This is a genomic window from Caldalkalibacillus mannanilyticus JCM 10596 (assembly GCF_000615945.1).
Classification (GTDB): domain Bacteria; phylum Bacillota; class Bacilli; order Caldalkalibacillales; family JCM-10596; genus Bacillus_AT; species Bacillus_AT mannanilyticus.
In genome coordinates, this window is the sequence record NZ_BAMO01000046.1 from 1 (window position 1) to 40,737 (window position 40,737).

At 39.7% G+C, this 40,737-nt stretch carries 25 protein-coding genes and 2 pseudogenes; all 27 read left to right on the plus strand.

Going from position 1 to position 40,737, the window contains the following annotated elements; translation table 11 throughout:
- Positions 1-561 (plus strand): annotated as a pseudogene (locus JCM10596_RS20190) (1-deoxy-D-xylulose-5-phosphate reductoisomerase); the annotation flags it as partial.
- Positions 562-598: 37 nt separating this feature from the next.
- The gene (gene rseP / locus JCM10596_RS20195; RefSeq protein WP_369345675.1) at positions 599-1,861 is read left to right on the plus strand and encodes an RIP metalloprotease RseP; all 1,263 of its coding nucleotides are present in this window, start codon (positions 599-601) and stop codon (positions 1,859-1,861) included.
- Positions 1,862-1,925: 64 nt separating this feature from the next.
- Positions 1,926-3,631, plus strand: a pseudogene (locus JCM10596_RS26710) (proline--tRNA ligase).
- 102 nt (positions 3,632-3,733) lie between these two features.
- Entirely contained in the window at positions 3,734-8,029 is a 4,296-nt protein-coding gene (locus JCM10596_RS20205; protein ID WP_025028660.1) for a PolC-type DNA polymerase III, read from the plus strand.
- 219 nt (positions 8,030-8,248) lie between these two features.
- Positions 8,249-8,719, plus strand: coding sequence for a ribosome maturation factor RimP (gene rimP, locus JCM10596_RS20210; protein WP_025028661.1), 471 nt, complete (start codon positions 8,249-8,251; stop codon positions 8,717-8,719).
- Between the two features lie 24 nt (positions 8,720-8,743).
- Positions 8,744-9,871: a transcription termination factor NusA gene (nusA, locus tag JCM10596_RS20215; RefSeq protein WP_025028662.1), complete on the plus strand. Its 1,128-nt coding sequence runs from the start codon at positions 8,744-8,746 to the stop codon at positions 9,869-9,871.
- A gap of 27 nt (positions 9,872-9,898) precedes the next feature.
- On the plus strand, positions 9,899-10,186 hold the full coding sequence (rnpM, locus tag JCM10596_RS20220) for an RNase P modulator RnpM (RefSeq protein ID WP_025028663.1): 288 nt from the start codon (positions 9,899-9,901) through the stop codon (positions 10,184-10,186).
- A complete protein-coding gene (locus JCM10596_RS20225) occupies positions 10,176-10,478 on the plus strand; it encodes a YlxQ family RNA-binding protein (protein ID WP_025028664.1) in 303 nt (100 codons plus the stop codon). The genes rnpM and JCM10596_RS20225 overlap by 11 nt, the downstream gene beginning before the upstream one ends.
- A gap of 21 nt (positions 10,479-10,499) precedes the next feature.
- Positions 10,500-12,719, plus strand: a complete 2,220-nt coding sequence (infB, locus tag JCM10596_RS20230) for a translation initiation factor IF-2 (protein WP_025028665.1) — start codon at positions 10,500-10,502, stop codon at positions 12,717-12,719.
- 68 nt (positions 12,720-12,787) lie between these two features.
- A complete protein-coding gene (gene rbfA / locus JCM10596_RS20235) occupies positions 12,788-13,138 on the plus strand; it encodes a 30S ribosome-binding factor RbfA (RefSeq protein ID WP_025028666.1) in 351 nt (116 codons plus the stop codon).
- A gap of 11 nt (positions 13,139-13,149) precedes the next feature.
- Positions 13,150-14,142 carry a DHH family phosphoesterase gene (locus JCM10596_RS20240; protein WP_025028667.1) on the plus strand — a complete coding sequence of 331 codons (993 nt, stop codon included), beginning with the start codon at positions 13,150-13,152 and terminating at the stop codon, positions 14,140-14,142.
- A complete protein-coding gene (locus tag JCM10596_RS30515; RefSeq protein ID WP_159102381.1) occupies positions 14,139-14,312 on the plus strand; it encodes a hypothetical protein in 174 nt (57 codons plus the stop codon). The genes JCM10596_RS20240 and JCM10596_RS30515 overlap by 4 nt, the downstream gene beginning before the upstream one ends.
- On the plus strand, positions 14,279-15,040 hold the full coding sequence (gene truB / locus JCM10596_RS26715) for a tRNA pseudouridine(55) synthase TruB (protein ID WP_081792122.1): 762 nt from the start codon (positions 14,279-14,281) through the stop codon (positions 15,038-15,040). The genes JCM10596_RS30515 and truB overlap by 34 nt, the downstream gene beginning before the upstream one ends.
- An 11-nt stretch (positions 15,041-15,051) precedes the next feature.
- The gene (locus tag JCM10596_RS20250) at positions 15,052-15,993 is read left to right on the plus strand and encodes a bifunctional riboflavin kinase/FAD synthetase (RefSeq protein WP_025028668.1); all 942 of its coding nucleotides are present in this window, start codon (positions 15,052-15,054) and stop codon (positions 15,991-15,993) included.
- 61 nt (positions 15,994-16,054) lie between these two features.
- Complete coding sequence (locus JCM10596_RS20255; protein WP_025028669.1) at positions 16,055-16,276, plus strand: hypothetical protein; 222 nt, start codon at positions 16,055-16,057, stop codon at positions 16,274-16,276.
- Positions 16,242-16,508: a hypothetical protein gene (locus JCM10596_RS20260; RefSeq protein ID WP_234410581.1), complete on the plus strand. Its 267-nt coding sequence runs from the start codon at positions 16,242-16,244 to the stop codon at positions 16,506-16,508. Before JCM10596_RS20255 ends, JCM10596_RS20260 begins: the two co-directional genes overlap by 35 nt.
- 105 nt (positions 16,509-16,613) lie before the next feature.
- Positions 16,614-16,883 carry a 30S ribosomal protein S15 gene (gene rpsO / locus JCM10596_RS20265; RefSeq protein ID WP_025028671.1) on the plus strand — a complete coding sequence of 90 codons (270 nt, stop codon included), beginning with the start codon at positions 16,614-16,616 and terminating at the stop codon, positions 16,881-16,883.
- Between the two features lie 112 nt (positions 16,884-16,995).
- The gene (gene pnp / locus JCM10596_RS20270; RefSeq protein WP_025028672.1) at positions 16,996-19,107 is read left to right on the plus strand and encodes a polyribonucleotide nucleotidyltransferase; all 2,112 of its coding nucleotides are present in this window, start codon (positions 16,996-16,998) and stop codon (positions 19,105-19,107) included.
- Positions 19,108-19,319: 212 nt separating this feature from the next.
- A complete protein-coding gene (locus JCM10596_RS30520; RefSeq protein ID WP_234410582.1) occupies positions 19,320-19,529 on the plus strand; it encodes a hypothetical protein in 210 nt (69 codons plus the stop codon).
- Complete coding sequence (gene loaP / locus JCM10596_RS20280) at positions 19,439-19,945, plus strand: antiterminator LoaP (RefSeq protein ID WP_234410583.1); 507 nt, start codon at positions 19,439-19,441, stop codon at positions 19,943-19,945. Before JCM10596_RS30520 ends, loaP begins: the two co-directional genes overlap by 91 nt.
- Positions 19,946-20,104: 159 nt before the next feature.
- Entirely contained in the window at positions 20,105-20,626 is a 522-nt protein-coding gene (locus JCM10596_RS20285; protein WP_025028674.1) for a sterol desaturase family protein, read from the plus strand.
- Positions 20,623-25,140: a non-ribosomal peptide synthetase gene (locus JCM10596_RS20290; RefSeq protein WP_025028675.1), complete on the plus strand. Its 4,518-nt coding sequence runs from the start codon at positions 20,623-20,625 to the stop codon at positions 25,138-25,140. Before JCM10596_RS20285 ends, JCM10596_RS20290 begins: the two co-directional genes overlap by 4 nt.
- A gap of 31 nt (positions 25,141-25,171) precedes the next feature.
- Positions 25,172-26,587 (plus strand): aminotransferase class I/II-fold pyridoxal phosphate-dependent enzyme, encoded by a 1,416-nt coding sequence (locus JCM10596_RS20295; protein WP_025028676.1) that lies wholly within the window; start codon positions 25,172-25,174, stop codon positions 26,585-26,587.
- A gap of 31 nt (positions 26,588-26,618) precedes the next feature.
- Positions 26,619-33,503 (plus strand): hybrid non-ribosomal peptide synthetase/type I polyketide synthase, encoded by a 6,885-nt coding sequence (locus tag JCM10596_RS20300; RefSeq protein WP_025028677.1) that lies wholly within the window; start codon positions 26,619-26,621, stop codon positions 33,501-33,503.
- A gap of 38 nt (positions 33,504-33,541) precedes the next feature.
- The gene (locus tag JCM10596_RS20305) at positions 33,542-36,892 is read left to right on the plus strand and encodes a non-ribosomal peptide synthetase (RefSeq protein WP_025028678.1); all 3,351 of its coding nucleotides are present in this window, start codon (positions 33,542-33,544) and stop codon (positions 36,890-36,892) included.
- Positions 36,889-39,369, plus strand: coding sequence for a non-ribosomal peptide synthetase (locus JCM10596_RS20310; protein WP_025028679.1), 2,481 nt, complete (start codon positions 36,889-36,891; stop codon positions 39,367-39,369). Before JCM10596_RS20305 ends, JCM10596_RS20310 begins: the two co-directional genes overlap by 4 nt.
- Positions 39,324-40,737 (plus strand): condensation domain-containing protein (locus JCM10596_RS30930; RefSeq protein WP_148302653.1); only part of this gene is annotated, 1,414 nt, incomplete at its 3' end. The genes JCM10596_RS20310 and JCM10596_RS30930, both read left to right, overlap by 46 nt.

A 40,737-nucleotide genomic window follows, 5' to 3' on the forward strand; every position in this document is an offset into this window, starting at 1 on the left:
CTGAATCATCCAAACTGGTCTATGGGAGCAAAGATTACGATTGACTCAGCCACGATGATGAATAAAGGTTTGGAGGTTATTGAAGCACACTGGTTATTTCAAATGCCTTTTGACAAAATTAAAGTGCTTCTGCATCAAGAGAGTATCATCCACTCTATGGTTGCTTTTCAGGATCGCTCTCTGATTGCTCAGCTTGGAACACCAGATATGAAAGTGCCGATCCAGTATGCTTTCTCCTATCCTCACCGCATAGAAAGTGAGGGAGAAAAGCTATCCTTAGCGCAAATCGGAAGCTTGCATTTTAAGGAGATGGATTTCATACGTTACCCATGTCTGAAAATGGCTTATGATGCAGGAAAAATGGGGGGAACAATGCCGACCGTTTTAAATGCAGCGAATGAGGTTGCGGTAGAGCGCTTTTTACGTTCAGAAATTTCCTTTTTACAAATAGAAGAAATGATATATAGGACTTTGGAACAACATCAACCGATCTCATCCCCTCAGCTTGATGAAATTAAAGAAGCAGATCAGTGGGCAAGACACATCGTTCAGCATATATAATGATGTAGAATGAGGAACCAAGAAAGAAGGTGTTATGATGACGGCAATTAGTATTATCTTAGTGATAGGTGCGATCATTTTCTTCCATGAGCTTGGTCATTTGATCATGGCTAAGCGTGCTGGAATTCTTTGTCGAGAATTTGCGATAGGCTTTGGACCGAAAATCTTTTCTTTTAAGAAAGATGAAACCGTGTATACCATACGCTTACTTCCATTAGGTGGCTATGTTCGAATGGCTGGTGAGGACCCAGAAGTTGTTGATATTAAAACGGGACATGATGTGGGACTTATTCTTAATGATGAAGGAAAGGTTACTAAATTAGTACTCAATAATAAAAAAGAATATCAAGAATTGCTGACGATCAATGTTAGTAAAATAGATCTTCTTCATGAACTTATCATCGAGGGATACGATGCAGATGAAGAAAAGAGGTCATTTAGTATTCATCCTCAAGCCCTGATGGTTCATAATCGTCAAGAGGTTCAAATAGCTCCATACAATCGTCAATTTGGAAGTAAAACGCTTGGACAAAGAGCAGCAGCCTTGTTTGCTGGACCGTTTGCTAACTTTTTACTCGCCTTTTTCTTATTATTTGGGTATTACCTCTATAGTGGGATTCCTTCAACAGTACCTCAGATTGGTACGGTGTTAGAGGATTCACCAGCTGCAAGAGCAGGTCTAGTGTCAGGTGATCGAATCCTACAAGTGGATCAGAAGCCTATACAAGAATGGAGTGACTTACTATCAATAGTTACTGTAAACACTGGTGAAGAGATGCTCTTTACGATTGATCGTTCAGGGGTACAGGAACAAGTCAAAATCACACCAGATGTTGTTGAATTAGAAGGGACAAATGGACAAACAAGGGGAATGATTGGAGTTTCTCCGCTGTATGAAAAATCTTTTATTGGGTCCTTGGAAGCAGGATTTACTACCACGATTGATTATGCCAAAATTATATTTACGAGTTTAGGGATTATGATTACTGGTGGATTTTCTATTGATGATTTAGCTGGTCCTGTAGGGATCATTGATATGACAGGACAAGTAGCACAGCATGGAATCCCTTCCTTATTGAGGTGGACAGCGATTTTAAGTGTTAATATTGGGATATTGAACTTATTGCCTATCCCAGCACTAGATGGTGGAAGATTATTATTTTTAGCCATTGAAGGAGTCAGGGGACGCCCTCTTGATCCACATAAAGAAGGTGTGGTTCATTTTGTTGGTTTTGCCCTATTGATGTTATTGGTATTGGTTGTTACATGGAATGATATCCAGCGATTGTTTGCTAATTAATTGAATTAAATTCTTTGTTTGATGATGTTATTTTTCTTGTTAGGTTTTGGAATGGAGGAAAACAATGAGACAGCAACACTTTTTAATTCCTACTTTGAGGGATCTCCCTTCAGATGCAGAGGTAACAAGTCATCAGTTGATGCTTCGTGCAGGACTGATCAGACAATTGGCTTCAGGAGTCTATACGTATTTGCCATTAGGGCACAAGGTTCTTCGAAAAGTACAAGAGATTGTCCGCCAGGAAATGGATAGAGCTGGTGGGCAGGAATTATTAATGCCTGCCCTACATCCCGCGGAATTATGGAAAGAATCGGGACGCTGGGATGTATATGGTCCTGAATTAATGAGGCTCAAGGATCGTCACGATCGAGAATTTGCTCTCGGACCGACTCATGAGGAAGTGATTACAGGTTTACTGCGTGATGAAGTCAAATCGTATAAGAAACTGCCAGTAACTCTGTATCAGATTCAAACTAAATATAGAGATGAAAGAAGACCGCGTTTTGGTGTGTTACGCTCCAGAGAATTTATCATGAAAGACGCGTACTCCTTTCATACATCAGCTGAAAGCCTCGATCAAACCTATCAGGATATGTACAACGCCTACTCTGCTATTTTTAGCAGATGTGCTTTGAACTTCAGAGCTGTAGAAGCAGATTCAGGTGCGATTGGTGGAACAGGAACGCATGAGTTTATGGTTTTATCTGAGATCGGAGAAGATACAATAGCTTACTCTGACTCTTCCGATTATGCTGCGAATATTGAGAAAGCGGCTGTCATCGTGAAGGAGTATGATCAAGTCATTCCGGCAGAGCAGAAGAGTGTAGAGAAAATAGACACTCCTAATGTAAAAACAGTAAATGACCTCGTCCAATTTTTGCAGGTTGAGGCTAAACAAATTATAAAAACCGTCGCTTTTGAAGTAGATGATCGAATTGTTCTTGCCCTCGTTCGTGGTGATTATGAAATTAATGATATAAAAATAAAAAATCTGTTTCATGCAGATATGGCTGAGCTGCTTTCTGAAGAAAGAATCGTCAAAGAGCTTGGTTCAGTTCCTGGTTTTCTTGGACCAATTGATGTGACAGGAGTAACGGTTGTAGCTGATTATAGTGTAAAAGGAATGCTTGCTGGGGTTGTGGGTGCGAATGAGAAGGACAAGCACTATATTCATGTTCAGCCTGAGCGAGATTTCTCCATTGAAGGCTACTATGATCTTCGCAATATTGTGATTGGAGATCCTTCTCCAGATGGACAAGGGATCATTCAATTTGCAGAAGGAATTGAAGTTGGTCATGTTTTTAAATTAGGAACTAAGTATAGTGAAGCAATGGGTGCTACCTACCTAGATGAAAACGGGAAAGAACAATCCATGATTATGGGTTGCTATGGAATCGGTGTATCAAGAACCGTTGCTGCTATTATTGAACAAAACAATGATGAAAATGGCATCATCTGGCCGTTAAGTGTGGCTCCGTTTCAGATTCATTTGATTGCGGTTAACAGCAAAGACGAGGTTCAAATGGAAGTGGCTGAAAAAATATACCAAGAACTAAATGAGAAAGGGTTCGAGGTTTTATTTGACGATCGAAATGAAAGAGCTGGAGTAAAGTTCAAGGATGCTGACTTAATTGGAATCCCATTAAGAATAACTGTGGGGAAAAAGCGGCTGAACAGATCGTCGAATGTAAGGTGAGAAAGACCGGAGAAATCCTGGAAGTTTCTGTAGACCAATTACCTGCTTTTTTCGAAAAACATTTACAACTATAATAAGAGATGAACAAGTGAGCACAGTTCCAAGAGCTGTGCTACACTATTTTCTAGAGATACATTGGATTGATAGTGTTATTTAAATGGGAGGGGAAAACCATCATGACAGCAAATATGGGATCGAAAAAAGAACGATTTCACATTCTACTTCAACAAGCACTCATTCCCGAAGACGTTGTACAAGCTTATTTGCTAGAGGGATGTATTGATAAGCTCCAATTGTTCAAGGACGAAAAGAGATGGGTTTTTTATATCGAGTTGGAAAGACATATTCCCCTTACTGTATACCAACTATTACTTACTAGATTAAAAGAAACCTTTGCTCATCTTGCTCAGGTTGAAATACGTTTTTCTTTTCGCCAGTCTGTCAGTAATGAAGAACTGTTTATAGAATACTGGCCTGAATTTTTAGAGCAGTACCGTCAACAATTGAACGGAATGTATAAGCGTTTACAAGAACAGCCTCCTAAGTGGAATCAGCAAGTGTTGATCTTTACCATCTTACATGAGGTTGAACTACAGCTTTTTGAAAGAAAATTAGAACCAATGCTTGTAGAGTTTTATTCACAATTTTTCACTTGGAATTATAAAGTCAAGTTCGAATTACAAGAGTCCGAGCAGGCGTATCAACAGTTTTTAGAAGCAAAGGAAAAAGAAGATCAGGACCGAGCAGAAGCAGCATTAAGAGATATGGCTGCGGCGACTCCAGCGGAATCTTCTAAAAAAGCTGTGAATACGGATTTATTAATTGGTTATCAGATAAAAGATGCTCCTGTACCGATTCAAGCGATTCAAGAAGAAGAGAAGAAAATTTGTATCGAGGGATATATCTTTGATTCTGAGATTAGAGAGTTGCGTAGTGGGCGTTCACTGCTTTCCTTTAAAATGACGGACTATACGGATTCAATCACAGTTAAATTATTCTCACGAGATAAAGAAGACGTAGCTATATTTGAAAATATCAAAAAAGGCTTATGGGTACGAGTACGTGGGAGTGTCCAGCTTGATACCTTTCAACGCGAGCTTGTGTTGATGGCCAATGATATTAATCAAATCAGTGTGAAAGAAAGAGAAGACACCTGCGAAGAGAAAAGAGTTGAGCTTCATCTACACACGACAATGTCTACAATGGATGCTGTTACACCAGCGGGTGAATATGTGGCGAAGGCTGCCAAGTGGGGACACAAAGCGATTGCGATTACCGACCATGGAGTAGCACAATCCTTTCCAGAGGCTTATGGTGCTGGAAAGAAGTATGGAATCAAAATCTTGTATGGACTTGAGGCAAATTTAGTAGATGATGGTTCGCCAATTGCTTATCATCCTGAGCATCGATCTCTTGTAGATGAAACCTACATTGTTTTTGACGTCGAAACAACAGGCTTGTCGGCTGTATACAATACGATCATTGAGCTTGCGGCTGTCAAAATCCATAAGGGAGAAGTTGTCGATCGTTTCGAATCGTTTGCTAACCCGCATGAGCCAATAACAGATTTAATTTCAGAGTTAACAGGAATCACGGACGAAATGGTTCAGGATGCACCTGAAGTTGATGATGTGTTGACAAAGTTCTTTGAATTTATTGGAGATCATACTTTAGTCGCTCATAATGCTAGCTTTGACATGGGATTTTTGCAGATGGGCTATAAAAAATTGGGTAAGGAAGTACGTAATCCTGTATTAGATACGCTTGAATTGGCTAGATTTTTATACCCCGAAATGAGAAATCATCGGTTGAATACCTTATGTAAAAAGTTTGATATCGAACTTTTGAATCATCACAGAGCCGTATATGATGCAGAGGCAACAGGATACCTACTGTGGAAAATGTTAGCTCATGTTGTAGAACGAGGAATTAAATACCTTGATGAGCTCAATCAGCAGCGTGGCAGTGGTGACTATCATCGCGTCCGTCCATCCCACTGTATTCTGTTAGCTAAAAATCAAGAAGGGTTAAAAAATCTCTACAAATTGATCACTGTTTCTCATGTGACCTATTTTCACAGAGTCGCTCGCATCCCCCGCAGTGTGTTAGAAGAGCATCGAGAAGGAATCCTGATCGGATCAGGCTGTGATAAAGGAGAAGTATTCGAAGGGATGATGCAGAAAGCACCTGAAGAGGTTGAGGAGATTGCTAAGTACTATGATTATCTAGAGATTCAGCCACTAAGCAACTATCAACATCTTATCGAAAAAGAAATCGTTAAAGATCGCCAGCGCCTAGAGGATATTATTCGTAACATTGTTGCCTTAGGAAAGAAACTGAATAAACCAGTAGTAGCTACAGGGAATGTGCATTATGCGGAGCCAAGAGATGCGATTTACCGCAAAATTTTAATTACTACACTAGGAGGAGCTTCCCCTTTAAAACCAGACCAACTTCCTCCTGTTCATTTTAGAACGACCAACGAAATGCTTGATGAATTTCGATTTTTAGGTAAGGATACAGCCAAGGAAGTTGTCATCACTGCGCCTAATCTGGTACAAGAAATGATTGAAGAAATCAAACCGATTCCAGATGATCTCTATACTCCTAGAATTGAAGGAGCAGATGACGAAGTAAGAAACATGAGTTATTCAAAAGCGAAAAGGATTTATGGAGATCCTCTGCCTGACCTTGTGGAAAAACGTTTGGAGAAGGAATTAAAAAGTATTATTGGGCATGGTTTTGCGGTTATTTATCTTATTTCATCCAAGCTGGTAACGAAATCTTTAAGTGATGGTTACCTGGTAGGATCAAGGGGATCGGTTGGTTCATCCTTTGTTGCAACAATGACGGATATTACTGAGGTAAATCCTCTACCTCCACACTATGTCTGCTTGTCCTGTCACTATTCTCACTTCTATGAGGATGGCTCCGTAGGTTCAGGATTTGACCTACCAGACAAGGATTGCCCTGAGTGTGGCTCAAAACTAAAAAAAGACGGTCACGATATTCCGTTTGAAACCTTCTTAGGTTTCAAAGGAGATAAAGTACCCGATATCGATCTGAACTTCTCAGGAGACTATCAGCCCGTAGCGCATAAATATACTCAGGAGCTGTTTGGAGTGGACAATGTGTATCGTGCGGGAACAATAGGAACGGTGGCTGACAAAACGGCGTATGGCTTTGTTAAGAAGTACGAAGAACAACAAAACGTAACCTATCGTAATACAGAAATCCTGCGCTTAGCATCTGGCTGTACAGGAGTGAAGAGGACAACGGGTCAGCATCCTGGTGGAATCATCGTTGTACCTGATTATAAGGATATTTATGATTTTTGTCCTATCCAGTATCCAGCAGATGATCAGGAATCCGAGTGGCGTACAACTCATTTTGACTTTCACTCCATTCACGATAATCTATTAAAGCTCGATATTCTTGGACACGATGATCCGACCGTTATTCGCATGCTCCAAGACCTATCTGGAATGGACCCTAAAACCATTCCAACAGATGATCCAGAAACCATGAAAATATTTAGTTCGACAGAATCATTGGGAGTCACAGAAGAGCAAATTATGTCTAAAACGGGATCACTGGGCATCCCTGAATTCGGAACGCGTTTTGTTCGTCAGATGCTGGAGGAAACGAAGCCGACTACTTTTGCCGAATTGGTGCAGATCTCAGGGCTGTCTCACGGAACCGACGTTTGGCTAAACAACGCTCAGGAACTGATCAGACAGGAAAGAGCGGTTCTAGCGGAGGTCATTTCTACTCGTGATGATATCATGGTTTATCTTATTCATAAGGGGCTGGAGCCTTCGCGAGCCTTTAAGATCATGGAAGGTGTTCGAAAAGGGAAAGGCTTGATTCCTGAAGATATCGAGTATATGAAGGAACATCAAGTCCCTGATTGGTATATTGATTCCTGTCAAAAGATTAAATACATGTTCCCTAAGGCGCATGCGGTAGCTTATGTTATGATGGCTGTTCGTATTGCCTACTTCAAAGTACATCATCCTATCTTTTTTTATGCTACTTATTTTACAGTGCGCGCGGATGACTTTGATGTGAGCTTAGCCGTAAAAGGTTCAAGTGCCATACGAAAAAGAATTGAAGAAATCAATGAAAAAGGAAATGATGCTCTGCCGAAGGAAAAAAGCTTGTTGACGGTTCTAGAGCTGTGCTTAGAGATGATTGAAAGAGGTTTTTCATTTAAGAAGGTCGATTTATATCAATCTCATTCAACGCATTTTCTAGTCGATGGTCAATCGTTAATTCCTCCCTTTAATGCGATACCAGGTGTAGGGACCAATGCGGCAATCAATATCGCCAAAGCTAGAGAAGCCGGAGAGTTTTTATCCAAAGAAGATTTGCAGCAGAGAAGTAAGATTACGAAAACAGTTCTAGAATATCTAGATGAGCAGGGCTGTCTAACAGGGATTCCTGAAACCAATCAGTTATCATTATTTTAATCTGTTGGTAAGATCCGATGTAATGATTCACGGTGGTTGCTTAATGATAAGATGTATGGTATACTTTTTTGTGGTAATACTTACTATAGGTGAATTTTCCGAGAAGAGTGGGGCAACCCACTCTTTCGTTTTACCACAAATGAAGAATGCCTGACTTGAGGGTACATATAACATTCAAAGTATACATAGTCTTTAGACGATAAAAAGGAGGATTCCTCATTGAGTAAGAAGGTAACCGAAATAACGGAACAACTTGTCACCCCTATCTTAGAAAGTAAGGGCATAGAGCTCGTTGATATTGAGTTCAAGAAAGAGGGAGCAAGCTGGTTTCTAAGAGTATTTATAGATAAAGAAGGTGGAGTAGATATTGAAGATTGTGGAGTGGTTAGTGAGGAGCTGTCCCTAAAGTTAGATGAAACAGACCCCATTCCACAGGCGTATTTTCTAGAGGTATCCTCCCCTGGCGCAGAACGCCCGTTAAAAAAAGAAAAAGATCTTGTTTCTGCTGTAGGAAAATCCGTATACATTAAGACGTATGAGCCGTTAGAGGGACGGAAGGAATTTGAAGGAACTTTGAAGGCGTTTGATGGGGATCAGCTAACGATAGAAATGAAAATCAAAACACGTGTCAAAGAAGTCAACATTCCATATACAAAAGTAGCAAGTGCTAGACTAGCGGTTGTTTTCTAATTTTAGGAAGGAGGAGATTAAATCATGAATATTGATTTTATGGAGGCTTTAACAGCTGTAGAGAAAGAAAAAGGAATCAGTAAAGAAGTCTTAATAGAAGCGATAGAAGCGGCTCTCATTTCAGGGTATAAAAGAAATTTTAATTCCGCTCAAAATGTACGAGTAGATGTTAACAGAGATTCTGGATCTGTTCGTGTTTTTGCTAGAAAGACAGTAGTAGAAGAGGTATTAGATCCGCGTTTGGAAATCAGTCTTGAAGCTGCCAAAGGAGTCAATCCGCAGTATCAGTTAGATGATATTGTAGAGCTTGAAGTTACACCTAAGGATTTTGGGCGCATTGCTGCTCAAACGGCAAAACAGGTGGTTACTCAACGAATCCGCGAAGCTGAGCGTGGCATCATCTTCAGCGAATTTATTGATCGTGAAGAAGATATTATTACTGGAATTGTCCAGCGTCAGGATGCTCGTTTTATCTATATCGACCTAGGTAAGGCGGAGGCATTAATGCCAATAAGTGAAAAAATGGATTCTGATCAGTTCAAACACGGTCAGCGTGTCAAAGCATATATTACAAAAGTAGAAAAGACAACGAAAGGCCCTCAAATTTTATTATCCAGAACACATCCTGGGTTATTAAAAAGACTTTTTGAACTAGAGGTACCAGAGATTTATGAGGGTGTAGTAGAAATTAAATCAGTCGCTCGAGAAGCGGGAGATCGTTCGAAAATTGCTGTCTATTCAGCAAATCCTGATGTAGATCCAGTAGGTGCATGTGTGGGACCAAAAGGAGCACGGGTACAAACAATCGTAGAGGAACTTAAAGGTGAAAAGATTGATATTGTCCATTGGTCTGAGGATCCGAAAACCTATGTAGCCAATTCTCTAAGTCCTTCGAAGGTGATTCGAGTTGATGTTAATGAAGAAGACAAAATGACTCAGGTCATTGTCCCTGATTACCAGCTTTCACTGGCGATTGGAAAGAAAGGTCAGAATGCACGTTTGGCTGCTAAACTTACGGGCTGGAAGATCGATATTAAATCAGAAAGCGATGCTAAAGCTCTTGGGCTATTGAGTGATGAAAATGAAATTGAGCCTGTAGATCCAGATGATGCTGTCATGGATGCCGTGGATGGAGAAGAGGAATATATTTAACACTGGTTGGGATAGGAGATGACATCCATGCGACAAAAAAAAATACCAATGAGAAAGTGTGTCGCCTGTCAGGAAATGATTCCAAAGAAGTCGCTAATCCGTATCGTGCGTACACCTGAATCTCAAATCCTGCTTGATCCTACAGGAAAGGCTTCAGGGCGCGGCGCTTATGTTTGTGCTAATATAGAGTGTTTTACATTAGCTAAGAAAAGGAATTCATTTGAGCGAGCTCTCCAAACAAAAATAAGTGATGAAATCTATGACGAATTATGCACTAGATTTCAATTATTAGGAGTTCAAAAAGATGAATCCTAAACTATATCAAATGCTGGGAATGGCTATGCGAGCACGCAAGCTTATTGCAGGCGAGGAACTCGTCATCTCAGCAATACGTCAAAAAAAAGTCCACTTAGTTTTTATTTCGCAAGATGCCTCTGATAATACAATGAAGAAAGTAAAAGATAAATCTACATATTATAAGGTTGCATTAATCACTGTAGATTCCAGGGAAGAGTTGGGGCAAGCAATTGGGAAGGACCAAAGGGTTGTTGTTGGAGTAATTGATCAAGGATTTGCCAAGCAAATGATAGCCCTGCATCAGTTGTAAACATTTACCGGGGGTGACCGTATGAGCAAAACAAGAGTTTACGAATATGCAAGAGATCATGAAATGACAAGTAAAGAAGTCATAGAGATTCTAAAAAAAGTAGATATTATTGTTGCCAATCATATGAGCGTAATGGACAGCGAAATGATTGAGAAGGTTGAAGGATATATGAAATCCTTAAAAGAAAAAGGATCTAGTAAACCGAATCAATCCGTTCAAGCTGAAACCAAAAAAGAAGAAAAAAAACCAGAAGCTCCTAAGGGAGAAGAAAAAGTAGAAGAGAAAAAAACGAATGAACCAATGGAACAGAGGGGAAATAACTATATGGTAACCACTAAAGAAGATGAAGAGATAGCCCCAGCAAAAACAAAGACTAAAAAAACAAAAGCACATGAAAAGCACTTTAATGATGATAAAACAGCTCCTACAACGAAGAAGAAAAGAAATAAAATCAGACATCAACGTCAGGAGCAAACTCAACATTCAGATCAAGTGAATCATCTTGTGATTCCAGGACCGATCACTGTGGCTGAATTAGCGAATAAATTAAATAAAGAGCCTTCTGAACTTATTAAAAAGCTATTATTCTTAGGGATTATGGCTACAAAGAACCAAGAAATTGAGCTTGATGCCATTACTTTAATTGCTGAAGAATACGGGATTACTGTCGAGGAAAAGGTTGAGATTGAGGAGGATCAATTCGAACTAGAAGTGGAAATTGATGATCCTGGTACTCTTCAAGAGCGTCCTCCTGTCGTAACGATTATGGGACATGTAGACCATGGGAAAACCACTCTTCTAGATGCGATTCGTCACACGAATGTAACATCACAAGAAGCGGGTGGAATTACTCAGCATATAGGTGCGTATCAAATTGAATATAATAATAAGAAGATTACATTCTTAGACACACCAGGCCATGCTGCTTTTACAACCATGAGAGCACGTGGAGCACAGGTAACAGACATTGCCATTATTGTGGTAGCAGCTGATGATGGTGTGATGCCACAGACAAAAGAAGCTGTAGCGCATGCTCAAGCAGCCAATGTTCCAATTATTGTGGCTGTTAATAAAATGGATAAGCTTGATGCCAATCCTGACCGCGTTAAACAGGAACTGACTGAATTAAATTTAGTGGCTGAAGACTGGGGCGGAGATACTATTTTTGTCAATGTTTCTGCCTTGAAAAATGAAGGCTTAGATGACCTGATGGAAATGATTTTGTTAGTATCAGAAGTAGCTGAACTAAAAGCGAACCCTGATCATCTAGCACGTGGTACAGTGATAGAAGCAGAGCTAGACAAAGGGAAGGGACCTGTTGCAAGGATTTTAGTACAAAAGGGAACATTAAATATTGGGGACCCAATTGTTCTAGGGAACACGTATGGTAGGGTTCGTGCCATGATTAATGATAAGGGACGCCGAATCAAATCAGCAGGTCCTTCGACACCAGTAGAGATTACTGGGATGCACGATGTTCCACAAGCAGGAGATCAATTTAAGGTCTTTGAAGATGAAAGAAAAGCTCGCGCGATTGGTGAGAAACGTGCAGTTAAGCAAAAAGAAACAGACCGCGGAGCGAACACGCGAGTCAGCTTAGATGATTTATTCCAACAAATCCAAGAGGGCGAAGTGAAGGACTTAAATGTCATCATTAAAGGGGACGTTCAAGGTTCAGTAGAAGCTCTAAAAGGATCATTGGAAAAGATCGAAGTAGAGGGTGCCAGAGTAAAAATTATTCATTTAGGTGTTGGAGCGATCACAGAATCAGATATTATCCTTGCCTCTGCATCAAATGCTATTGTTATTGGATTTAATGTTCGTCCAGAACCTAATGCAAAACAAACGGCAGAACAAGAAAAAGTAGATGTGCGTCTACATCGAATTATCTATAATGTGATTGATGAAATTGAAAGTGCGATGAAAGGGATGCTTGATCCAATCTTCAGAGAAAAAGTAATTGGAACTGTAGAAGTTCGTCAAACATTCAAAGTATCTAAAGTAGGTACCATCGCAGGAGGATATGTAACAGAAGGAAAAATCACAAGAGATTCCATGATTCGTTTAATTAGAGATAGTATTGTCATTCATGAAGGAAAAGTGGACGTCTTGAAACGTTTCAAAGATGATGTGAAGGAAGTTCAAACAAATTATGAGTGTGGTATCACTATTGAAGGATATAATGACATCAAAGAAGGCGACATCATTGAAGCCTACGTGATGGAAGAAATTGAAAGATAAGTTGTGATATAACACCAAGAAAGCTGTTCTCTTGGTGTTTTTTCACCATCAAAAGGAGTGGACTAACAATGGGTAACGTACGTGCTAATCGAGTGGGAGAAGAAATGAAGAAAGAACTAAGTCAGATTCTTCAACGAGAATTAAAAGATCCACGCATCGGTTTTATTACAGTAACGGCGGTAGAAATGACTGGCGATCTCTCCCAAGCAAAAGTGTTTTTAACGATTTTGGGAAGTGAAGAACAGAAAGAAAATACACTTAAAGCTATTGGCAAAGCAGCAGGATTTATTCGCTCAGAGCTAGGGAAAAGAATTCGACTACGTCATACACCTGAATTAATTTTCAAGGTTGATGAGTCTATAGAGTATGGAAGTAAAATTGAACGAATTTTAGAGGATATCAATCAAGATTCTAAGTAAGGAGTTAGCGCATGGATTCCTATCAAAAAGCATTACAACAAGCGAGTGAATTTATTAAGGAGCACGATCATTTTCTTGTCATTTCTCATGTCAATCCTGATGGGGATGCGATTGGTTCGAGTATGGCAGTGGCACATTTGCTCACTAATTTAGGGAAGAAATTTGTTGTAGCGAATGAAGGAGCAGTACCCAGACGATTTTCCTTTATCACTGGGATCGATCAACTTATGAACTTTTCGATGGAGGAGCCAAAAACAGCTTTTTCTTCTGTTATTGCAGTGGATGCAGCTGATGAACAAAGGATGGGGTCGACTGTTCAATACATGGATGAAGGTCGTGCTATTCTAAATATTGACCACCATCCTACGAATACAATGTTCGGAAACGTAAATGTGATTTTGGCAAGTGCGGCTTCAACGACTGAAATTTTATATGATTTAATCGAGCATTACTTTCCAGAACACATGGATTTCAAAATAGCGGAGGCACTGTATACAGGGCTAATGACAGATACCGGAGGATTTCGTTATTCTAATACAACGCAGTCTGTTTTAAATAAAGCAGCGACTCTGTTATCTTACGGGATTAAACCCCATATCATTGCAGAACACGCTCTTGAAACCATTTCTGTTTCTTATTTAGGACTTTTACAGGTAGTACTACCATCATTACGATTTAGTTTTGATTACAAGGTGGCTTCTTTAACAGTGACATTAGAAGATATGAAGAGAGCTCAAGCCTCAAAGGATGATATTGATGGTTTGGTATCTTATCCTCGAAATATTGAGGGGGTTGAGGTGGGAATCCTGTTTAAACAAGTTTCCGAAGCGGAAGTGAAGGTTTCTTTACGCTCAAAAAGTGAGGTTGATGTGGCAAAAATAGCTCAATCACACGGCGGAGGCGGTCATGCTAAAGCCTCTGGCTTCACTTTTGAGGGCAGTCTAGAAGAAGCTCTAAAGCTACTTGAGAAAGATTTGGAAAGCATTTTAGGTGAGAGAAAATGAGCGAATATAATGGAATTCTCGTGTTAAATAAACCAAAAGGGATGACTTCTCATGACTGTGTGTCCAAAATAAGAAGATTAGCTGGGACAAAGCGAGTAGGGCATACAGGTACTCTTGACCCCGAGGTAACAGGGTCTTGCCAATTTGTATTGGACAAGCTACACGAGTAGCTGAATACCTCTTGGATTATGAAAAGGAGTATACAGCTGTCATTTCTTTGGGAAAGTCAACAACTACACAGGATCAAACGGGAGAAGTTATTGAGGAACTAGCTCTTACAGAAGCTCCGACAGAAACAGAGTTAGAAGAGGTTATTCAATCATTTGTAGGAAGAATACAACAGATCCCTCCGATGTATTCAGCCGTTAAAATAGGAGGAAAAAGACTGCATCAACTTGCAAGAGAAGGCAAGGAAATTGAAAGACAGCCTAGAGAGGTGCAGATCTACCATATTGAATTATTGGATTATAATAAGCAGCTCCCTTCCCCATCATTTAAAATTAAGGTGCGTTGTTCAAAAGGGACTTATATCAGGACATTGGGAGTGGATATTGGCAGAAAATTAGGCTTTCCTGCTCATATGATCTCCCTTATTCGCTCTAAAAGTGGTCCTTTTTCTCTAGCGCAAAGTATAGACTTTGAAGAGCTAGAGAGATGGTCTGAAGAGGACTGGATTCAGTCCCTCTATCCTATCGATTCAGCCTTGTTGCATGTACCTGACCTCACGTTATCTGAAGATATGATTCAGAGAATCAAATATGGACAATCTCTTCGTCTGCATGATAACGTAATAAGAGATCAGTTGTATCGTATCTACGATGAGAATCGTCAATTCGTGGCACTATACACTGCTGTAAATGAACATACGATTAAACCTAGAAAAGTATTTCTAGAGTAGAGGGAGATTACATGGAGATATTCTATATCCAGCATCCAAATGAACTAAAACAGTTGGCACCATCGAGTGTGGCGTTAGGGACTTTTGATGGGTTGCATGTAGGGCATCAAAAGGTGATTCAAAAAGCGATCACGTTGAGTAAAGAGGGCCAGCTAAAGGCAGGAGTGATTACCTTTGATCCTCATCCTAAAGAAGTGCTGGGGAAGCTGACTGAAGCCAAATATATGACTCCACTGCCATTAAAATTAAGCTTACTAAAAGAAATGGGCTTAGATTTTACAATTGTGATCACATTCTCTAAGAGCTTTGCAGAGCTTTCACCAGAACAGTTTATTACCCAATACATAGAGGGTCTTGGAATTCGTAAGGTGATCACTGGTTTCGATTTTTGCTTTGGTCATCGTGGTCAAGGAACAATAGATTTGTTGCATGAGTGGGGAACTAAAACACGTTCTTTTGAGTCCTTTGTCGTTCCCTCTATAGATGACCAACAACAAAAAATAAGCTCTTCAAGGATACGGAAACTCCTCCAAGAAGGAGAGGTACAAACAGCAAATCAACTTCTCGGTAGAGCTTATCGAATGAGCGGGAAGGTTGTTGCTGGAGAGCAGCGAGGAAGAACCATTGGTTTTCCAACAGCCAATATTGAATTAGACTATCCCTATCTAGAGCCTAAATTGGGTGTGTATGCTGTTCGAGTAAATAGAAATGAACAATGGATCAAAGGGGTTCTTAATATAGGACTAAAGCCTACCTTCCATTCTGATCGAATGAAACCAACCTATGAGATTCATCTTTTTGAATTTAACGAATCCATTTATGAAGAACTTATCACATTTGAACTGATATCCTATCTTCGTTCAGAAAGAAAATTTAATGGAATTGAAGAGTTAAAAAAACAAATTGAGCTGGATTGTTTTGAAGCCATAAAGAGATTGGAATACATAAAATAATAAGATCTGTCATATCTTTTATTTACTAATGTCCTCTAAGAGTAGGAAGGGGAGTGAAGAAATGAAAGGAAATATGACAGATCGACAAATTTATTTTTTTTGTCAGCAGGCTGCTGTCATTTGCTTGAGTCGTGAATTTAAACAGCTACACAAAGAAATGAGTAAAATCTATCGCAAGCGTGGCTTGGTGGATGCACCAACCATTGCCTTCCAAGATTCATTATTCTCCATGTTTATGGAACATCATGATGGGGAATACAGCTCCCAGACGCAATATTTATAGATGTATGGTGAAGGTGATTATTACCTCTCATGCCAAGAAACGTCTTGTCGAAAGTAGACAAAAAGGGATTTCTGTCCATGACATTACAAGAGAAGCAAAAAAAATACCAGGAAAAATTCCGATTGCCACACGTTTTCGCGGATTTATCTCGACAAATGGTCAAATATATGATATTGTAGCTAAGGATATCCCTGATGGACGTTTAGTTATCACCGTGATAGGAAAGAAATAAGAATGATCTCTTATTTTTTTGGGATGGATACTAACCTATGGCATGGCTTATCGATTCACCACCGGTATGCTGGGCGATAGGGGATAGAGAAAAGGAGGTGAAAGGATGGCACTTACACAAGAGCGTAAAAACGAGCTGATTAACGAGTATAAAGTACATGATACTGATACTGGTTCTCCAGAAGTACAAATTGCTATCCTTACGGAAAAGATCAATTATCTAAACAATCATTTACGTACCCACAAGAAAGATCACCACTCTCGTCGTGGTCTATTGAAAATGGTTGGTCAACGCCGTAACTTGCTAACTTATTTACGTGAAAACGATATTCAACGTTACCGCGTACTTATTGATAAGTTAGGCTTACGTAGATAAGGTGAACGAAAAGCGGGGATTCATTCCCGCTTTTTTTCTGTGTAAGTTTTAGCAGTGAGAAGGAAATACTACATATACTCGCGAAAAAGTATTCTGAGAGGAGGAAATGAAAATGGAACAAGAAGTTAAACTATTTACAACAGAGTGTGCTGGTCGCCCTCTTTCATTTGAAATAGGAAAGCTAGCGAAACAAGCGAATGGTTCTGTTGTTGTTCGTTACGGTGATACCGTTGTTCTTTCTACTGTGACGGCGTCAAAAGAAGCCAAAGACCTAGATTTCTTTCCGCTTACAGTGAATTATGAGGAAAGGCTGTATGCCGTAGGGAAAATCCCAGGTGGATTTATCAAGAGAGAGGGACGTCCTAGCGAAAAAGCAGTTTTAGCTAGCCGATTAATTGACAGACCGATCCGCCCGCTATTTGCTGAGGGATTTAGAAATGAAATACATATTGTGAGCACTGTCTTATCAGTGGATCAAAACTGTTCACCTGAGATGGCTGCCATGATCGGTTCCTCAGTAGCATTAATGATCTCCAACATTCCTTTTAATGGTCCTATTGCTGGGGTGAACGTCGGCCGAATTGACGGACAGTTCATTATTAACCCATCTCTAGAGCAGCTAGAGAAAAGTGATATTCAACTGACCATAGCTGGGACAAAGTATGGTGTCAATATGGTTGAGGCTGGCGCTAAGGAAGTATCGGAAGAAACTATGCTGGACGCTATTATGTTTGGGCATGAAGAAATTAAACGTCTTATTGCTTTCCAAGAAGAAATTGCAGCAGAAGTCGGGCAAGAGAAGATGGAAGTGGTGCTTCGCGAACTTGACCCAGAGGTAGAAGAAGCTGTATCACAATTTGCAAAAGAAGATATGATCAAGGCGATTCAAATCGGTGAAAAACACGCTAGACAAGAAGCCATTGATGCTGTCAAACAGAAGACAACAGAACACTTTGCCGAAACCTTTGAAGAAAAAATGAAGGATGTTAAAGAGGTCTTAGATAAGATTGTCAAGGATGAGGTTCGCCGCCTGATCACTCATGATAAGATCAGACCAGATGGTCGGAAGATCAATGAGATTCGTCCGATTGCATGTGAAGTTGGATTATTACCGAGAACTCATGGTTCGGGTCTATTTACACGTGGACAAACTCAAGCTCTAAGTGTATGTACCTTAGGTGCTTTAGGCGATGTACAGATCTTAGATGGGCTAGGTGTAGAAGAGTCGAAGAGATTTATGCATCATTATAACTTCCCGCCATTTAGTGTTGGAGAAGCGCGAGCACCAAGACCTCCAGGAAGAAGAGAAATTGGTCATGGAGCCTTAGGTGAAAGAGCTTTAGAGCCTATTATCCCTTCCGAAGAAGAATTTCCTTACACCATTCGTCTTGTATCAGAAGTATTAGAATCGAATGGATCTTCTTCACAAGCTAGTATCTGTGGTAGCATCCTAGCGATGATGGATGCGGGAGTTCCAATAAAAGCTCCTGTAGCTGGAATTGCAATGGGACTTGTTAAATCAGGCGATTATGTCACTGTTTTAACAGATATTCAAGGCATGGAAGATCACTTAGGTGACATGGATTTCAAGGTGGCAGGAACGGCAAAAGGAATCACTGCTTTGCAAATGGATATTAAGATTGATCAATTGACCAGAGAAATTCTAGTCGAAGCGCTGGAACAGGCAAAAGAAGGACGTATGCATATCCTTAACAAGATGCTAGAAGCGATTGCAGAGCCAAAACAAGAATTATCTCCATTTGCACCAAAGATTAAAACCATAAGAATTAATCCAGATAAAATACGTGATGTCATCGGTCCAAGTGGAAAAATGATCAATAAGATCATTGAAGAAACAGGAGTTAAGATTGATATTGAGCAGGATGGACGAGTATTTATAGGTTCTCCTGATGTAGAAATGATAGCCAAAGCACAAAAACTCATTGAAGATATCGTTCGAGAAGTGGTTGTAGGTGAAACTTACTTAGGAACAGTAAAAAGAATTGAGAAATTTGGTGCTTTCATCGAAATCTTCTCAGGGAAAGATGGTTTATGTCATATTTCTCAATTAGCAGAAGAAAGAGTGGAGAAAGTAGAAGATGTTGTATCCATCGGTGATACCATTCTAGTCAAAGTCACAGAGATTGATAATCAAGGTCGAGTCAACTTGTCACGAAAAGTTTTACTGAAAGAACAAAAAGAATTAGCTGAAAAAGAATCTTAAGAGAGCTATAAATTTATTTTATAGCCTCTTTTTTTTTGTCCTTCTTTTGATTATCGTAATTTCAGAATTACTAAAAAAGGGGGTTTTTTTTTTATAGAAAGTAAAATATAATTGTAATTATTAGGAACCTAAGGAAGTTAATCGTTGTTGCGGCACGTTAATGGACTAAGGGGACATAAGGATGGCTAGCCGTAATGCAGGAGAAAACCTGGATGAAAGGGCGAAGCTATGCCCATTTTACAAAATGGAAGAAAGAGGGTGAATCACAATTTCAAATGAATGGTATGCACTCCATGTTCAAACTGGACAAGAAGAACGAGTACAAGTTCTCATTAACAAATTTATTGATCAGTCAGTCATTCGAGTCATGGTACCAAAGAGGAAAATACGAGAAAGAAGAGAAGGGAAATTATGCGAGGTAAGTAAAATCATGCTACCTGGCTATGTTCTTCTTAACACGTATATGAATATAGACTTATATTATAAATTGAAAGAAATACCTCGATGTTTTCGACTTTTAAATATAAACAAATATAACGTGGATTATGACCTCAAAGATGTTGAGAATCAAGAAAGGCAAGTCACTTGTTTTACCCCGATAGAAGAAAAGGAGATGGCCCTCATTCTTCGATTAGCACAATATGATGAAGAAATTGGATTTTCGCAAGTACATAAAGAAAACTCAAAAGTGTTCGTGCGTTCGGGACCATTAAAAGGATTAGAAGGAATCATAAAGAAAATAGATAAACGGAAAAATAGAGCTAAAATTTCTCTCGATTTTATGGGGGAAACCCAATTAGTTGACGTAGGGATCGAAATATTAGATTCTCACAAGTAACCCCTTCCTAATAGATATCTAAAAGAGCTGTAGCACTCAGTTCGACAAACCGCTTTCTTATCTTTCAGCAGGTTTGTTCTAAAGAGTGACATTGCTCTTTTTTCTAGTATTGTATTTGTCTATCCAAAAAATATGATCGGTAAGGAGACTTAATCCAATATGCTCTTGTTAATGAAAATAATCGGATACTATTTGTTATGTACCCTTTATTCTTATATCATTCATCGTCTCGCTCATATCCCTAGCAAGAAAAACCCATTGTATAAAATTCATCTAGAGCACCATAAAAATAAGTATGATGATCTCAAACCATCCCTTCCAAGTATTCCAAACTATTTTATGTGGTTTGGGAGCTGGAAGGCATCTTTAGATGTTTGGATTACATTAACATTACCATTTGTCATCGTTGCCTTCATTGATCCGGTTCCCGGAATCATTTTGCTAGTCTATCACTATCTCTATGAGATTTTTTTAGCTGCAAGCGTACTTGATCATAATCCACGAGTGAAAGGGGCCATTACCAGGTTTCTGGCTGTAGGGCAGTTCCATATGAAGCATCATTACTACATTAAGGGGAATTATGGCTTCTATATTACTCTATGGGATTATGTTTTTGGCACAGTCTATAAAAAAACACGTATGGTGAAAGAACCGGCTATCAGAGAGGAAGTGTCAAAATGAATGGACAAGCTAATGATCATCGTTTTCCCCTGACTCATCCTCAAAAAAGAATATGGTATATTGAAAAGCTCTATCCTGATACACCATTACATCATATTTGTGGCAGAGCAACCATAGAAGGGAAAATAGACAGAGATCTCTTAGAAAAAGCGATTCTCCTTGTGATTAACAAAAATGAAGCTTTTAGATTACGCTTCTATGAAGAGGGTGAAACATTTTATCAAAGAGTAAGTGATATCCCAACAGAAAAAATAGATTTTATTGATTTTTCTCAATTTGAAAATTCAGAGGAATGCTATTTGCAGTGGATCAACAATGAAATAGAAAAACCATTCTCCTTAACGGGTGATACTCCTCTTTTCTATTTTGCCCTCTATAAAAAAAGAGTTGAGAGTCTTTCTTTTTTTGCAAAGATCCACCATTTAGTTTTTGATGGTTGGTCGATGCAGATAGTAACAGAGCAAATTTGTTATTTTTATGAGCAATTAATGAGGGGTCAGAATACAGATGATTCCTTTGTTGGATCGTATCTTTCTTCGATTGAGCAGGAACAGCTGTATCTCAAGTCTGAACGATTTCTCAAGAACAAAGCGTATTGGATGAATACATTTGAAACACTTCCTGAGCCTATTTTTCAGGAGGGCTCTATTCAATTGGAAGGGAAACGTCAATCATTCTTCATTGAAGAATCCCTCTCACAGAAAATAAAAGCATGGACAGAGGAACATCAGTGCTCCCTAAGTGACTGGTATGTTATGTTATTCCAATTGTATTTGCACAAATGGACAGGGCATCAGGATATCGTGGTGGGGATTCCTGTATATAATCGTTCTGGTAAAACAGAGAAACAGACCATTGGAATGTTTACAAGTACAATGCCACTTCGCTGTAATGTGAACGTGAAAGAGTCTGTGATTCAGCATATCAAAAAGCTAAGGAAAGAGATAAGAAGAAGCTATACACATCAAAAATATCCTTATGATTTATTGATTCAAGATCTTCATAAGCTGCATCAAAGGAATGAACAATTATTTCAATGTAGTATCAACTATTATAATTTCAAACCCAATCATCAGTTAATGAACTCTCCAATGGCAAGTGAAGAATTGTATAACGGTTATCAGCTTTATCCTCTACATATTGTGATCAAGGATTGGTCAGAACAAGGTTCAGTTCAGCTAGAATTTGATTACCAAACTTCTGTTTTCACCGATCAGCAAATGAAGAGAATGTTTGAGAGATTCATCTTATTAGCAAATCAAATACTAGATGATCCACATGTCGCGATTCACCAATTAACTCTACTATCTGAAAAGGAGAAGAATCAACTTCTGGATCATTTCAATCAAACAAGAAGGGAATATCCAGCTAACAAAACGACGATCCAATTGTTTGAAGAGCAAGTGAAGCGGTCGCCAGAACGGATTGCGGTTAGCTGTAAAAATGAAACTCTAACGTATCATCAATTACATCTAAGATCTAATCAGTTGGCTCGCTTTTTACAGCAGAGAGGAATAGGGCGAGGTCAAATGGTTGGTCTTTTTGTCAATCATTCAATAGATTTGATTGTCGCTATCTTGGGAGTATTAAAGACAGGGGCTGCTTATGTGCCGATTGATGTTCATACAGCACCCAAAAGGATTCAAGAGATGCTCGACGATAGCGAAGCTACAGGGATTCTAGTGAATCAAGAGCTGCCTAAAGAAGTAGAATACAGAGGAATAATCATTCATTTGCATCAAGCGGAGATCTACCAGATCGAATCGTCTAATCTGCCTATTGCCTCTCAGCCTAACGACTTGGTCTATATGATGTATACATCAGGTTCGACAGGTATGCCAAAAGGAGTCATGATTGAACAGCGTGGTTTAGTTAATTACATTTGCTGGGCGGTGAAGACATATATCAGGGGAGAGAAAGAAACATTTGCGCTATATTCATCCTTAGCTTTTGACCTTACAGTAACTTCTATATTTGCCCCTTTAATCAGTGGAAACCAAATTAGAATATATGAGGAAAACGATGATGACTTTGTCCTCTATGATATTCTTCAGGAAAATAGGGTGACAATGATTAAATTAACGCCTGCTCACTTGTCATTATTGCAGGATCGCTCCTATTCCAATTCATCGGTTAGAAAATTGATTGTAGGAGGAGAAGAGCTGAAAAGCTCCCTTGCTCAGAAAATCTATGAAAATTTTAGTCAGCAAATCGAAATTTATAATGAATATGGTCCGACAGAAACAGTGGTTGGCTGTATGATTCATACCTATAACCCAGCAACAGATACGAATGTTGCCGTGCCGATCGGGGTTCCTGCTGATAATGTTCAGATTTATCTTTTGGATGAAGAGTTAAACCCTGTTCCTCATGGATGTGTAGGTGAAATCTATATCTCTGGAGATGGTGTAGCAAGAGGCTATTGGAAGCAGCCAGAGTTAACCGCACAGCGTTTTGTGGACCATCCCTTTTTAATAGGACAAAAAATGTATAGGACAGGGGATCTAGCCAAGTTCTTAGAGGGAGATATTGTTGAGTATCTGGGAAGAAAAGATCATCAGGTTAAGCTCAGAGGCTACCGTATCGAATTAGGGGAGATTGAATATCGATTGTTACAGCTAGAAGGGATTAAAGAAGCGGTGGTTTTAGATGTGGAAGTTAGAAGTGATCAAAAACAGCTCTGTGCTTATTTAGTAAAGAAGCTTGACGTGGAGGTTTCCGTATTGACAGTGAAACAAGAGCTGATGAAAGTGCTGCCTTCTTATATGATTCCCACCTATTTTCTATTTTTAGATCAGATTCCTCTAACTTCGAACGGAAAGATCAATCGTAGTCAACTTGCTTTACCTTCAAGTTACAGTTATGAGGAAGAAAGGCTGCATGATCTGTCAAATGATCAGCATGTAGAACAAGTCATAAAGCTTTTTCAGGAAGTATTGCAAGTAGATGAAATAAGTATTCATGCCGATTTTTATCAATTGGGTGGTGATTCAATCAAAGCGATTCAGCTTGCTTCTAAATTGAAGGATCAGGGCTGGAATATTCGTGCAAAAGATATTTTAACCTATTCTACAATCGCAGATATTCTTTCTTCTGTTGAGCCAGCTACCGATGATTCTATCATTTCTCAGGAGTTGGCGGAAGGGGAGGTACCTTATTCATCTATTGCTTCTTGGTTCTTTGCCCAATCCTTTACTCAGACTCACCACTTTAATCAGTCTGTTCTATTACAGCTGAGCAATGGAATGGAGGTCGATCATTTAGAATCCATCTTACATGAATTAATTAGACATCATGACACATTAAGGCTCAATGTTGATTTTAAGCAGGACAAGCTTTTCTATAACCCGGGTCATCTACATCGACCGTTCACCCTGAAAAAAGTAGATCTGTCCTCATTGCCTTATGAGATTCAATGTAAGGAGCTTGAAAGAGTTGGTTATGAATTGAAATCAACGATGGATCTCGAAAAAGATCTTTTATTCAGAGCCTGTATGTTTGATCTTGGACCTCAAGGAAGAAGGCTATTGCTTACTGCACATCATCTTATCATTGATGGTGTATCATGGAGGATTTTGCTTGCCGATCTGCTTCGTTATCTGGAAGGAAGCAGGGAACAGCAAGCTATTTTTCTAGGGAAGAAAACACATTCCTATCAATATTGGGTGGAGCAATTGATCTCCTATACAGGTCAATTAAGTGAAAGAGAGGCTGAATATTGGAATTCAATAGAACCACCTTCTACCAGTTGGTTTCCCCTAGAGTTGCCTAGTGAGTCCTCTTCCTTTCGTCAAGCGTCTATAGCAGACCAGTTAGATGTTACGGAAACAGAAGCTTTACTAACAAAAGCCAACGAGGCGTTTCAAACAGAACCTGTTGAATTATTACTTACTTCATTAGCCCTGTCTATTCAAGAATTTTCTAACCTGTCATCCATGTGCATTGAATTAGAGGGTCATGGTCGCGAAGAATTTATAGCAGGATTAGATCTATCGAGAACAGTAGGGTGGTTTACGAGTATGTATCCCATTCAGTTGGCGATAGAAGGAGAAACTCTCTCCTCTCAAATAAAATCCATTAAGGAACAGGTGCGAAGGGTTCCGAATAAAGGCTTTGACTACTTGCCTTTGAAGTACATAGCGAAGGCTCTGAAAAAAGATCATCATTTACCCATCCGTTTTAACTATTTAGGAGACTTTGGAGGTTTAGTTAATCAGAAGTTTTTTACCATGGCCGAAGAAGCAACGGGAGCGGATATAGGAAATCTAAATCCTATGACAAGTATGATGGATGTGATTGCTCTTATTGTCAATCAGAGGCTGCAATTGACGATTACGTATAACCAAACTGATTTGAATACAGAAACCATTTCTTTGTTCATGAAGCGATGGATAGATTACTTGCGCATGGTGATTGAGCATTGCATGAATCAACAGCATATAGAATTTACGCCTTCAGATTTTGAAACGTTAGAGCTCAGTCAAGAGGAGCTCGATATATTGTTCCAAAAATAAATCTAAGATGAATAAAGAAAGGGAAATGTGAATGTCGCTGACAACCTATTATCAACAGGACATGGAAAAATTAGAAATGTACCAGAGGCTCATTCAGTACTGGAGTATGATATTTGATCGCAGAGAGAACATTCATGTACTAGATAATATGAATTTTAATATTAATCTATTTCCTGAGATTTTTACCATGCAAGATATCGCTAGCTTTCATCCTATTGAACCGGGCTATACATCACCAGATGGTTATACGGAATTAAATGAATTAGTTCGATCCTTAGAGTATGCTCGATTAGTAAAACAGGCTCCGGAAAGGAAGGAAACGATACAGGCTATGGTCAGCCAAGCGGGAGTGGGATGTGGGAATGGGTGTACAAATGTAATGAATGGTGTCATTCATTCTATTCTCAAGGTGAATCAGAATGCTGAAAGAGCAGAGAAGCCCGAAGTTGTTCTTATTCTACCGAATTACACAGTGTATACGGCACAATTATCTAATTTACATGGCAAAGTTCAGCCACGTTATGTGTATGCCCAAAGAGAAAATGAGTTTCTTCCTACCTTCGAGGAGATTAAAAGTGCCATTCGATCGAATACAATGGCTGTTATCATTACGTATCCCAATAATCCTGCTCAATCAACATACGAAGGGGCTAGTGTACAGGAGTTAAAGAAAATTGTGGAGCTTTGTCAAGAAAATGAGATCTATCTGATTGTGGACAACATTTATCAGGATTTAGTTTTTCCAAGGACACGTCCTTTTACAGAGATTTTTAACCTTACTGATAGATTGGATTATGTTGTTAAAGTTTATGGCTGTTCGAAAGATACTCCTTTTTATTCTGGTTATCGAACAGGCTACTGGTTTGGTGATCCTAAATTAATGGACAAGTATCGCTACGTGATTTCTGCGACTGAAAATAGTTTAAATACGCAATCGCTTGTCTATTTTGCTCTTAATTTATATTGTAAGTATCTTGAGCTTACTCAATTAGAACCAGCCTATGATGATATGAGTTATTTTTCGAGAGGAATCTTTGGCTGGAGTCAGCTAGTAGATAAGCATCGGCTTTTTGAAAATATGTGCCGACTTGAACTGTTCCCTAAGTATAAGTCTAGAATCAAGGAATCCGATGGCATACAAGAGCAAGCTTTAAAGCAGGTAACGGAATATGTCAAAGGTTCCACGGCATTTGTCGACTATACAAACCAAAATATTGGGAATGTCTTTTTTATTAAAATGAATCCTGATTACTCTTTTAAAAGTGATGATGATCTCTTTCAATTTCTGTTTAATAAAGCCAAATGCGGTGTGCTTCCAGGAAATGTTTTTGGAATGAGGCAAGAAGCAGGTGAGATTTGGTTTCGTATTACGCTACTTCATGACAATGTTGAAAATATCATGAATCATTTAGGAAAGATAGAAGACATATTTACGTATCATGTGTAACTAATTTTTCTAGATAGGAGGAAGAATCTTCATGGTGCAAAAAGAGCTATCCAAGCAAATTGAGGATATTCTTAAACTAACCCCGACGCAGGAGATTTTATTTCACTGTTTGAAAAATCCTCACCACTCTTTTTATGTATGTCAAATTGCCTTAGATCTTGAAGGGGAGCTATCCATTCCTCATCTTGAACGTGCCCTTAATGCGGTTGTAGAGGAGAATCAGTGTCTTCGTTCCATTTTTAAATGGGAGAAGCTAAGTCATCCAGTTCAAATCATTCTACGGCAAATGAGTTATAGTATTACGAAACACAATCTATTGAATGATCCTGAAGAGGTACGTGAAGAAAAAATAAACCAGATCCAAACAGCAGAAAGGGAAAAAGGCTTTGATCTGACTGAGGGTCCTCTACTTCGTATTTCGATGTGTCTGGTAGGGGAGAAGCAATATCGAATGCTGATTCATTTTCATCATATCGTGATGGATGGATGGTCACTGGGGATATTTTTAAGTGAATGGTTCAATCAATACGATCTAATAGCGAAGGATCGAAAAGGTGAACAGAAAATACTCAAAACAAAATATAAAGAATACATTAAATGGTTAGAGCAACAGGATGGAAAGAAAGCGAAAGAATTCTGGGCAGCGCAATTTGATCAATGGGAGAGGACAACAAAACTTCCCTATACAGCATATAGAGATGAAAAGATGATCAAAATGGATAGCGTTTCTTTCTCTCTCGGCGAGGTGATGCCTAAAGTAAAACATTTCGCTCAATTACATAATGTAACCTTGAACTCCATTTTAAATGCAGCATGGGGAATGGTTCTACAACGATATAGCGGGAGTGATGATATTACTTTTGGTCTTACCGTCTCAGGTCGTCCTGAAGATATTAGAGAGGTAGACCAAATCGTTGGGTTATTCATTAATACGATTCCTATAAGAATCAAAATAGCATCTGAGCAAACGGTAGTAGAGCTAATGAAAGAGGTGCATGGTTATTTAATTAGCAGTAAGGACTATCATTATACTCCTCTTACTGAGATACATTCAGCAGCCAACCTGAGAGGGACCGAATCATTATTTGATCATATCTTGGTTTTTGAGAACTATCCCCTTGATCAAACCTTAGCTGAGAGGGAGAATCGAGATTTTAAGATTACTAACTATACCGAATGGGAAGCCAATCATTATGATTTGACGGTGTCCTTTCTGCTAGCTGGAGAACCACAATTGAAGCTGGATTATAAATCTGGTATTTTTGAACGTCAGGCGATGGAACGAATGGTTCAGCATTTTCTAACCGTATTAACTCAAATGATGAGTCAACCGGAGGAAAAGGTAAAAAACCTATCAATTCTTCCAGACTGGGAAAAGAGGAAGATTCTATCTGAATTCAATCAAACATTTCAGGGCTTTTCAATGAATCAAACCGTCTATGAGCTTTTTCTAGAACAAGTAAAAAAGGCTCCTTCACTAGAAGCAGTGATTTTTCAAGAAGAATCAATCACTTATAAGCAGCTATACGAGCGGTCGAATCGGTTAGCAGGTGTGTTGCGGGATCGAGGAGTCGAGGAAGGAAATATTATACCAATCGTGTTGGATTGGTCCATTGATATGGTTGTGGCTATTATGGGGGTATTAGGATCTGGTGGAGCCTATCTAGCTATTGATCCTCAGTATCCAACTGACCGAATCCATTATATGATACAAGACAGCCAAGCAAAGGTGCTCATCACGTCACGCAACTGTCAAAGTGCATTATCTCATATGCTCTCAGAACAGATTCTCATAGATGATGAGGAGAGCCTGCTTCCTTTTTCTGACGAGATTCAGGCGCAATCTTCTCCTGATGATCTAGCCTATGTGATATACACTTCAGGCTCGACAGGTCAGCCGAAAGGAGTCATGATCGAGCAACAATCCTTTGTTGAGTTTGTTCAGTGGGCAGTAGAGGAATATGAGCATCGAGAAGGGTATCAGGTGTTGTTATCCAATTCTTTTGCCTTCGATAGCTCCATTCTGCAAATCTTCCCAGCCCTTGTTTCTGGTGGAACGCTCCATTTGCTTCATCCCGATGTAAGGAAGGATGCAAGGAAGTATTTGGAGTATCTGAAAGCGAATAAAATAAATAATATAGATGAGATTCCTGTCGTCATGAATATTTTACTTGAACAAATTTATGAAACGGATGAGCTGCCATTTCTTCCACATTTGACTTGCTTATCCTTAGGGAGCGAATATGTTCCTATTGAATTAGTGAAAAAGTGCAGAACCTACCTCAATAATACAGGTAGGATCATTAACGGTTATGGACCTGCTGAAGCGTCAGTGGTGGCAAGCACTTATCATTTTGATGGGAATTCTGAAGGGGAATTATCACTGATTGGTAAGCCAAGAAGCAATCTGCACATGTATATTGTTGATTCTCAAGGGAATTTGTGCCCAATTGGTATCCCAGGAGAAATTTGTATAGGTGGAATTGGGTTGGCAAGAGGGTATCTAAATAAACCAGATCTCACCAATGGAAAGTTTGTGCACTATGCTTTGGATGGCATGACGGAACGTCTGTATAAGACGGGGGACGCTGGACGCTGGTTAGAAGATGGAAACATTGATTTTCTTGGTAGAATAGATTATCAAGTGAAAATACGAGGCTACCGAGTTGAGGTAGAGGAAATTGAAAACGTGTTGCGTAAGTATCCAAAGATCGTAGATGTTGTTGTTGTAGCACGAAAGGATCCAGCAAGGGGAGAACTTCTATGTGCTTTTGTTACATCACAGCTTCAACTTGATAAACAGGATGTCAAAAGATGGTTAGCTGGGCAATTACCAGATTATATGCTTCCGGCGATGTACTACGAACTCGATGAGTTTCCACTTACGCCTAATGGAAAAATCAATCGTAAGTACTTGGCGCAGATGGAACTCGTATGGAATGAAGAGCCAGCGGATGGATCTGTGGCAAGGCATGATTTGGATCAGCAAATAGCTGATATTTGGAAAGAAACTCTTGGAATCGAACAAGTAGGAATGCAAACCAGCTTTTTTGAAGCGGGGGGCAATTCTATCCTGATTATGCGTATGTTTAATAAGCTAAAGAAAGAATTTCCCGATTTATCAATAGAAATTAGCGATTTGTTTACCTACAATACCATTGCACATCTAGCCGATTTTATCCTAGAATCCTCTGCCACAATAACCAATGAACAGAATCAAAAATCTGAGTTTATTGAAGAGCAGGACGTATCTCGTGAGCATCACTCAGTGAAGGATATCGCGATCATTGGGATCAGTGCGAAATTGCCTGGTGCCGATCAACTAGAAGATTTTTGGCAGCTATTATTGCAAGGGCAAGCAAGTATCAAGGAAATATCTACATCCAGAAAAGAGCTAGATCCTGCTAAAAGCTCATCTAAGAAATACCTTCGATACGGATATATCGAAGGAATCGATCAATTTGATCCCCATTATTTTAATATCTCACCAAAGATAGCAAAAATAATGGACCCCAATCAACGTCTAATGCTTCAAACGGTTCATTCGACCATTGAAGATGCAGGATACTCCCGTGATAAACTGATGAATCAACATATTGGGGTATTCATGGCGTCTGTCTTACCAAGCTATTACAAATACCTAGATGTGAAGGTAGATGAATTATTAGCCAGCAATTTACCAGCCAATTTGGCAGGTCAAATATCTTATCGTTTTGGATTTAATGGACCTTCCATGGTGATTGATACAGCATGTTCTTCTTCCTTGGTAGCTTTGCATTCAGCGATTCAGTCCTTGCGTAATGGGGAGTGTGAAGCCGCTCTAGTGGGTGGAATTCATATCGAAATTGATCATGTACAAAAAGAATCAGCGATGGAATCAGGAATTGTTTCACCTACGGAAACATGCCGAGCTTTTTCTGATGACGCAGATGGGACGATTGGTGGAGAAGGAACGATCTGTATTATGATCAAACCATTAGAGAAAGCTGTGGAACATAATGATCATATCTATGCGGTAGTAAAAGGTAGCGCAGTAGTACAGGATGGAGCAAGATCAAATGGGATTACAGCACCTAGTGCAGATGCCCAAGCAGATACCATAAAACGCGCGTGGCAGGATGCGCAAATCGCTCCAACCACGATCTCATATATAGAAGCGCATGGAACGGGAACGAAGCTAGGGGATCCTATTGAAATTAAAGGGATTCAAAAAGCCTTTCAATCCTTCACAGATCAAAAACAATGGATTGCCTTAGGCTCAGTAAAAACAAATATCGGACATTTAGATAGTGCAGCTGGGCTGGCAGGGCTTGTCAAAACAGCGTTAAGTTTAAAACATAAAATCATTCCACCCTCGCTTCATTATACAAAGGCCAATTCTTTTATTGATTTTGAACGTTCACCTGTCTATGTCAATACAAGTGTTCAACACTGGGAAGAAAAGCAAGGACATCCACGTCGCGCAGGGGTTAGTTCCTTTGGTTTAAGCGGTACGAACGTTCATGTGGTCGTAGAGGAATTTAGGGATGCTCGGATTCAATCGAAGATAGAATCGAATCAGCCTTATCATTTGATCACCGTATCTGCACCTAATCAGAATGTTTTAAAGAAAAAAATACGAGATTTAATCGACTATATCACTCGAAATCAATCAAGCTCGCTTCAGGATATTAGTTACACTCTTAATTGTCGTAGAACGCATGAACGTTATCGTTTCTCAGTCGTTGTAAAAGATAAAGAAGAGTTAGGACATGCCCTAGAAGAAGCGGAGAAAAAGGAATATCAGATAACTTCTGCTCAAAAGAATGATGCTGCTATCCTTGCAGACTCTCTGCAAAGATTGTCTACAGCGTATGACCGAGAGGCGTTAACTCAGCTTTCTAAGCTGTATCAAGAAGGATACAACCTTCCTTTTGAGAGCATTCAGAAAGGAAGAACCATTCCGTTACCTGCCTATCCTTTCGAAAACAAATCGTATTGGTTCGAGAAGGCGGTACAGGAGACGAATTCTTCAGCATTATTTACGAAAAAAACAAATGCGTTGGATCAGATCAATGAAGAGCTATTCCATCATTTCATCTGGAAAGAAACAAAAGTATCCATTGATGGTGCAATGCGTACTAGTGGTTCAATCCTAGTGGTTATGAATCAGGAAGAAAACTTTCCACCATTATTATCTTTATTGTCGAATGAAGGCCAACATGTTATTCAGGTCTATTATGGTCAGTATTATCAGAAATGGGCTGTAGATCGTTATGAAATAAATCCAAACGAAGCAAGCCAATTTTCGCGATTAACCGATGAATTAGAGGAAGATGGAATCACAATTGAAACAGTGATTGATTTGTCTACTCTTCAACACAGTCAGATGCTGAACTCGCCAGTGGAAGTCCTGAACCAGTGGAAAGAACAGACTCTTCAGTGTTATTTTCCTACGCTTCATTTGGTAAAGAGTTTGTCTACTCTTGTCACTGAGCACCAGCATCCTATTCATACTTATTTTATCTCGACTCAAGCTTTTAATGTTCTAGAAAATGACCCTATTGTGAATCCGTTGCAAAGCTTCACACTTGCTTTACATCGCTCCATTCACCGAGAGTTAGAGCACGTGCGTTCTTATTGTATTGATATGGATTGGCAGAATGGTCCCTTAGAAGAAATGGCTCAGCTAATCGTTCGTGAGATAAAAGGGAATCATTCTATCCGTGAAGTTGCCTATCGGGATGGCAGGCGCTATGTGAAGACATTACAACCTTTGTCATTAGACTCACTTCCTAAGCGGGCTGCGTTTAGAGAAAACGGAGTGTATCTTGTGACAGGAGGTACAGGTGGAATTTCTCTAGAGATTTGTCAATCGATTGCCAGACAACATAAGGTAAGTCTGCTTTTACTAGGACGCACTTCTTGGCAAGAGCTAAGTACAGATCAATTAAAAGCGATAGAGGAATGTCAACAGCTTGGAACAGAAGTGTTGTATTACCAGGCTGATGTGTCCGATGTAGAGGAGTTGCGACAAGCTGTAGATAAGATAACGGCTCAATTCGGAAAAATAGATGGGGTTATTCATACAGCGGGAATAATAGGAAAGCCAACCGCACTGCTAGATACTGAATTTGAAGATTATGAGAGGGTTTGTCAGGCTAAAATTCAAGGGATTTTAAACATAGATCAATTGCTTCGCGGACATTATTTGGATTTTGTTGTTCTATTTTCTTCAGTGGATGCGATGATTTCAGAAAAAATGATTGCCCCATACACGTTTGCTAATGCATTCTTAGATAGCTATGCCTCGTTACAGCGCCAATTGGGTAAGAAGTATATTTCTATCAATTGGGGTGGCTGGCAGAATACAGGGATGGGTGATGTGAAGCGAGTGGGATCTGCTCAATCTCAAATAGAGCAAATCAAAAGATTATCCCCACTTGTCATAGGTTTTGATCGGAATGAAGGTGTTTCTGCTTTTCATGCCCTCGTCAATGCTAATGTTAGCCATGCGTTTATCAGTGGCTTGAATCAAGAAGATATTCAAGAATTAAAAGAGCTCTCTTTGTTTGATATTAACTCACAATTACTAGCTGCTTCGGCACAAACAAGCTCTTCGCTGGACCTAGAGGCTATGACGTTAGAGCAGATTGTAACGATTGTTTCGGAAACATGGAGGGAGATATTAGAGCTGGAGGAAGAGGAGGAATTAGATCCTACTGAAAGCTATTTTGCCCTAGGTGGAGATTCGATTCAAGGAATCGATATCACCATGAAATTATCTAATTTGTTTTCTTTAACTTTAGACGCAAACACGATTTTCAAGTATGACCAGGTTCAAACATTGAGTCAGTATATCTATGATTCACTCAAGGGACCAGAACCAAAGACTCAAAGAAAAAAAATGATTCCTAAGGCAAAACCAATTGGGTAAGAAAATGAGCTGTGTAAAGAGAGAAGGTGCAAAATAGAATGATAGTATACGATAAAGAGGTGTTGGCACATAGGCAATATTGGCTTAGTCAATTTCAAAGTGAACCAACGTTCCCTATGGTACCGACCGATTTTACTTCTTCAGAAGCAGTCGTTGCTCGTAAGGATCTACAATTATCAATAGATTCCGAGGTAACAGATCAATTGATGCGAGTGTGTAAACATTCCGATGTATTGATTTACACTTTTTTATTAGCTGTATCAAAAATATGGTTGCATAAATATACCAATGCTGAGAAGGTAGGAATCGGGGTTCCTTCCTATAATCCAACTTCGAAGCTGGTTCCAGTTGTTTCCCGACTGGAACCAAAACAATCAGCTAAGGAGTTAATCGTGGAAGTGAAGAAAAACCTGACCGAGGTCTATCTTCATCAAGCGTTTCCCTTACATCATTTGTTTGATGAATTGGGGGTGATAGATCTAGCAGAGCATCCTCCTTGGACGCGGCTGGTGGTTTCGCTTGATTCTATCCATGATCCTGCCTTCGTAGAATCTCAAGTAGCGGATTTAACGATCATGTTTGCAAAGGATCAAGAAAGACTCCAAGCAAGAGTTGTCTATAATCCTACTTTATATGCCGAAGCTTCACTCAAGATCTATTTTACACATTTTGTACAAATTCTTCGCTCGATCTTATCTAACTCAGCGGTATCTATTACGAACATTTCTTTAGTAGTGGATTCTGAAAAGCAAGCATTGCTCTCTAGATTAAAGGGGGAGACGGTAGCTTATCCGAATAAAACAATCCATGAATTATTTGAAGAGCAGGTGCAAAGAACTCCTGATCAAGTAGCACTTGTGTTCGGAAAAGAAAGCCTTACCTATCAGGAATTGAACGAGCGTGCTAACCAATTGGCGCATACGCTAAAAGCCCAAGGATTACGATCGGAGCAGTTAGTAGCGATCATGCTCGACCGTTCACTGGACATGATTGTAGGGATTTTAGGAACCCTAAAGGCTGGCGGTGCCTATGTGCCCATCGATCCAGAATATCCAAACGAGCGGATTCATTATATTTTGGCTGATAGTCGAGCAGAAATTTTATTGACTCAGCAGAGCCTTCAGCATCAAGTGAACTTTGCAGGAAAGCTCTTTTGTTTGGATGATGCAGAAATCTATGACAAAACGCTTACGAATATAAAGACGAATACGACACCTTCACATCTTGCTTATGTGATCTACACTTCTGGAACAACGGGAAAACCGAAGGGGGTTATGGTGGAGCACAGAGGAATGGCAAATTTAAAAGTCTTTACTGAGCAGGTTCTAGGTATAACATCTGAAGATCGTATTATTCAATTTGCCAGCTTGACCTTCGATGCTTCTATTTTAGAGATAGGTATGGCGTTGTTTACTGGAGCTAAGCTCATTCTGGTATCGAAGGATACGATATATGACCACCGCAAATTTGAACAATATCTGAATGATTGGGAGGTTACTGTAGCTGTTCTGACACCTTCTTATGCGACACATCTACAGCCTGCTCGCCTTCAGTCTTTAGCTCTTTTAATCACGGGCGGGGCAGAGGCTACACAATACTTGTATAAAAAATGGTGTAACAGAGTGCAATATATTAATGTGTATGGACCAAGTGAGGCGACTGTTTTTGTAACTGCTTGGATAGCTCCAAAACAAACCTCTGTCTGGAATCGGACGATTCCAATTGGAACTGCGATTCCTAACATGGGTATTTATATCATGGATTCGCAAAAGCAGGTACAGCCTACAGGGGTAGTGGGAGAATTATGTCTATCAGGAGTTGGCTTAGCTCGGGGGTATCTCAACCGTCCAGAACTAACAGCGGAAAAATTCATAGATCACCCTTATCTTCCAGGCGAGAAGCTGTATAAAACAGGAGACTTAGCCCGATGGCTACCAGACGGGAATATTGAATTTGTTGGACGCAGTGATCATCAGGTTAAAATACGAGGCTTCAGAATTGAATTAGGTGAAATAGAAAGTGAACTTTTACAGCACAATCAAATTAAAGAAGCGCTTGTGCTTGCCAAAGATGATGGACAGGCTGAGAAATATCTTTGTGCCTATATTGTATCTGAAGAGGATTTGGTGGTATCTAGCCTGCGTGAATTTTTGGGACAGAGGCTCCCAGCCTATATGTTACCGAGCTACTTTATACCGATTGAGGCAATGCCACTTACTTCAAATGGCAAAGTGAATCATCAAGCTCTACCAGAACCAGAATCTATGCTATCCCAACTCCATAACACAGAACCATATTGTGCTCCACAAGATCAACTAGAAAAGGAAATGGTAGAGTTATGGGAGGAAGTGCTACAAATTAGTCCCATCAGTATCTATGATAATTTTTTTACAATAGGCGGTCACTCGCTAAATGCTTTAATCCTAAGCGAAAAAATTTCAGAACATTTTGACTATAATGCCAGACCTGCCTTATTGTTTAAAAATCCTACGGTTTCTACATTGTGTAAAATTTTACGCAGTCAGGTTGAAGCGTCTGAAGGCAACCTTATCCTTCTTAATCAAGGGGAGGATTCTATTCCGCCCTTGTTTATCGTACATGGACAAGGGGGAGGTATTCTCCATTTTGTCCATTTCGCTCAGGAGTTTGGATCAGCTCGATCCGTCTATGCTTTTCAAGCAGAAGGGTATGATCAAGGGCACATTCCTGAATTGACCGTGGAACAAATCGCCGAGCGCTACGTGGCAGCCATGCTTCTCGAAGTACCAACAGGACCTTACTATCTGAGTGGATGGTCATTTGGTGGATTGGTTGCTTTCGAGATGGTCAAGCAGCTTGAGGATCTAGGAAAGGAAGTGGCTTATCTAGCTGTCTTTGATATCGCTCCTTTAGCTGAAGAGGAGCGTTTGATTCCCAATCCTGAATATCGTCATCTAGATCCACTAGTTCGATTTGCTATTCAATTGGGAGAGGATGGAGAGCGTTTTGTGAGATTGAGTGAAGAAGAACAGCTCCAAGAATGTCGAGATCTTCTCCGTCATGAAATGGTAGATGAGGAAGGTGTAGATGAAGAGCTTGCCTTGTCTAAAATGCGTCTGTATGCGGTGAATGGACTGGCATTTCGTCAATATCTGCCTTTGGGTCGTATCTATACAGATATTCATCTCTTTATTTCGTTGGACGAGAGTTTTGTTCGCAATGGAGATAGGACAGAAGAAGAGATCGTTCACTTGTGGTCTCCTCTAACGAACGGTCAGGTTCAGCTATCTTTTTCAGCTGGGGACCACTATTCGATGTTTGAAACACCAAACGTTAAGCAGTTGGTTCATGATATAAGAAATCAATTGGAAAGAGAAATAGAAATTAAAAGAGAGGTACAAGAGCGATGAGGAATAGCACAGAACAAGCCATTAGTAGATATAATCTCTCGCATACACAGAAGCGTTTTTGGTTTATGGAACAATTAGAATTTGTTCAAGAAAATCAAGGGAACGTCATGTCACATGTTTCGACTGCATTTACTCTACGAGGGGTACTTAATGTGACGACATTTCAAATGGTTTTTCAAGAGATCGTAAATCGATATGAAATATTACGTACTTGTTTTCATGAAGAAAATGGAACGCCCTTACAAGTAGTCTATCCTGAAGTTCCTTTTAACGTGTCTATGGTGAATCTTAGTAGCGACAATAAACATAATCAGACATTACAGGACCTCATTGTATCGGAATTAAACAAACCTTTTCATCTAGGTGAAGCCCCTCTGTTGAGAGTAACCTTATATAAACGCTCTGAGTATGAACATGTTTGTCTCATTGTAGGTCATCATATTATTGCTGATGGATGGTCCATTGATATTCTGATGTCTGATTTCGTGCGACTCTACCATGCTTTTGATCAGCAATTACCCAATCCTTTAGAACCACTAGAGATTCAATACAGCGATTTTGCTCATTGGCAAAATGAATTACTAGAGGACGGGGAGATGGAAGAGCAACGCCAATATTGGCTGAATAAGCTATCTGGTGAATTGCCAGACCTTAATTTTCCACATGATTTTCCTAGACCTTCAATCCAAAAGTTCGAGGGTAGGACGGTTCCACTGATCATTGATGGCGAACTGATGAGCAAGCTTAAGCAGAAGTGTGAGGAAATGGATGTTAGCTTATACATGTTTTTGCTTGCGGTCTTTACTATATTGCTCGCCAAGTATACAAGAAATGAGGATATCATAGTGGGTACTTCCCTTTCAGGGCGTGTTCATCCTGATGTCGCTACTATGATTGGGTGTTTTATCAATGCTTTACCTGTCAGAAATCAGGTGAAGGGAGAAGAAACATTTCAGGATTTGGTCCAGAGAGTCAAACAAACGGTTTATGAAGTGAATGAGAATCAAGAATATCCTTTTGATCGAATTGTTGATGATTTAGGTGTGGAGCGGAATCTTAGCCGTCATCCGATATTTGACGTTCTATTTGAAGTACATACGCTTCGAACGGACAAGCATGCGGAAATACAAGTAACCCCAGGCATGACTCTGTCCTTTGAAAAGTCTTTAGAACACATTCACTACTCAGAATTCGACTTTTCATTTGAGCTTTTTCAAACCGAAGGAAAAATAGATGGCTATATTCAGTACAGTACAGCCTTGTTTAACAAAGAAACGATGGAAAGAGTAAGTCGTCATTTTATTCAATTAGTTTCCCAGGTGATTGAATCTCCTGCGCAAAAAATAGGCGAGATTGAGATGCTTACTTTCGAGGAAAAAAATCAAGTTTTGGCACACTTTAATCCTTGGCAGGAGAAGTTTCCTATACATGCTCCATTCCAGATTCTATTCGAAGAACAAGTCATTCAGACACCAAACCAGATCGCAGTTAGCTTTGAGGGAGTAGAATTGACTTATCAGGAGCTTAACGAACGTGCCAACCGGTTAGCTCATCTTTTACATTCTCAAGGGCTAAGAGCCAATCAATTTGTTGCAGTAATGAGTGAACGGAATCTGGATTGGATAACAGCTATGCTCGCTATTTTCAAAAGTGGCGCAGCTTATGTGCCAGTGGATCCAAATCTGCCAGATGAGCGTATCACCTATATTTTGCAAAATAGTGAAGCTCAAGTGCTCATTACGCAATCTATTTTTGTAAAACGTGTATTCCACATTGATGAAATAGAAAGAAAAATAATCTGCATGGATGAGATAGAAAAGGATCAAAGCGATCATATGAATCTAATTACTTGTGCAGAGCTTACTAGATATAGTACCGAGAATATCGAGCCCCCGAATACATCAACCGATCTAGCGTATATGATCTACACATCAGGCTCCACAGGGAAGCCTAAGGGAGCCTTGGTTCGTCATGATGGAATGATTAATCACTTATATGCCAAGATTTCGAGCTTACATATTGGTGCAGAGGATGTGGTTGTGCAAAATGCTTCTGTTAGCTTCGATGTATCTGTCTGGCAGGCATTGGTTGCCCTTCTTACGGGTGCAAAGACATCGATTGTTTCCTTTGAAGTAGCTCGTGATCCTTCGCTCTTGCTAGAGCATTTACAAAAAGAAAAAGTAACCGTAGTTGAAACAGTCCCCACTCTATTATTTGCTTTCCTTGATACGGTGAATGGATTAAGAAAAGAAGAGAGGGACTTGGAGAGACTGCGCTGGATGATAGCAAACGGCGAAGAATTACCAACTAAACTAGTAAATAGTTGGTTTGAGCTCTATCCAGATATTAAGCTCGTCAATGCGTATGGTCCTACTGAGTGTTCAGATGATGTTACTCATCATTTGATGACAGGACCGTCGAACCGGGAGTCTTGCGTATTCCGATTGGACAACCTCTGCCTAATTTGCAGATCATGATTGTTGATCAGTATCACAAGCTTGCTCCTATCGGTGTGAAGGGAGAAATATGGGTAAGCGGGATCGGAGTTGGAGAGGGCTATTGGAAAAACGCTGAACTGACAAGTGCGAAATTCATTCCTAATCCTTTTACCGCAGAAGCTCCTTATTCACGTGTTTATCGAACAGGAGATTTAGGGCGCTGGATGCCTGATGGCACGGTTGAATTTTTCGGCAGAATGGACTTTCAAGTGAAGGTTCGAGGCTTTCGCATCGAGTTAGGCGAGATAGAAAGCGCTTTGAATACCCATCCGAAAATAGATGAGGCTGTTGTGATTATTAAGAAATCAGCCGATGGAGAGAACACACTTATTGCTTTTTACACCAGTAAGCAGGAGCTTAAAGGTGATGAATTACAGCATTATTTGCGTGACATGTTGCCATATTACATGATTCCGACAACTTGCGTATGTATTGAGAAGATGCCGCTTTTAACAAGTGAAAAAATCGACCGTCACGCGTTACAGGCCTTGAAAGTCGAAGAGGGTGGGAACAGGGAAGCCATCCTTCCTAGCACACAAGTCGAAGAACACATTGCCACGATTTGGAGTGAGGTGCTTGATTTAGAGCATGTCTATGTAGACGATAACTTCTTCCGCATTGGTGGTCATTCAATTAGTGCTGTGAAAGTGATCAATCGCATTCGAGAACGCTATCAGATTAAGATGGCTCTACAGCAAATCTTTATTACTCCTGTTCTTAGTGAACTAGCCTCTGTCATAGAAAACGAAGTGGCAAAAACGGAAAACGAGATGGTTAACAATACACAACATATCGTTGATCGTCCTATAGTGCGAGTGCCTAGAAAGGAGTATTATAAATTAGCTCCTGTGCAGCTTCCAGAGTGGTATCTACATTATCTAGAACCGGAAAATCCATTTTATAACGTTAGCTTTGACGTCATGTTTCATGGTGATATGAATGTAGAGGCATTTGAGTGGGCATGGCAAGTTCTTGTTCAACGTCATTCGATTCTACGTGCTTGTTTTACAGACGATAATGGAACACCTCTTCTTCGAATCAAGCCAGAAATGGGTCTAAGTATCTCAGCTATTTATGAAAACTATACTCATATTCCTGCCGAACAGATTCAGAAGGTAACGCAGGAGCTAGCTTATGCTCATGCTAACCAAGTGTTTGATTTTGAAAATGGTCCACTCTTTTATACTAAATTAATCGAATTTCCTCATAAACAATTTCTATTTATGTTTGTGAGTCATCATATTATCTGGGATGAAACCTCCTCCATGAATCTGATGAAAGAATTTAATGAGCTGTACAATGCCTATGTCACCAAACGAGAACCTGATTTACCTGCTCTAGAGGTAA

Coding starts and splice junctions, on each gene's coding strand:
- rseP (WP_369345675.1), top strand. CDS start 599: ATGACGGCAATTAGTATTATCTTAGTGATAGGTGCGATCATTTTCTTC.
- JCM10596_RS20205 (WP_025028660.1), top strand. CDS start 3,734: ATGACAGCAAATATGGGATCGAAAAAAGAACGATTTCACATTCTACTT.
- nusA (WP_025028662.1), top strand. CDS start 8,744: ATGAATATTGATTTTATGGAGGCTTTAACAGCTGTAGAGAAAGAAAAA.
- rnpM (WP_025028663.1), top strand. CDS start 9,899: ATGCGACAAAAAAAAATACCAATGAGAAAGTGTGTCGCCTGTCAGGAA.
- JCM10596_RS20225 (WP_025028664.1), top strand. CDS start 10,176: ATGAATCCTAAACTATATCAAATGCTGGGAATGGCTATGCGAGCACGC.
- infB (WP_025028665.1), top strand. CDS start 10,500: ATGAGCAAAACAAGAGTTTACGAATATGCAAGAGATCATGAAATGACA.
- rbfA (WP_025028666.1), top strand. CDS start 12,788: ATGGGTAACGTACGTGCTAATCGAGTGGGAGAAGAAATGAAGAAAGAA.
- JCM10596_RS20240 (WP_025028667.1), top strand. CDS start 13,150: ATGGATTCCTATCAAAAAGCATTACAACAAGCGAGTGAATTTATTAAG.
- JCM10596_RS30515 (WP_159102381.1), top strand. CDS start 14,139: ATGAGCGAATATAATGGAATTCTCGTGTTAAATAAACCAAAAGGGATG.
- JCM10596_RS20250 (WP_025028668.1), top strand. CDS start 15,052: ATGGAGATATTCTATATCCAGCATCCAAATGAACTAAAACAGTTGGCA.
- JCM10596_RS20255 (WP_025028669.1), top strand. CDS start 16,055: ATGAAAGGAAATATGACAGATCGACAAATTTATTTTTTTTGTCAGCAG.
- JCM10596_RS20260 (WP_234410581.1), top strand. CDS start 16,242: ATGGGGAATACAGCTCCCAGACGCAATATTTATAGATGTATGGTGAAG.
- rpsO (WP_025028671.1), top strand. CDS start 16,614: ATGGCACTTACACAAGAGCGTAAAAACGAGCTGATTAACGAGTATAAA.
- pnp (WP_025028672.1), top strand. CDS start 16,996: ATGGAACAAGAAGTTAAACTATTTACAACAGAGTGTGCTGGTCGCCCT.
- JCM10596_RS30520 (WP_234410582.1), top strand. CDS start 19,320: ATGAAAGGGCGAAGCTATGCCCATTTTACAAAATGGAAGAAAGAGGGT.
- JCM10596_RS20285 (WP_025028674.1), top strand. CDS start 20,105: ATGCTCTTGTTAATGAAAATAATCGGATACTATTTGTTATGTACCCTT.
- JCM10596_RS20290 (WP_025028675.1), top strand. CDS start 20,623: ATGAATGGACAAGCTAATGATCATCGTTTTCCCCTGACTCATCCTCAA.
- JCM10596_RS20295 (WP_025028676.1), top strand. CDS start 25,172: ATGTCGCTGACAACCTATTATCAACAGGACATGGAAAAATTAGAAATG.
- JCM10596_RS20300 (WP_025028677.1), top strand. CDS start 26,619: ATGGTGCAAAAAGAGCTATCCAAGCAAATTGAGGATATTCTTAAACTA.
- JCM10596_RS20305 (WP_025028678.1), top strand. CDS start 33,542: ATGATAGTATACGATAAAGAGGTGTTGGCACATAGGCAATATTGGCTT.
- JCM10596_RS20310 (WP_025028679.1), top strand. CDS start 36,889: ATGAGGAATAGCACAGAACAAGCCATTAGTAGATATAATCTCTCGCAT.